The sequence below is a fragment of the Lentzea sp. NPDC059081 genome (assembly GCF_042738015.1).
Lineage (GTDB): Bacteria > Actinomycetota > Actinomycetes > Mycobacteriales > Pseudonocardiaceae > Lentzea.
Genome location: NZ_JBHYGW010000034.1, coordinates 29,668 through 73,502, shown reverse-complemented (window position 1 = coordinate 73,502; position 43,835 = coordinate 29,668). Strand labels below are relative to the sequence as shown.

Sequence of the window (43,835 nt, the reverse complement as noted above, 5' to 3'; positions counted from 1 at the left end):
GGTAAAACTACTCAAAGGAATACTCCTGACGAGGAGTATTCATATTACTGGCTGTGTTTCGGCACGCTGTTGAGTTCTCAAAGAACACGCGCTCACCGGATCCGTTCTCCGTTTCCGGAGAGTTTCACTCGGGGCTTGTGTTGAAAGCTTAGCCAGTTCGTTTTCGCTTTGTCAAATCGGCGTTTCCGCTGATCTCGGCTCGGCGCAAACTCGCTTCGCATTCAGTTTTTGCTTGGTTCAGAAGTTATCCGAGAGGCTTTTCCGGTGTCAAATCGGGGTCTTTTCAGATCCCGGACAGCACGTTAGGCCGTAGATTCACTTCTGGGGGTTTGACGCCGTGAGACTTTACCCGGCCCGATCCGCGGTGTCAACCGCTCGTTCCGGGGTCTCGCTTGCGACTGGGAGAAAGTTACTCACGGGGAGGATCAAAGTCAAATCGCCTGGTCAGCGGGCTGCTTGATCGGCACGGACGGAGACGGAGCAGCCTGCTTGGCCCCGACCGGACGCGGCCGGAGCCACAGGGAGATGGAACGGAGTCCCTCCATCGCCTTCACGATCTGGTCCGCCGAGGCCGCCTGACGCGTCGCCAGCGGCACCAGGTCGTAGCCCCAGACGCCGAACTCCTTCAAGACCGTCACCGGATCGTCACCGAAGTCGGCCGTCGAGGTCGCGGAGAACTCGAGGAACACGTGCGGCCGGTCGCGGCGTAGCAACCGGACGAGGCCGGCCAGTGCGCGATGACCACGTCCGGGCGTGTCGACCCGCACGACGGAAAGCTTCATCCCCTGCACCAAGGAGATCTCTTCGAGCTCCTTGTCCAGGCGCACCGACCGAACCTTCGAAGCGTCCTCGGGTGCGTCCGGTGCCAACGGCGACACGGACACACCACCGGTCAACGTCGGTGATGACGCGAGCTCGCCCGCGCTCTCCCACGCCGCCCCCTCGATCACCGTCAGCCGGGAGGCGACGGCGGCGGGCAGGTTCGCCGAGACGTTGTGCCGCAGCAGCGCGGCCGCCGACGGATCGGGCTCGACGGCGACGACCGCGCCCATCAGCCCGAGACGCGACAGCACGCGGATCGAGTGGTAACCGACGTACGCGCCGACGTCGAGGAAGATCCCGTCCGGCTCCAGCACGGAATCGAGCAGCTCGGCGAGGTCCGGCTCCCACACGCCGTTGGACGACAGCAACGGGAGCATGAACGCGTCGTCGGAGGGCAGTCGCATCATGCCCGCGTCGCACAACACCAACGACGAACGCACTTCTGGCGCGTCACCGGAGGCCTCGTGCTGACGGACGACGACGCGCCGCAGTGCGTCCGCCGTCTGCTGCGCCTGGTGGGCGGTGCGGATCGCGGCGTCGAGCCGTGCGTCGCGCTCGCGGAACACCTCGACGACCTTGGACTCCAGCCCGTCGATCCGGTCGAGGGTCCGGTCCAGCGCCACGGTCAGCTTGTCGATCCGCTCGGCCAGCACCTCGGTGGACTTCGCGCGCTTGGCCGCCTCGGCGACGACGGCGTCCTCGATGTCCCGCATCCGGCGGCCCTGACCGGCCATGTCCGCGCGCACCCGCACGACGCCGTCGTCGACGCCGATCAGCTGGTCGCCGAAGTGCGACTGACGTTCCGCGACCTGTTCGACCTCGGCGCGCAGCAGCTCCAGCTCACCGGCTCCGACGCCGGCCTTGAGCGCGTCCTGCCGGTTGACCAGCTCGGCCACCGTGCGCTCGACCCCGTCGATCAGGGTGTGCAGCACCTGGCGCATGTGGTTGTCGTAGTGGTCCAACGCGCGCAGGACGACCTTGCGCAGCGCGGGCGCCATCGGCGTGCGATGGGGCCCGTCGACCGTGGGCTGGCGCAGTAAGGCGTGCTTGGCCGACTGCAGCGCGAGCATCGGGTCGACCTCGGGCTTCGGCTTCGGCCGACGCGCGCGCCATCCCCGGTACGCGTGCTCGACGCGTTCGCGCAGTACCTCGCTCACGCGTGCAACGGACCGCACGGACAGAACGTGCTCACGACCGGCCGCACCCAACGCAGCAGCAGTGGGCAGGTCGTCGGCCAATGAACGCAACAACCGCGCGGCAGCCTGCACGTCGGGTTCGGCGCCTTGGTGACACGGCACGAGAACCGCCGTCTTGCCGAACAGCTCGGCCACGGCGCCGTGGTCCGACGCCACGATCGGCACGCCCTGGACGGCGAGCTCGGCCAGTCTCAACGCGATCCGGTCGTCCGCCCCACCGCGGTGCAGCGACACCACGGCGTCGGCCGTCGCACACACGTCCTCGTCGTCGACCAGTGAAATCCGCTGGTCAGCGGAGGTGGCGAGGCGCAACCGCTCGGCGGCTTCCGGATGCGCGACCGCCCCCGACACCGCGATCCGCAGCTCGACGTCCGTCCGGTCCGGGAACGCGGTCAAGAACGCCGACACGGCGCCGAGCACGTTGCCGGGACGATCGAGCGCGTGGTCCGCTATCGCCGCGAACACCACCACTTCGCCAGGAGCGTGCTCACGCGCGCCGACGTCGTGCACGGGCACAGGCACGACACGGACGATGGGACCGCCGATGCGTTCGGCGGCGGCACGCGACACCTCGGCCGACAGCCACAGCTCGTTCACGCCCGTGCGGTCGTCTGCGGCCGTGGCGTCCAACGCGACGTCGACGACGAACCGGCCCGATGGCACCTCATCAGCAGGAGAAGTGCGCACGACGACGGGATATCCAGCCGACGTCGACACCGGCAGACCGGACGCGCGCGCGGCGGCGAGCACCCGTTCCGCCAACGGCCCGGACCCCACGACGGAGACACCGAGCTGGTCCAGCAACGCCGGGCCCTCGGACCGCGGCTGCGGCACGGCGGGCGCGGGCAACCGCCCGGACGCCACACCGACACCGGCACACCACTCGCGCCACGCGTCGGCGTCCGCACCGAACGGCGCGGGGAACTGCTTCTGCAGCGCCACGTCGGCACGCCACACGGCATCGGCCCACCGCGTACCGCCGTGTTCGGTGGGCTCGCACGCCCAGATGAGGAACCCACCACCACCGTCCTCACCGAACGCCGGCGGCGGGGTCGGGTCCGACGCCCGGTAGTCGGCGCGCAGCTCGGACGGGATCTGCGTCCCGTCGATCAGGGCACCGAACCGGTACGGCACGGGCGCGACGGTCCAGCCGGATCGCACCAGTTCGGCGCGGTAGGCGGTGCAGAGTTCGGCGACCTCCGTGTGCTCCGAGAGCAGCACACGGGGACGTTCCGCGAAATCGGCGGACAACAGCCACGGCCGCCGTGGGTCGAACCCGCGGAAGTGCACCGTGAGCAGGTCCTGGCCGACCACGGCCAACGAACCGGACTCGGTGCGGTGCAGTGGACGGTCGGCCACGTTCCACACGGACAGACCGACCCGTGCGTCGCGCACGACGTGGTGCGGCACGATCGCCGGCATGTCCAACGACGTCAGGTAGGGCTCGGAGCCTTCGCCGACCGCGATGAACCCGGGGTCGAACGCGCCCAGGTCGTGCAGCTCGGCGGGACCGGGCTGCAGCCCGTCCGAAGGCAACGGCCGCAACGTGCGGGGCAGCAGCACGACCGGTGCGGTGCGCAGCGCCTCCAGCACGAGCTTCGTCAGTGACCCGAACACCTGCACCCACGGGTCGAGGTACAGCACGGGCATGCCCTGCGACAGCAGCGCCTCGAGCAGCTTCGGCAGCAGGGCGGCCTTCAGCGCGGGCGCGTCCAGCGACGTCGCGAGCGTGTGCAGCTCGTCGGCGGGCACACCGATGTCCAGCGGTGTCATCAGGCCCGGTCCGGAGTGCTCGGCCTGCGCGTCGACGACGAGCGCGACGAACCGGCCCTCGGGGTGCTCCGCGAGGAACGAGCTGGACAGGACCTTGACCGCGGGCAGCTCCGCCGCCGTGGCGACCGTGCAGGCGCAGATCGTCGGCTGGAACTGGGGTACCTCTGTCACGGAGAGCAACGTATCGGCCTCACAGCACGGGAAGAAGAGTGCGCAACTCGTACGGGGTGACGCTTCGACGGTACGCGTCCCACTCCGTCCTCTTGTTGCGCAGGAAGAAGTCGTAGACGTGCTCGCCCAGCGCCTCCGGGAGCAGCTCCGAGTTCTCCATCTCGGTGAGCGCCTCGCCGAGGTTCTGCGGCAGGTTGGCGTAGCCGGCGGCGCGCCGTTCCCGGTCCGTCAGCGACCACACGTCGTCCTCGGCGGGCGGCGGCAGCTCGTAGCCCTTCTCGATGCCCTTGAGGCCGGCGGCCAGGATCACCGAGTAGGCGAGGTACGGGTTGCACGCGGAGTCCAGCGACCGGACCTCGACCCGGCGCGACGACGACTTGCCCGGCGAGTACATCGGCACGCGGACCAACGCGGAGCGGTTGGCGTGACCCCAGCACACGGCCGTGGGTGCCTCACCGCCGACGATGAGCCGCTTGTACGAGTTGACCCACTGGTTCGTGACGCCGGAGATCTCGCGCGCGTGCTTGAGGATGCCCGCGACGAACTGCTTGCCGATGTCGGAGAGCTGGTACGGGTCCTCGTCGTCGTAGAAGGCGTTGCGGTCGCCCTCGAACAGCGAGAAGTGCGTGTGCATGCCGGAGCCGGGCTGGTCGGAGAACGGCTTGGGCATGAACGAGGCGCGCACGGCCTGCGTGATCGCGACCTCCTTCACCACGTACCGGAACGTCATGACGTTGTCCGCCATGGTCAGGGCGTCGGCGTAGCGCAGGTCGATCTCCTGCTGGCCGGGCGCGCCCTCGTGGTGGCTGAACTCGACGGAGATGCCCATGGCCTCCAGCGCCTCGATGGCGTGGCGGCGGAAGTGCGTGGCGGTCTCGTGCGAGGTCTGGTCGAAGAAGCCGCCGTTGTCGGCGGGCTCGGGCTCGCGGCCGTCGTCGGGCAGGCCCTTGAGCAGGAAGAACTCGATCTCGGGGTGGACGTAGCAGGTGAACCCGGCTTCGCTCGCCTTCGACAGCGTGCGGCGCAGCACGTGGCGCGGGTCGGCCCACGACGGGGAGCCGTCCGGCATGGTGATGTCGCAGTACATCCGCGCCGAGTAGTTGCTGCCCTCCGGCGTCTGCCACGGCAGCACCTGGAACGTCGCGGGGTCGGGCTTGGCGACCATGTCCGACTCGTAGACGCGGGCGAAGCCCTCGATGGCGGAACCGTCGAAGCCGATGCCCTCGCTGAAGGCGCCCTCGAGCTCGGCCGGGGCGACCGCCACGGACTTGAGGAAGCCCAGGACGTCGGTGAACCAGAGCCGGACGAACCGGATGTCGCGTTCCTCGAGCGTGCGGAGCACGAACTCCTGCTGGCGGTCCATAGGGCGCAGCTTAAGGGCTGCGGACTCTCTACGATCAACGCATGTCCGCCCGTTGGTTGTTGGTTTGCGCACTCGCCCTGCTCACGAGCTGCACGTCCGGGGGAGATCTCCCCGATGGTGCGACCTTGCTCTCCCAGTCGGCCGAGGCGATGCGCTCGGTGAAGACGGTCCACTTCACGATCAAGGTGGACGGCGAGCTCCCGAACGTGCCGGTGAAGGACGCCGACGGCGACCTGACCGCCGCCGGGGAGTCGAAGGGGACCGCGAAGGTGACGTTCGGCGGGCAGCTGCTGTCGGTCGAGTACGTGCTGACGGGCGGGAACCTGCACTTCAAGGGCCCTACCGGCGGGTTCACCAAGCTGCCGGCGGCGTTCGCGGGCCAGCTGTACGACCCGTCGGCGATCCTCGACCCGGACAAGGGCGTGGCCAAGGTCCTGGCCAGCGCGAAGGACGCGAAGACGAAGTCGGCCGGTGACGTGTCGGTGGTCGAGGCGACGGTGCCGAAGGACGTGGCGGCCGGGCTGGTGCCGGGCATCTCCGCGGACGTGAAGTCGACGTTCTCGCTCGGCAGCGACAAGAAGCTCAAGAGTGCGCTGTTCGAGCTGCCCGGCGGTCAGAAGGTCGACATCGGTCTGACGGACTTCGACAAGGCCGTCACGGTCACGGCTCCTGCGTAGATGAGACGAGTCGCTCTCGCCGCGTCCGGCGCGGCTGTGCTGCTGGGGGCCCTCGACGCGTACGTCGTCGTCGGTGTTCTCACGGACATGGTGCGCGATCTCGGCATCGCGGTGAACGAGCTGGAGCAGGCGACGCCGATCGTCACCGGCTACCTGCTCGGGTACGTGGCCGGGATGCCGTTGCTCGGGCAGCTGTCGGACCGGCTGGGGCGGCGGTTCGTCCTGCAGGTGTCGCTGCTCGGGTTCCTGGTCGGGTCGGTCATCACGGCGCTGGCCGGTGACGTGCCGTTGCTCGTCACGGGCCGCGTGGTGCAGGGCCTGGCCGGCGGCGCGCTGCTGCCGGTGACGATGGCGCTGGTCGCGGACCTGTGGGAGGAGAACCGCAGGTCATCGGCGCTCGGGACGGTCGGAGCGGCGCAGGAGCTGGGATCGGTTCTCGGCACGCTGTACGGGATCGGGGTCGCGACGCTGTTCAACGCGATGCCGTTGTTCGAGGCGTGGGAGCCGCAGAGCTGGCGGTGGGTGTTCTGGGTCAACGTGCCGTTGGCGATCATCGCGATGGTGGTCGTGCATCGCACCGTGCCGAACACACGGCGCGAGGTGCGTATCGACGTCGTGGGCGGCGTACTGCTCGCGCTCGCGCTGTCGTTGTTGGTCGTTGCTCTCTACAACCCGACGCCTGCCGAGTCCGTGTTGCCGTCGTGGGGGTGGCCGGCGCTCATCGCGGCGTTCGTGGTTCTCGCGGGGTTCTTCCTGTGGGAACGACGCGCGAAGGTGAAGCTGATCGACCCGGACGGCGTGCAGTGGCGGCCGTTCTGGGCGGTGCTCGGCGTCTCTCTCGCGGCCGGTGCAGCGCTGATGGTGACGCTGGTGGACGTGGAACTGTTCGCGCAGACGGTGTTGCGTCGCGATTCGGCGGCCGCGGCGACTCTGCTGACGCGGTTCCTGGTCGCGTTGCCCGTCGGCGCGGTGCTCGGCGGGTTCCTCGCGTCACGCTTCGGCGACCGCTGGGTGTCGTTCGGCGGGCTCGCGGTCGCGTCGGTGTCGTACATGTTCATCGCGCAGTGGCCGGCGGACGTCAGCGGGTGGGTGCTCACGCGTGACCTGGCCATCGCCGGTTTCGGGCTGGGGCTGGTCATCGCGCCGTTGTCCGGTGCGGTGCTGCGTGTGGTGCCCGCCGTGCGTCACGGCGTGGCGTCGGCGTTCGTCGTCGTCGCGCGCATGACGGGCATGCTCGTCGGCGTGGCGGCGTTGTCCGCGTGGGGACTGCACCGCTTCCGCGAGCTCACGGCAGGCCTGAACACACCGCTGCCGTTCGGTGTCGAACCCGCTGAGTTCCAGCGGCAGCTGGCCGACTACCAGCGCGGGCTCACCGAGGCGCTGCTCACCGAGTACCACGAGATCTTCGTGATCACGTCGGTGATCTGCGCGCTCGGGGCGCTGGGATCGGTTCTCCTCCCGACCACGCGTCAGCAGACCGAGTCCGTCTCGGGCAGCCTCAGGTCCACCAGGTAGTTCGTGCCCACGCCGTCCACGCAGCCGACGCCCGCGAGGAACGCCGTGTGCTGGTTGCCGTTGTACGTCAGCAGCCGTGCGCCCATCGCCTTCGCGAGGTCCACACCGGACTGGTAGGGCGTCGCCGGGTCACCGGTCGTCGAGACCACGAGCACCTGCGGCAGGCCCTTCACCGTCGGCGGATGCGGTTCCGACGTGTGCGGGGCCGGCCAGAACGCGCACGGGCCGAGCGCGGTCTCGTCGGTCGGGATCGTGTCGTTGCCCAGCAGTTCCAACAGCCTCCGACGGTTGGACTCCAGGGTGGCGCGGTCCTTGATCGGCGGTTCGTCGACGCAGCGGATGGCCACGAACGCGTCCTGGATGCGGCTGTAGGTGCCGTCCGCGGCGCGGCCGAGGTACTGGTCGGCGAGCTGCAGCAGGGTGGTGCCCTTGTTCTGGCGCAGCTCCTGCAGGCCCTTGAGCGCGGTCTCCCACAGCCGGTCCGAGTACATCGCCTGGATGATGGCGGTGTTCGCGTCCGAGTGGGACAGCTTGCGGTCGCCGACCTGGATCGGGGCCTTCTTGAGCGGCTCGATCATCTGCCGGAACTTCGGCTCGGCGTTCTTCACGTCGGTGCCGATGGGACAGTCGCGCTGGGCGCACCAGCCCGCGAACCGCTCGAACGACTCCTCGAAGCCCTGCGCCTGACGTGCCGACGCCGCCACCTTGTCGCCATCGACCTCCACCGCGCCGTCGAGCACCATCGCGCGCACGTTGCGAGGGAACATCTCGGCGTACAACGTGCCCAGACGCGTGCCGTAGGAGTAGCCGAGGTAGCTCAGCTTCTTCTCCCCCAACGCAGCGCGCAGCACGTCTACGTCACGCACTACGTCTCTCGTGCCGACGTTGCGCAGCAGGTCGATGCCGCTTCGTTGGGCGCACTTCTCGACGAAGAACTTGTTCTCCGTCTCCACGGCGTTCGCGGTCTCGCCTTTAGGACGGAGCCGTTGCGCGTCGCGTTCGGCGTCGGTCAGGCACTGCACGCGCGGCTGGCTCGCGCCGACGCCGCGCGGGTCGAAGCCCACCACGTCGAACCGCTTGCCGACCGGGTTGCCCGCCTGCATGTTCGCGACGTGCGCCATGCCGGAACCACCGGGTCCACCGGGGTTCACCACCAGTGAGCCGACGCGTCGTCCCTGTTCCGTGGCGGGCCTGCGCAGCAGTCCGACGGTGATCGTCCCGATATCCGGCTTCGCGTAGTCGAGCGGAACCTGCAGGCGCGAGCACTGGATGCCCTCACGCTCGAACAGGGTCTTGCTCTTCGCATCGGTCGCGTAGGGCTGGCAGGCACCCCACGACAACGTCTGCGCGTAGAAGCGCTCAAGTCCTTTGCGCGCGGCGACGGGCGAGCCGTCGATGCGCGCGAAGGACGTGGACGTGCCGAGGACGATGATCAAGGCGAACAGGGCCGCGATGACTCGGGATCGCCTCTTCGTCATTAGGCGCACCGGGTTCCGTCGGCGGGCAGGGTCTGGTCGATCAGGTACTTCACGCCGGCGTCGTCCACGCACTTCTCGCCCTGCAGGAAGACCGTGTGCTGCACGCCCTCGAACGTGAGCAGCCGCGAGTTGAGCGCCTTGGCCAGGTTCACGCCCGCCTCGTACGGCGTGGCCGGGTCACCGGTCGTGGAGATGACCAGCAGCGGCGGGATGCCGTCGGCCTTGGGCGGGCCGGTGCGGGCGGTCACCGGGGCGGGCCAGAACGCGCACGAGTCGAGCGCCGCACCGGGCGGGTTGCCGTCGTCGAGGAACGGCGCCGCGGCCTTGTACGCCTTCGCGGACTCCAGCAGCGCGTTCTTGTCCATGAGCCGCGGGTCGTCGACGCAGTGCACGGCGCTGAACGCGTCCGTGATGGTCGAGTACTCGCCCTGGTCGTCGCGGTCGAAGTAGGCGTCGGCCAGCGCGAGCAGCACCCGGCCCTTGCCGTTGCGCAGCTCGGTCAGGCCGTTGAGCAGGACCGGCCACAGCTGCTCCGAGTACAGCGCCTGGATCGTCGCCGTGATGGCGTCGTTGTAGCCGAGCTTGCGGTCGCCCACGTCGACCGGCTTCTGGATCAGCGGTGTCGTGAGCTGCCGGAAGCTGGTGTTGGCATCGGTGTTCGATCCATCTTTGGCCACGAGGGGGCAGTCGCCCTTCTCCCGGCACCACTTCACGAACTCGTCGAACGCCTTCTGGAAGCCGGCGGCCTGGGCGACCAGCGACGCGAGCGGGTCCTGAGCAGGGTCGACGGCACCGTCGAGGATGAGCGCGCGCACGTTCTGGGGGAAGGTCTCGGCGTACTCGGTGCCTATACGTGTGCCGTACGAGTACCCGACGTAGCTCAGCTTCGCGTCGCCGAGCGCAGAGCGGAGGACATCCATGTCCTTAACTACGTCCCGCGTGCCCAAGTTGGCGAGCATTGAAGCCCCGAATTTTGTACCGGCGGCACACTTGTCGGCATATGCCTTGTTCTCCTGCTCCGTTTGGGCGATTCCGGCCGGGCTGGTGTCCAGATCGAGGTCCAGCCGCTCCGCGTCGCGCTCCGGGCCGGTGAGGCACCGGACGGCCGGTTCGCTCGCGCCGATGCCCCTCGGGTCGAACCCGATGAGGTCGAACCGCTTGCCGAGCTCGGTCTTGCGGTAGTCCGAGACCATGCCCGCGGCGGCCGCCATGCCGGACGCGCCGGGGCCGCCGGGGTTGATCAGCAGCGAGCCGATCCTGTCCCCCGTGGCCTTGTACCGGAGCACGCCGATGGTGATCTTGTCGCCGGTGGGCTCGGCGTAGTCGAGCGGGACCTGCACACGGGCGCACTCGACGTCGCGCTTGCTGCCGTACGCCTGCCGGCTGGAGCCGGTCGTGGCGAAGGACGAACAGTCCTGCCAGGCGAGCTGCTGGCCGTAGAACTCCTCCAGACCGGCGGGCACGGGCCCGGCGGGACCGGCCTTCTCGAGGGTGACGCCCGGCTTGGCCCCTCCCTCGATGATCGACGTGCAGGACGCGAGCAGCGGAATGACGAGCAACACGCTCAAGAGACGGACCACAGCCCGATGGTATGGGAGATGATGAGGGCATGCCGCAGCTTCGGATCGCGCTCGCCCAGGTCAACGCCACTGTGGGTGATCTCGCGGGCAACGCTTCGCTGGTCGTGGACTGGACGCGCAAGGCCCGTGAGGGCGGCGCGCACCTCGTCGTGTTCCCCGAGATGGTGCTGACCGGCTACCCGGTGGAGGACCTCGCGATCCGCACGTCGTTCGCCCGCGCGTCGGCCGAGGCGCTGGAGGCGCTGGCCGGGAGTCTGGACGCCGCGGGGCTGGGCGACGTGGCCGCGGTCGTGGGCTACCTGGAGCACGACTCGGTCGGCCCGCGCAACGCGGCGGCGGTGCTGTCCGGCGGGCGCGTGGTGGCTCGGCAGTCGAAGCACCACCTGCCCAACTACGGCGTGTTCGACGAGCGGCGCTACTTCAAGCCCGGCTCGTCGCTCGACATCGTGCGGGTCAACGGCGTCGAGGTCGGGATGGTGATCTGCGAGGACCTGTGGCAGGACGGCGGCCCGATCACCGCGCTCGGTGACGCCGGCGTCGACCTGGTCGTCTCGCCGAACGCGTCGCCGTACGAGCGCAAGAAGGACGACCAGCGGCTGCCGCTCGTGGCCCGTCGCGCGGCCGAGGCCCGTGCGCCGCTCGCCTACTGCAACCTCGTCGGCGGTCAGGACGAGCTGGTGTTCGACGGCGACTCGCTGGTGGTGGACGCGGCCGGTGAGCTCATCGGGCGCGCGCCGCAGTTCGTCGAGCACCTGATGTTCGTGGACTTCGACCTGCCCGGTGGCGGGTCGTACGAGCAGGGTCAGATCGGCGACTTCTACGTGCGCCGTGTGTCGCTCTCGGAGGCCGTACCCGCGTACGAGCCGTTGCCCGCGCCGCGCGTTTTCGAGCCGCTGTCCGACGAGGCCGAAGTGTGGCACGCGCTCGTGACGGGTCTGCGCGACTACGTGCACAAGAACGGCTTCCGGTCCGTGGTGCTCGGTCTGTCCGGTGGCATCGACTCTGCCGTGGTGGCCGCACTGGCCGTGGACGCTCTCGGCGCCGACTCGGTCCACGGCGTCTCCATGCCGTCGTCCTACTCGTCGGAGCACTCGCGCTCGGACGCCTCCGACATGGCTCAGCGCACGGGCCTGCACTTCTCGACCGAGCCGATCGGCGCGATGGTCGACGTGTACGTGTCGCAGCTGTCGCTGACCGGGCTGGCCGAGGAGAACATCCAGGCCCGGTGCCGCGGCATGCTGCTGATGGCGCTGTCGAACCAGCACGGCCACCTGGTGCTCGCGACCGGCAACAAGTCCGAGCTCGCGGTCGGCTACTCGACGATCTACGGCGACGCCGTCGGTGGCTACGCGCCGATCAAGGACGTGCTGAAGACGCTGGTCTGGGACCTGGCGAAGTGGCGCAACGCCGAGGCGGAGAAGCGCGGCGAGACCCCGCCGATCCCGGAGAACTCGATCACCAAGCCCCCGTCGGCCGAGCTGCGGCCCGGCCAGGTCGACTCCGACTCGCTGCCGGACTACGAGCTGCTCGACGACCTGCTGGACGACTACGTCGAGGGCGACCGCGGCTACGACGACCTGCTGGCGGCCGGGTTCGCGCCAGAGCTGGTGGACCGGGTGCTGCGGATGGTCGACAAGGCCGAGTACAAGCGGCGCCAGTACCCGCCGGGCACGAAGATCTCGAACAAGGCGTTCGGGCGGGACCGGCGGCTGCCGATCACCAACGGGTGGCGCGAGGGCTGAGCCCGTCCCGAGGCCTCTACCTGCAGGAGTGGAGCCTGCTCCACCGCGCGGCCGCACCCCGCCCGGATACGTTTCCCACCATGAAACGGATCTGGGCGGCGTTCCTCTACCTGGCGTCGGGGCTGCTGACGGCCATCGTGTCGTGGCTCGCGCTCGGTGTGCTGATTCTGTCCGTCGTCGTCCTGCCGCTGCTGCCGATCACCGCGCCGTACCTGCGCCGGATCGTGGACCACGACCGGCGGCGGCTCGCCCGGTACGCCGGTGTCGAGATCCCGCCGCCCCCGCCGCTCGACGGGCCGTGGCTGCACCGCGCGCAACGGGTGCTGACCGACCCGGACAGCCGGCGTGACGGGATCTGGCTGGTCACGCACGCCCTGTTCGGCACGCTGTTCGGCGCGCTCGCGGTCGGGCTGTCCGGAACCCTCGTCCAGCAGCCGGTCGTGCTGCTGTTCTGGTGGGTCTTCCCCGGCGGCAACGAGAACTCGTTCGGCCTGCACGTCGACACGTGGCCGAAGGCGTTGCTGAGCCTGCCGATCGGGCTCGTGCTGGCGGCGGTCCTCTCGCAGCTGCCGCGGCTGGCCGACCTCGACGCGGTCTGGGCGAAGAAGCTGCTCTCGCCGCCCAAGGCGTCGCTGGAGAAGCGGCTGGCCGAGGTCGTCGCCACCCGTGCCGCGGCGTTGCAGGCGCACGGCGCCGAGCTGCGGCGCATCGAGCGGAACCTGCACGACGGAACGCAGAACAAGCTCGTCGGCGTCGTGATGATGCTCGGCATCGCCGAGCGGACGCTCAAGCAGAACCCCGACAACGCTTTGCAGGCGTTGCTGCGGGCGCAGGACGCGGCCGGGGACGCGTTGGAGGAGCTGCGCAACGTCGTGCGCAGCATCCACCCGCCGGTGCTGGAGGACCTGGGCCTGGACGGGGCGATCCAGGCGCTCGCGGCGCGGTGTCCCGTGCCGTGCGTGCTCACGGCCGAGCATCTCGGACGACTGCCGGCCGCGGTGGAGGCGGCGGCGTACTTCGCGGTGGCCGAGGCGCTCACGAACGTGGCCAAGCACAGCGGCGCCCGGCACGCGTGGGTCAGCCTCGGGGTGAACGGCGACCGGCTCGTCGTCGTGGTCCACGACGACGGCAAGGGCGGCGCGGACGAGAACCAGGGCACGGGGCTCGACGGCATCCGCGGCAGGGTCGCGGCGCTCGACGGCACCGCGGACGTCAGCAGTCCCGAAGGCGGCCCCACCGTGCTCACCGTCTCGCTACCGATGGGAAAGTGACCTCATGCGCATCGTGATCGCCGAAGATGACGCCCTGCTCCGCGAAGGGCTGACGTTGTTGCTGCGCAACGAAGGCATCGAGGTCGCGGCGGCGACGGACAACCCGGACGACTTCCTGGTCGCCGTGGCCGAGCACGAGCCGGACATCGCCGTCGTCGACGTGCGGATGCCGCCGACGTTCACCGACGAGGGGCTGAGGGCCGCCGTCGAGGCACGCCGCCGGCACCCGAAGCTCGCCGTGCTCGTGCTCAGCGCGTGGGTCGAGCAGAGCTACGCGCACGAGCTGCTCGCGGGCACCAACGGCGGCGTCGGCTACCTGCTCAAGGAACGCGTCGGCAAGGTCGCGGACTTCCTCGAGTCGCTGCACCGCGTCGCGAACGGCGGCACGGCGCTCGACCCCGAGGTCGTGTCGCAGCTGCTGGTGCGGCGCAAGGCGGACGACGCGCTCAGCGTGCTGTCACCGCGGGAACGCGAGGTCCTCGGGCTGATGGCGGAAGGGCTGTCGAACGCCGCCATCGGGGAGAAGCTCGTGCTCAGCCCGGGCGCCGTGCACAAGCACATCGGCAACGTGTTCCTGAAGCTCGGCCTCAACAGCGAGGACGGCTCCGGCGACCGCCGCGTCCAGGCCGTGCTCGCCTACCTCGATCACTGAGGCAGCGGCGGCGCCCAGGCCGGGCGCGGGATGAGGCAGAACGGGTGCCCGGCCGGGTCGGCGTAGACGTCGCCCCCGAGCCAGGTCGCGCCCAGCTCCACCACCCGCGGCCCGGCCTCGGCCGGGTCCTCGACCATCACGTCGAGGTGGAACTGCTGCGGCACGGCGGGGTCCGGCCAGGTGGGCGGCCGGTGGCCGGGCGCTCGCTGGAAGGCGAGGCCCGAGGTGGTGTCGTCGTCCGCGACCACCACCCAGTCGTCGCCGCGATAGGTGACGGGCTGCCCGAGCAGTGCCGAGTAGAACGCGGCGAGCGCGTCGGGGTCGGGGCAGTCGAGCACCACGTGGTGCCGTCGTCCGATCATGCCGAGCACCTCCTCACCGTCAAAGCAAACCCGCGCTCCTCGCGTATGCGCCAAAGCCCGCACCAGTGCAGGGCAATCTCATGTCGCTGCCTCGCAGCATGTCGATGAGGTTGCCGGTGGCCGCCTCTGAAAGCTTGCCATCGCGACACAGCTGCGCTAGCAACCAAATGGTGCCGTGCACCTCAAGACCGTTCACGCGCGCCACCTTGGTCGCCTGACGGTCGTCGGTCAGCGCGATGCCGTCGAGCAGCTCGCTGGCCGCGAAGACACTCGCTTCGCCGTGATCGCGGTCGGTGGTGCCGATGGCCCTCGACCACTTCGCGAAGAGCAGGATCTCGCGAATCTCGTCCAGGGCCTTGACTTGAAGCCACGGCAGGTCGAGTGCGTTGCGAAGCAGCGGGTAGTTCTCGGTACCACGGTTGATCTCTTCCTTGACGATCGCAGTGGTCCAGCACGCCCGACTGCTCAGAAGATCGCCGAGCACGTCAAGCCGTTCGATCAGCGCGAAGTGGGACAAGCACATCGTGTCGAGAACCAATGGCTTGATGTTGTTCATGGCGCGACTTAGTCATCGGGCACCACGGGCAGGTCGTTCTCCACGATCTGGCCATGCATGAGCTCGACCACACGCGACGACGTCAGCAGATCGCGCTTCCACGCTTCCATGACCGCCTTGGCGTACTGGCGAGGTACCCGAATCGCATCCAGGTCAGGCTGAGGAGCCCATCCGACCGCGTCCATCAGCTCCGCCTTGGTCGGTGTCCGCTGCCGCCACAGACGCCCTTCGGCCGAATTGATGACCTCGACCAGCTGAGCCTGGCGCGTCACCAGTGACCACGACGTGCGATAGCGAGCCGCCAACTCCACGAGGTCCTGCCGACTGTTCGCCTTCGCCACCACGTCCGAGGGGAGCAACAGTTCCGCCGCGAAGGCGTCGATCATCGCCTCGCGGTCACGAAGAGACGCGTGAACTCCTATGTCATTGGAGTAAGGATCTCCGAGCACCATATGCCCCAGCTCATGTGCCGCCGTCGCTCGCCGACGCCCCGGATCCGTCGACCGGCTGACCACCGCGACAGCGAACTCGTCGCCGACCACCAAGGACGCGCCATCGCCCGGCAGATCGGCGACCAGCACGAATTGCCCCATTCTCTCGCACAGATCCATCAAGGTGTGGATCGGTTCGAGCGCCAAGTCCGCGTCACGCCTGATCTGCAACGCGATGCGCCTCGCGTCGTCATCGGTCGCGACGACGCCTTCACATCGGTACGGCTTCCTGGGCGACAACGTCCTGAGGTCGATGAGCTGCTGGACATCCCGGGCCCACGATTCCAAGCGCGCTTCGAGGCGATACGCCTGCCTGCCCGCGTCGGTGGCGGTGTCCTCGCTCAACTCGGCACGCCGTGACAACACCGGCGGAGCATCGTGGAGGAAGTGGTCCAGCGGCACGTCCAGCGCGGTGGCGAGCCGGGTCAGCTCCAGCGCGTCCACCTTGCGGGTGCCGGCCTCGATCTTGGCGATCATGGTCCGATCGAGCGACAACGCAGCACCGAGCTCTGCCTGCGAGAGGCCCGCACCGATCCGGGCATCGCGCACGCGCTCACCCACCTGGCTCCACTCTCGCACCTCGGCCACAGGTGCGATTTTCGCACATTTCGACAGCCGTGTCACAGTCGGCCACACGCCGGGTCCTGAATGGCGACGTTCAGGTCGGTCGCACGAACGGGAACAGCACGGTCTGCCGGATCGAGGTCCCCGTCAGCATCATCAGCAACCGGTCCACGCCCATGCCGAGCCCGCCGGTCGGCGGCATGCCGTGTTCCAGCGCCCGCAGGAAGTCCTCGTCCAGCTCCATCGCCTCGACGTCACCGGACGCGGCCTTCAGCGACTGCGCCTCCAGCCGGCGGCGCTGCTCCAGCGGGTCCGTCAGCTCCGAGTAGGCCGTGCCGATCTCCGCGCCGAACGCCACCAGGTCCCAGCGCTCGGCCAGCCGCGGGTCGGCGCGGTGCTGGCGGGTCAGCGGGGACACCGAGGTCGGGAAGTCGATGTAGAACGTCGGGCCGACGGTGGTGGCCTCGACGAACGAGTCGTACGCCTCCTGCACCAGTTGGCCGTGGTCCCAGTCGTCGTTGATCTCCACCCCGCGGGCGGACAGCAGCGACCGCAGCTCCGAGACCGACGTGTCCGGGGTGACGACGGCGTCCAGGGCCGACGACACCGCCGTGTAGACCGGCACCACCGGCCACTGTCCCGAGATGTCGAACACTCCGTCGGGCCGGTGCGCGACCTCCTCGCCGAACGCCTCGCGCGCCGCGTGCTGGATCAACGTGCGCACCAGGTCGAGCATGACCCGGTAGTCCGCGTAGGCCTGGTAGGCCTCCAGCATCGTGAACTCGGGGTTGTGCGTGGCGTCGGCGCCCTCGTTGCGGAAGTTGCGGTTCAGCTCGAACACCCGGTCCACGCCCGCGACGCAGAGCCGTTTCAGGTACAGCTCCGGCGCGATCCGCAGGTACATCCGCATGTCGTAGGCGTTGATGTGGGTGACGAACGGCCGGGCGTTCGCGCCGCCGTGCACCGCCTGCAGCATCGGCGTCTCGACCTCGAGGTACGCGTGCGAGTGCAGGAACTCGCGGACGCTGCGGATCACGTCGCTGCGCAGCTTCAGCAACGCCGCCGAGTCGGCGTTCACGACGAGGTCGAGGTAGCGCTGGCGGACGCGGGCCTCCGGGTCGGTGAAGCCCTTCCGCTTGTCCGGCAACGGGTGCAGGCACTTCGCGGTCATCGTCCACGACGACGCCAGCACCGAGATCTCGCCGTGGTCGGACTTCACGACCTGCCCGGTCACCCCGACGTGGTCGCCGAGGTCGACGTCCGACTTCCAGGACGCCAGCAGATCACCCAGGGCATCGACGGTGAGCATCAGCTGGATCTCACCGCTGAAGTCGCGGATCCGCGCGAAGCAGAGCTTGCCCATCTCCCGCAACGCCACCACGCGTCCGGTGACCGACACGTCCTCGCCGAAGCGTTCCCGCGCTCCCGCAAGGAGATCCGTGCGGTCGAACCCCACCGGGTACGGGTCGACGCCTTGCGAGACCAGCCGTTCGACCTTCGCGATCCGCACCCGGACCTGTTCTGGCCGCCGCACGGCCTTGGGCTCGGCCTTGATCGCGTCGATCTCGGCGACCCTCGCCGCGAAGTCGTCACTGACGTCCGTCTTCTGCAAAGCCCGCTTGCGCAACGACCGCAGCGACGGCACGAACCCCTCCGCCACCCCGGCGGCGATGCTGACGCGCGGCAACGACCGCGAGCGCTCGTAGCAGAAGAAGCGCGGCTCCCAGTCCGGCAGGTACTTGGCGTTCGACCGGTACAGCGACTCCAGCTGGAAAAACCGCGACGCGAGCGACAGCACCCGCCGCCACGCCCGCAGCACCGGTCCGGCGCCGATCTTCTCGCCCTCCTCGAACACCGCGCGGAACATGGCGAAGTTCAACGAGATCCGCTGCACGCCGAGGTGCCCGGCGGCGGCCGCGAGCTGCGCGACCATGTACTCGTTCAGGCCGTTCTCCGCCGCCCGGTCGCGGCGCATCAGGTCCAGCGAGACACCGCGGCGGCCCCACGGCACGAACGACAGCAGCCCGCGCAGCGCACCCGACGAGTCGTACGCCTCGACCATCACGCACCGGCCGTCGCTCGGATCTCCCAGGCGCCCCAACGCCATCGAGAACCCGCGCTCGGTCTCGGCGCCGCGCCACGCCTCCGCCCGGTCCAGGATGGACGCCATCTCGTCCGGCGCGATCTCGCTGTGCCGGCGGACGCGCGCGGTGTAGCCGGCGCGGTCGACCCGCGACACCGCCTGGCGCAGCCCGCGCCGTTCGGGACCGGCCAGGTTGAACTCGCGGACGTCGAGGATCGCCTCGTCGCCGATCTCCAGCGCCTTGAGCCCGGCGTCGGAGTAGACCTGCGCACCGCGTTCGGACGCGCCCAGCACGCCCGGCATCCAGCCGTACGTCCGCGCCTCCGACAGCCAGGCGAGCACGGCCTCCGGCCAGGCCTCCTCGTCACCGATCGGGTCGGCCGACGCCAGCGTGACGCCACCGATCACCCGGTAGGTGAGCGCCGCGCGGCCGGACGCCGCGAACACCACGCTCTTGTCGCGCCGGGTCGCGAAGTAGCCCAGCGAGTCCGGCTCGCCGTCGGCCGCGAGCAGCCGCCGCACGTCCAGCTCCTGCTCGCCGGTGATCATGCTCTGGGTGCGGACGCCCCGGAAGAACAGGTACATCGCCCTGATCGCGACGAGCGTGCCGAGCAGGCCCAGCACCACGCTCAGCCACTGCGGGCCCTCGGGGATGTCGAGCCGCCCGAGCCGGACGACCTCACCGGTCGCCTGGTTGGCCGCCCACGCGAGCTTGTCGGTCTGCTGGACCAGCCTGCCGGGGAAGACCTCGGTGAGCGCCCACCCGACGCCGACCAGCAGGAGCATGCCCAGCACGAACGACGCAAGCGCTTGCTTCCACGCGCCGCGGGGTAGCCGGGCGGGGAACGCCTCCCGCACCGCGAACAGCAGCACCACGAACAGCACCGACGTCGCGACCCCGACGCCCAGAAACGCCCAGTGCGGTTGCTCGCCGGCGTCCAGGATTTCTTCAGGTGCCAGGGCCAAGATGACCATGATGAAACCGACCAGCGCGAGCCCCATGGCCTGGAACAGCAGCAGCGCCCACAGCGCCGCTCGCTTGTGCCTGCGCAGGGCGGCGCCGAGCACGAAGAACACCATGGCGATGAAGAGGTTGCCGTCGATCGGCAGGCCGAAGAAGAACCCGATGCCGTCCGCGACGTCGGTGAACCAGCTGTCCTCCGGCAGGACCACCCGCAACAGCGAGAGCACGCCGGCCAGCTGCACGATCGTCGCGATCGTGCCCGCGGTCTTCCACTTCCACGCCGGTGCCACATCAACTCCCGAGGTCGGCCGATGTCAGCCATGATTCCGTCTTCGGCAGGACGGGTGCATGTCGCGGCGTCCGGGCGTGTCGAAACGCCGGTCGTCGTGCTCAGCTCCGGTCTCGGCGGGGCGTGGTTCGACTGGGACCGGACGGTGCGGCTGCTGGAGCCGCACGCCAGGGTGGTCGTGTTCGACCGGCCGGGTCTGGGCATGAGCGGACCGGCGCGGCGCGGACCGTCGCTGGCCCGTGAGGTGGCGGTGCTGGACGCCGTGCTGCGCGGGGTCCCGAAGGCGGTCCTGATCGGGCACTCGATGGCATCGATGCACGTCGAGGCCTACGCGCGGCTGCGACCGCACCGGGTCGACGGGGTCGTGCTGCTCGACCCGGACACCGAGACGCCGGGCGCCGGCGCCCCGTTCGACGTGCCGGCGGTGGTCGCGCAGGGCATGCGGGCGTTCGGCAGCCGCTGGCTCGGCGCCCGCGTCACGCGCCGGTTCGGGCACTCGTTCCGCAACCTGCTGACCGCGGTCTCCACGCTCGGCGTGACCGATCCCGCCCCCGCCGACCTGGTCGAGCTCGTCTACCGGCGGCCCGGCGTCGGGCGGGCCGCGCTGTGGGAGCTCGCGTCGTACCCCGGCCAGGTGGCGACGCTCGAACGGCTGCGGGCGCGCCGGCCGTTCCCCCGCGTGCCGTTCCTGGTGCTCACGGCCGGTCGCAAGATCTGGCCGGAACACCGCTCGTTGGCCGCTCTCGTGCCGTGGGGACGCAACGTGTCGGTGCCTGGCAGCAGGCACATGATCCAGATGGATCGGCCGGACGCCGTGGTGATGGCCGTGCGCGAGGTGCTCAGGGGGCTGCCCGAATCGGTGCAGTGACGCACACCCCCTGTGAGGCCCGCCGCATCCCCTGCCGGTTCCTCACCAACGGTGCCACTCTGGTGGTCGGCAACCGTGCACCAAGCGCCCGGGGACCCACGTACGTGGGCCTCGAGGAAAGGAACGGTCGACGATGACCACTGCCGAAGTTTCCGCGCCCTACGGCTCCGGAGCGGGCCAGAAGCCCCCCGCCAAGCGCGTCCGCGTGCACCACCTGCGGGAGATGAAGGAACGCGGCGAAGCGTGGCCGATGCTCACCTCCTACGACACCTTCACCGCCTCGATCTTCGACGAGGCCGGCATCCCCGTCCTGCTCGTCGGTGACTCGGCGTCGAACACCGTCTACGGGCACGACTCCTCGCTGCCGGTCACGGTGGACGAGCTCGTGCCGCTGGTCCGCGCGGTGACCCGGTCGGTCAAGCGCTCCCTCGTCGTCGCCGACCTGCCGTTCGGCTCCTACCAGGTGTCGGTGGAGCAGGCCGTGGCGACGGCCGTCCGGTTCATGAAGGAAGGCCAGGCGCACGCGGTCAAGCTGGAGGGCGGCGCCTACTTCGCGCCGCACATCCGCGCGATCACCGCCGCGGGCATCCCGGTCATGGCGCACATCGGCTTCACCCCGCAGTCCGAGCACCAGCTCGGCGGCTACCGCGTGCAGGGACGCCACGAGAACCACGACGTCGTGCTGCAGGACGCGCTGGCGGTGCAGGAGGCGGGCGCGTTCGCGGTCGTGCTGGAGATGGTGACCGCCGAGGTCGCGAAGCAGATCACGCACGACCTCGTCATCCCGACCGTCGGCATCGGCGCCGGTCCGGACACCGACGCCCAGGTGCTGGTGTGGCAGGACATGATGGGCCTGAACCGCGGCCGGGCACCCCGGTTCGTCAAGCGCTACGCCGACATCGGCAACGTCATGTTCGGCGCGGCGAGGGAGTTCGCCGACGAGGTGCGCGGCCAGCAGTTCCCCGGCCCCGAGCACACCTTCCACTGATCGCGCGTCAGCGGGTCCAGACCTCCGGGTCCGGGCCCGCCGGCACGATCCCGGTCGGGTTGATGCCGTGGTGCGTCACGTAGTAGTGGCGCTTGATGTGGTCCCAGTTCACCGTGCCACCGAACCGCGCGTAGAGCCGTTTCGCGTACGCCCACAGGTTCGGCATCTCGGTCAGCTTGGTGCGGTTGCACTTGAAGTGGCCGTGGTAGACGGCGTCGAACCGCACGAGCGTGGTCCACAGCCGGATGTCGACCTCCGTCAGCTGCTCGCCGACGAGGAACTCGTGCTCGCCGAGGTGGGCCTCGATGCGGTCGAGCTCGGCGAACAGGTTCCCGTACGCCTCCTCGTAGGCCTCCTGCGACGTGGCGAAACCGGCCTTGTAGACGCCGTTGTTGACGTTGTGGAAGATCGGCTCGATCCAGGCGTCGATCTCCTCGCGCAGGTGCTCCGGGTAGAGCGTGCTCTCCGGGCGCCACCGGAGGCTGAGGTCCAGGGTGAGCTGCGGGTAGTCGTTGGTGACGACCTCGCCGGTGGTGGTGTCGACGAGCGCCGGGACGGTGACGCGGCCCTCGTAGTGCGCGTCGGCCCGGTCGTAGGCCTGTTGGAGGAAGTCGATGCCGAGGACGGGGTCCGTCTCGGGGAAGCGCCAGCCGCGTTCGTCCCGGATCGGGTCGACGACCGCCAGCGAGATGTCGTCCTCGAGGTCCAGCAGCTCGCGGACGATGACCGCGCGGTGCGCCCACGGGCAGGCGAGGCTGACCACGAGCCGGTAGCGGCCGGGTTCGGGCTCCGGACGTGCGGTGAAGCGGTTGGCCTGGCGGACGAACGCGCCGGTGGCCGACGTCTCCTTCGTGAACTGAGCCATGTGCTCGACGATAGGCCCATGTACCCCGAGATCGAGCCTCACGCGTCCGGCCACCTCGACACCGGCGACGGCAACCTCGTGTTCTGGGAGGAGTGCGGCAACCCCGACGGCAAGCCCGTGGTGTTCCTGCACGGCGGCCCCGGCGGCGGCTGCTCGCCGTCGCACCGCCGCCTGTTCGACCCGGCCGCCTACCGGATCGTCCTGTTCGACCAGCGGGGCTGCGGACGGTCGCGGCCGCACGCCTCCACGACGGACGACCTGTCGCTGAACACGACCTGGCACCTCGTCGAGGACATGGAACGGCTGCGGTCGTCGCTGGGCATCGAACGCTGGCAGGTGTTCGGCGGCTCGTGGGGCTCGACGCTCGCGCTGGCGTACGCGGAGAAGCACCCGGACCGCGTCACCGAACTGGTGCTGCGCGGCATCTTCACGCTGCGCAAGTCCGAAGTGGACTGGTACTACCGCGGTGGCACGGCTGCGCTCTTCCCAGACCTGTTCGAGAAGTTCATGGCGCCGCTGGAGGGCATGTCCGGTGACCCGGTCGAGCTGTACGCGAAGCTGCTGGCCGACCCCGACCCGGAGGTGCACGGACCGGCGGCGGTCGCGTGGAGCACGTGGGAGGGCGCGACGGTGACGTTGCTGCCGCGGCCCGAGCTGGTGGCGGAGTTCGCGGTGCCGGAGTACGCGCTGGCGTTCGCGCGGATCGAGAACCACTACTTCGTCAACGGCGGCTGGTTCGAGGAAGGGCAGCTCATCCGGGACGCCGGGAGGCTGAAGGACATCCCCGGCGTGATCGTGCAGGGCCGCTACGACGTCGCGACGCCCGCGGTGTCGGCGTGGGACCTGCACAAGGCCTGGCCGGCCTCGGAACTGGTGATCGTGCCGGACGCCGGGCACGCCTACGACGAGCCCGGCGTCCTAGCCGCACTGCTGGCGGCGACGGACAAGTTCCGCGACTAGCGCAGGCCGACCCACTTCGCACTGGACGTGGTGCAGGTCGCGACCGTCACCGTCGACGTGAGGCACTTGCCGGTGCCCACGTTGCGGAGCTGGAACGCCGACCCGCTCGGCACCCGGCGCCACCGCTGGCCGGCGCCGGAGCCGCACGCCTGCCCGAGCACGTCCCCCGCGCTGGTGGCGGAGAGGCACTGGCCGGTGGCGATGTTGTGCGGCCAGTCGACCCCGTCGCTGATCGGCACGATCCACCGCTGCGGGTCGGACACCTCGTTGCAGGGCCGCAGCACCACGTTCGACCCGGTGTCGGCGAGGCACGACGTGGTGCCGGCGAGCTGGTAGACGACCACCGGCTCGGCGTGGGCCGGCAGTGCGGTGAGAGCGGTGACGGCGGCGGCTGTCGCGATGATCGCGGCTGTTTTCCCCATGGGCGAGGATCCTGGCAGCGCGCCCGGCCCCGCGAATCCCCCTGGGGTTGATCAACCCTGGCCGTAGTCGAGCGCCTTGCCCAGGCTCTCCCGCGCCTCCACCAGCGACGGCCCGTACCAGGTCAGGTGCCTGCCGTTGACCAGCGCGTACGGCAGCCCTGGAAAGCTCTCCGGCCCGTCCTCGTGCGTGAACAGGTACGGCTCGTCGGGCAGCACCACGAGATCGGGCCGCCGGTCGTTGATCTCCTGCAACCCGGGACGCGGATACCGCTCCTCGTCGGTCGCGTAGACGTTCTCGATCCCCAGCCGCCGCAACACGTCCGTGGCGAAGGTGTCCCGCCCGACCACCACCCACGGCCGCCGCCACACCGGCACGACCGCCGTGAGCGTCGCCGGCCTGGTCTCCCGCCACAGCTCCTCGGCCCGCACCAGCCACTCCGGCTCGAGGTCCCAGGCCAGCCCGAACAACCGCCGCAACGACTTCAACGCCATCGGCACGCTCACGGGCGCCTCGGTGACCCACACCCGAACCCCGTCGGCCCGCAGCCGGTCGACGTCCTCTGCCCGGTTCTCCTCGGAGTTCGCGATGACGAGATCCGGCGCCAACGCCAGCACCTTCGCCACGTCCGGGTACTTCGACCCACCGACCCGAGCAACGTCCAATCCGGACGGATGCGTGCAGTAGTCCGTGGCCCCCACCAAGGACTCGGGCACGCTGACCGCGACGGCCTCGGTGATGGACGGCACCAGACTGACCACCCGCCGAGGCCGGTCCAGCGGCACCGGCTCACCGAGGTCGTCGACGGGAAGCATCAGACCCCCGTGATCTTGAGCCCGGCGTGCGCCTTGTACCGCCGGTTGATCGCGATCAGGTTGGCCGTGAACGCCTCGACCTGATGAGCGTTCCGCAACCGCCCGCCGTAAACCCCGCGGAACCCGGGCACCAGCTCGGCCAGCGCGCGCACGGTGTCCGTCGCCTCGCGGTCGTCCCCCAGCACCAGCACGTCCATGTCCACTTCGGACACACTCAGGTCGGCCAGCAACACCGCCGACACGTGGTGGAACGCCGCCGTGACCCGCGACTCCGGCAACAACAGCTCAGCCTGCTGAGCCGCACTGCCCTCGGCCACCGGCAACGCGAACGGCCCCTGCTTGTCGAAACCGAGCGGGTTCACGCAGTCGATGACGATCTTCCCGGCCAACTGGTCCCGCAGGGAGGCCAGCAGGTCACCGTGCCCGTCCCACGGCACGGCCACGAGCACGATGTCGGAGTCGGCAGCGCAGTCGGCGTTGGAAGCCCCCCGCACGTCACCACCGGCAACGTCCGCGATCTCCTTGGCCGCCAACTCGGCACGTTCGGCACTGCGCGAACCGATGACGACCTTGACACCGGCCGCACCCCAGCGAATGGCAAGCCCCTTGCCCTGCGCTCCAGTACCACCCAGGACACCGACGGTGAGGTCACGAATCTCAGTCACCCCTGCATCTTCACACGAAGACCGGGACCCGGACGGCCCAACGTGACCTTGGGCTCGCACGCGAAGCCGAAGGCGAGCCAGCGAAGGCGAAGCCGAGCACTTCGCTTTGAGCCAAGAGCGCCCGCGGTGGGGTGCCCGTCACGAGTCGCACCACAGCTCTCGCTGCACCTGGAGGGGGATGTCAAACGGCCACGCTTTTCGGCCGTTTGACATCCCCCTCCAGGTGTGGCCAGCTCCTGGTGCGACTCGTGACGGGCACCCCACCGCAACGCAACCAAACTATGAAACCGGCAGCCGCCCAGCACAAACAGGCGTGCCATCAACCCGCCGAGGGCGCGGTAGCCCCCGATCAGATTGCCGGGGGTTCGGGGGCAGAGCCCCTGAGGGGAAGCACGCACCGCAACCTCCCCGCCCGCAACTGGGGAACGCCACGCACCAGGGGAACGCAACACAACAGGGAAACGCCAAGCACCAGGCCACCCCCTAAACAGCCGCGAACCGAACCCGCCGCTCCCCAGGATCAGCCTCCACCAACCGAACCCGAACCCTCTCCCCCTCAGGCAACCGCTTCCCAGCACACTTGGCCAACACCGGAGGCGAAGCAACAAAAATCTCAGCCTCGTCCTCCCCGGCCCGCATCACGACAGCGTCGAACTCCTGCCCCACCTGCCCAGCCAGCACCCAAGCCTCAACGAGGTCCAGAGCCGCCCGATCCACCTTGGAAGCCAAGGAATCCGACGCCCCCATCAACGACGGGAGCTGCGGCAACGCCTCCACCAACCACGACGGCAGCTCCTGACCAGCCGTAACGGCCAGGCACACCTCGGTGGCGAACCGGTCCACCAACCGCCGCAAGGGCGCGGTCACGTGCGTGTACGGAGCAGCAACGCCGGCATGGGTGGTGACCTCGGGAACCGACCCGGAAAACGCCGTGTACCCAGCCCCGCGCAACAACCGAGTCGCATCGGAGAACAACGCCAACGCCTCAGGCGTGGAAGCATCCAGTCCGGCCAAAAAAGCCCCAGGCGACACGCCAGCAGGCCACGGCACCCGCAGGGCCGCGGCGGACTTCCGCAGCGCAGCCACCGCATCAGCGTCCGGATCAGGCAGCGTCCGCAAGATCCCGACCCGAGCCTCGATCATGATCGAAGCGGCGGCCATCCCGGTCATCAGCGAGATCTCGGCGTTCCAGGCATCAACCTCGGCCCGAGGCCGGATGACGAGCTGCCACCCGTCCCCATCAGCCTCGATCTCCTGCTCGGGCAGCTGCAGCTCGATGGCCCCGCGCTCACGCGCATAAGCACGCCGAAGAGGCCCGAACTCGGCCAGAGCAGCAACAGAAGGATGCGGCGTACCTGCGTCGAACGACGCCTGGACCGTCGCGTAGTCGAACTGGGCCGTGGACCGCACCAGCGCCCGCCGCACCTCGACAGACGTCGGGATGCCGTCGGCACCGCAGGTGAAGGTCCACAGCACCGCGGGCCGCACCACCCCCGGCAACAACGACGCCGCACCCTCGGACAACACGGGAGGGTGCAACGGCACGTTGCCGTCCGGCAGGTAGATGGTCTGCCCACGCCGCCGGACCTCGGCATCCAGCGCCCCACCGGGCGTCACGAACAACCCGAGATCGGCGATCGCGTAGTGCACGACGAACCCGTCACCGGACCGCAGGACGCACAACGCCTGGTCCAGATCCCGGGCCCCTGGCGGGTCGATCGTCACCAACGGCAGTGAGGTGAAGTCGGCGCGGTCTCCCAGGGAACGGGAGACCGCCGCCTCGGCCTCCGCCTGCACGTCGGCGGGAAACGCCGACGGCAGGCCGAACTCGGTCCGGATGCCGTCGAATGCGAGGTCAGCACGACCAGTGCGGATCACCAAAGCCACCCGCACACCCTAAGACGTCAGGCGTCCCCACCGCGGTACTGGCGGTCGGCCTCGTCGGCCGCACGGGTCCGCTCCCGCGCGATCTCCAGCGCACGGGCCGCGGTCGCCTCGTCCGGGTAGGGCCCCATCCGGTCGGGCCCCTTGCAGCCCTTGCCCTGCTCCACCGCCTGGTGGGTCAGGCAGTAGTACCACCCGCTCGAGTCACTCATCTGCGTTCGCCTCCCAATGGCGCCGGGAATCCCCTCGGCGGCGTTGACTGGTTGGCGTTGGCGTACTCCGACGGGATCGGATCCAAACACGACACCAGCACCGTGCGGTCCTCGGCGTTCTCGATCTTACGACCGGAACGGTCCCGGTAGACCAGTGATCCGTCGGAGTCGATCTCCATGATCGCGCCCACCTCGGCGAGCTGTTCCTCGTCGAGGTCGGCGAGCTTCTCGTACCGCGAGGGCACCACGCGGTAGATCGGCCACTTCAGGTGGCCGTAGGTGCGGTGGAACTCCGCCATCAGGTGCGTGAGGTGCTGCTGCCACGGCAGCGGCATCGACTCGGCCAACGCGCGTGGGATCACCACGTAGTCGGACGAGACACCGGGAGCGCCGGCCGCCACGTAGTCACGCACCGGTGTGCTCGACGCGGGTGGTCCGGAAGGCCTCGGGATGGGGTCGTGGTTGAACATGCAGCGCCTCCCCGCGATCTACACGCCCGGCCGGACGGCCAGCGGCATCAACTCGTAATAGTCCCAGTTGATCTTGCTGATCTTCACCACGTCACCCGTTTGTGGCGCGTGGATGTACTCGTCGCCACCGAGGTACATGGCCACGTGGTGCACGGTGCGCGGGTTGGACGTGTCGGTCGCCCAGAAGATCAGGTCACCCGCCTGGGCCTCGCGCACCGGGAGGTGGGCGCCGCCCTGCTCGTACTGGTCGTTCGCCACCCGCGGGATCTTCACGCCGGCCGCGCCGAACGCCTTCACGAGGATGCCGGAGCAGTCCCACGCGTCCGGGCCGTTGCCGCCCCACAGGTACGGCTCGCCCAGCTGCTCCTTGGTGAACTGGATGGCGACGCCCGCCGCGTTCGAGGCCAGCAGGAACTGACCGGCGCCCGCGCCGCAGCCCGCCGGGTCGGCGATCTGCCCGAGCTCGCCGAGCAGGAACGCCGCCATGGCCTCCCAGTTGTGGTACCGGTCGGGGAACGCCGAGCGCTCCACCGCCTGTGCCGAGTCACCGGGGCGTTTGTTCTCCCAGTCCGGCACCTTGAGCAGCACGTCGTAGAACTTGTTGATCGCGTAGGTTGGGTCGATGACCTGCGCGTCCGTGCCCCAGCCCATCGACGGCCGCATCTGGAAGATGCCGAGCGAGTCGCGGTCGCCGTAGTCGAGCGGGCGCAGGCCGGACTCGGTCATGCCGGCCTGGATCGCGACCTGCCACGCGAGCGGCGGCAGCTTGCGCTCCTGGCCGATGGAGATGATGCGCCCGACGATGTTGCGCTGCTCGTCGTTGAGCCTCGACGCGTCGTGGCGGCCCTTGTCGCCGCCACCCGCGTCCCACGGCCCGATGGCCGCGTTGCAGCTCATCCTGGCGAAGGCGGCGTTGAGCGCCGGGTTCGTGGAGTCGCTGACCACCTGCGTGACGCCCGATGCGGCGATAGCGATCACGACGATCGTGAAGAGCGCACCCACCACCAGCACCACGCGCACGGGTCAGCCCTCCTTCGAGTAGCTGTTCACACGCCACTTGCCGTCCGGCGCCTTCACCGTGGTGATGCGCACCTTGCCGAGACTCGTGGTGGTGATGAAGTCGACCGACGACGTCGTCGAGCTGATGGCCGTGACCTTCTGGAACGAGGTCGGGACGTTGCGCGGGTCGACGGTCGCCATCTGCGCGAGGAACTCGGGCGTGGTCCACGGCTCGAGCTGCTTGAGCCACTTGTCCACGTCGTTGTTCGTCGGCGGCTTGACCCAGTTCTCCACCCAGTTCTCGGCGGTGAGCTGCGCGTCGGCTGCGGGCGGTGCCGCCTTCGCGGAGTTGGACGGCGCCGGCTCCTTCGTCGGCAGCGAGGTGCTGCTGGCCGGCAGCTGGCCCACCTGCGTGCCCTGCGCCGACGTCGAGGGCGGAGCGGCCGTGTTCTGGCCGGACGGCGTGCGGTCGAGCAGCCTCGGGATGATCACGCCGAGCGCGACGACCACCACCACGAAGATGATGATCGAGGCGGCCAGGTGCCGCGGGGAGCGCAGCGGCCAGCCCCACAGCCTGCGGTAGACCGCGGCACGGCCGCGGTTGGTGCGGATGGGCATCTACGCTCCTCTCACCCGTTGTCCCGTACTTCGAAGCCGCGCGACGGCCGGTAGATCACGTGCACCGGGCGGCCCGCCACCACTTCCGTCTCGGCCCTGCGGGGTTCCTGCGCCGGCACGTAGGTGTTCGCGCCGGTGGACCGCGACGGCACGAGCACCGAGTCGTCGACCCGGTCCCACTGCCGGTCGGTGACCGTCGGGGTGTCCACGACCCGCGACCGGGCGGCGGGCAGCGCCGCCGGACCCGACCGCGCGGGCAGAGCACCGGACTGCACGCCGGAGGAGTCGCCCCCGCTGACGATCTGGCTCGGCTGGGAGTCGCGGTCGAGCCGTTGTGCCGTCGCCATGACCGGGCTGGACGCCTCCGGGCGCACCCGGCCGCGACCGCGCTGCGGCACCTCGTCGCCCGCCTCGTTCTCGCGCACCGACTCCCAGAACTCGTCCTGCGGCGTCGGGCCCGCCTGCTTCTTGCGGCCGAGCATCTTCGACCAGACGCCCCCGCTCATCGGCAGGACGTTGCTCGCGGAGCCGACCGACATCTCGACCATCTGCCACATGCGGCGCAGCGGTTTGCCGATGACGAAGCAGACCAATGTCAGCATCAGGCCCAGCAACGTCCTGGTGAGCAGCGAGAGCCCGGTCGCGTTGAAGATCGCCTGCAGCAGCAACGCGTGGACGCCCGCGAGGACCGCGAGCACCAGCACGTTGAACACCGTCACGGCGGCCGCGCGCGCGACCTTGCGCAGCAGGTCGTGGTGGATCAGCGCGACGAGACCGATGAGCGGTCCGGCGAGGGTCAGGATGCGCAGCAGCAGCTGGGCCAGCAGCACCGCGGCCTTCGCGAACAGCTGGAACAGCGAGAACGCGATGGACTGCAGCAGCGCGAGGAACCCCGCGCCGGTGCGGCTGCCGTCGGTGCCGTCGAAGTAGCCCTTGGACGTGCCGAGCTGGGCCTCGAGAGCCCGCCACTCGGCCTTCTTGGCCTCCAGCGCCGCCTGGTCGGCGTCCTTGTGCTCGGCGATCTCGGTCGTCGTCCACGCCTGCGCCTTGAGGATGCGCGGGCCGAACTCGGCGGCCTGCGGTGCCTCCGGCGTGCCGAACGCGCCGCGCAGCCAGCTCTGGTAGACGACGGCGTCGTGCAGCTTCGTCGGCAGGACGTGCAGCGTGCCCTGCTCCTCCGGCGCCTCGATGAACCCGGCCTGGATCTCCGAGGTCTTGGAGACCAGCGTGTTGTCGAGGAGGTTGTAGAACTGCGGCAGCGCCAGCGTCGACGTGGCGAGCCACATCGCGGCCAGCGCCCAGAGCCCGCGTCTGGAGATAGTCGCGAAGTCGCCGGTCCAGATCTGGCGGAACATCAGGATCGCGAGCAGCAACGCCACCAAGCCGAACCAGCGCAGGTAGACGTTGTCGTAGACCTTCTGCACGCCGTTCTTCACGGCATCGTCCAGCGGGACCAGCAGACCGCGGCCCATCACCGTGTAGTGCAGCGCGTTCGTGGCGCCGACGATGTTCTTGCCGATGCTGAAGAGCTGGTTGCCCGCCAGCGTGTCGAACGTGGCGCCGGCGTCGGGCAGCGCGGCGCACTTGGAGTTGAAGTTGTGCCAGACCATGCCGGCGTAGCCGTACTCGAGGTACGGCGAACCGGGCAGGCCGTTGCCGACGGGCGGGTCGAGCGCGCCGACCATGCCCGCGCCGGGCCGCTCCGGGTTGGGCGGGTCACCGCACGTTTGCGCGTGGGCCATCGGGGCGCCCATGACCACCTGCAACGCCAGGATCGCGGCGACGACGCCGATCCTCTTGCCGCGCGCGGACACGCGCAGCGCGAACCGCCGCCTCGCCCAGAGCAAGGCGGCGATCGCGAGCACGATGGTCAGCGTCGTCATGCGCCGCCGCCCCGGTGGCGGTTGGTGCCGTCACCGTGGCCCACGAGATGGGCCTCTTCTTCCTCTGTGAGTCCGAGCTCCATGTCCGCCGCCAGTTCGTCGTCGATCTCGTCGGGCACGTAGGCGGGCGGCTGGGGAGCCGCGGCGTCGTCCTCGGGCTTCACGAGCTCGCCGCCACCGCTGTCGCGCTTGGCGTCGGGCGTCGTGTCGAGGGCGTTGCGCAGGTGTTCGAGGTGCGGGCCGCTGAAGTCGATGCGGATGCGCTCCACACCGCCGGCCCCGTCGCCGAAGATGAACTGGCGGGGCGCGCGGTCGCGTTCGGTGGCGTTGCGCTCACCGCCGGGGCGGCGCCCGAGCGACGCGATGACCTGCTCGTACCCGGCGCTGACCGGCACCTTGAGCAGCCGCAGCGCGTCCGCCTGCGCCTGGTCGTCGTCGAGCCTGCCGACGAAGACCGAGTCGAGCAGCGCGACGAAGCCCTGGATCTTCAGGAAGTCCGCCGGGATCTGCGACGACAGCAGCACGCGGACGTTCCACTTGCGGGAGTCGCGGGCGAAGCGGTTCATCAGCACGCGACCGGTCGGGACCTCGGAGAGGAAGAACGCCTCGTCGATCCAGACGCCCTTGCGCTGGTCCTTCGGTTTCTCGTAGATCGAGCGCTGGGTGAGCCAGGCGGCGAGGTTCAGCATCTCGACGCCGAGCGACTCCGCGTCCGTCCAGTGCTCGCGGCCGACGCCGTCCTTGGGCAGGTTCAGGCCCGCCATGGTGAGGACGGTGAGGCGGTCGTCGCGCACCTCGTTGTACGGGTCGTGGTTCTCCTCGGGGATCAGCAACGACATGCGCTCGCGCATCTCGTCGAGGAAGTCGGCCACGACGACGGCGTGCTCGTGGTGCTCGGACGCGTCCCGGCGCAGCGCCTCGAAGACGAGACCGGGGTGGGCGTCGAAGCGGCCACCGACCGTGCGGACCGCGCGCAGCAGCACGATGCGCGTCTGCGGGAGACGCGCGACCTCGAACGGCAGCAGACCCGTGAGGACGTCCAGCACGAGACGACGACGGGTCGCCGCCGCCAGTGCCTTCTCGCGGCGCCAGGCCCGTTCGGGGTCGTCCTCGTCGAGGAAGTGCTCGATCATCGGCTCGGCGACCACCCGGTACGGGTTGAGGATGCCGGGCTGGGCGTTGAGCAGGTTGATCGGGCGCGCGTACGGCCGCAGCTCGGGCAGTTCGCACAGCGCGGACAGCGGGCCGGACGGGTCGAGCAGCGTCCAGTGCGCGCCGGCCCGCAGGGTCTTGTAGACCATGCCGCCGCCGAGGAACGACTTGCCGGCACCCAGACCCGCGACCATCGCCGTCAGGCCGGAGGCGTCGCGGAGCTCCTGCGCCATCCACGGGTCCCACGCGACCGGGCGGCGGGTGGCCGTGACGGTCTCGCCGAGCAGGATGCCGCGGCGGTCACCGACCTCGGCCGTCGCCGTCGGGACGGCGCTCGCGGCCCACAGCACGCTGCCGCGCCGCAGGTAGGCACCGCTCGACAGCGGTTCGCCGGGGATGAACTCGCGGGCGATCGCGTACTGGGCCTCGGGGTGCTCGATCGCGACCTTCGGCTTGTACAGCTCCAGCAACGACTGCGCGAGGCGCAAAGCCTCGCGCTCGGTCGGTCCGGAGACGGCGAGCCGCCACCACGAGCGCACCCGGGTGCCGAGCGCGGTGAAGCCCGACGTCATCTCGTCGTCGATCTCCAGCACCCGGCCGGCCTGGCGGGCCAGCGACTGCGGCGGCTCGAGCTCGTGCTCGTCGGTGTAGTGGCGGACCTGCGAGCGGACCTTGCTCATCTGCCGCGACAGCTCGCCCGAGACCTCTTCCGGCTTGCGCACGTAGATGCGGGCGGACCACTCGACGGACGCCGGGAGCCGGTCGGCGCGCTGCACCCACGGGTCGTCGACCTCGGGGATCTGCAGGCCGTGCATCAGCCCGACGGTGAGCACCGCGACGTGCCGCTTGATGCCCGCGTTGGAGCCGGTGCGGCCGCGCACGGTCACCGTCGGCGAGTAGGGCTCCTGGTGGAAGTCCGCCGCGTCGGTGAAGCTCGCGAGGTCCTCCGGTTCCCACGCGGCACCGGGCACGGCGGGCATGTTGCGCGGCGCGGGCAGGCCCAGCGAGCACGACCGGTGCATCAGCCAGGACATCTCCTCGGCCGTCGCGGGACGGCCTTCGAGACCCGCGGACCCGATGACCTGGTCGAGGTGCTCGACCTCGGAGTCGAGCGCGACCAGCTCGGCGTCGACGGCGTCGGGGAAGACCTTGCGCAGCACGGGGGCCGCGCGTTCGACGGCGCGGTCCATCATGTTGCGGGTCTGCACCTGGACGCCCAGGTAGACCTCTTTCTCGGCCATCGAGCGGCCCATCAGCTGCTGCTGCTCGCCGACCATGTAGTCGTCGAACGACAGCGTGCCGGGGGTGTCCGGCAGGCGCTTGACGGCGTTGTGCACGTGCGCCTCGGCCCACATGCGGATCGGGTACGGCCGCGTGGTGACGCGCAGGTGCATCCAGCGGCCCTGCAGCTCGGCGTACTGGCCCGCGATGGCGGCGATCAGGTCCTGGCGTTGCGAGTCGCTGCGGAACGACCAGCGCTGCGGCGCGAGCCGGTACCAGGCGTAGACCTCCTGGCCGGTGCGCAGCAGGTGACCGTCGATGCTGCGGGCCGCGATCGACGGTGTGTAGCTCGGCACGGCCTGCTCGCCGGGCAGGCGACGGCCGCGCTGCGAGTACGCCGCCCGTTCGCGCTCACGCGGGTCGGCGGCGGCGTGCTGGGCGATGTGCTGAGCGGAGCGACGATCACGGTCTCCCCGGCGTCCGAACACCGCGAACCTCCTTCTTACGGCTGGCTGACGTCCGGCGGGGCTGCGCCTGCTGTCTCGCCCGTTGTTTCTTGCTCAACTTGGGACGAGGCCGCTGCGGACTGACCCGGATCCGGGCGGCGCTGGCCGCTCCACCGGTGCTTGCCGTGCGCTCTCGAGGTGCGGTGAGCTCGCGGACCCACATCGACATGACGGCCGTGAGGGGCCGCTCATGGCTGATCCGCTGGGTGATGAAGCGCGTGAGGATGATCGTCGCGACGAGGGCCCACGCGGTCGAGAAGAACCCGAACCCGACGCCCATCTGCCGTTCGATCGTGAGCACGACGAGGAAAACGACGATCCCGACGCCCCACGCGACGTATCGCGCGCGCCAGGGGAAAGTCGCTTTGGGCGGGCCGAGCCAGACGGCGTCGACCCGGTAGACCTCGTCGTCGGTGCGAACCCGCACGTGTCAGCCTCCGACGAACAAGCCGGCGAGCCACTTGCCGATGTTCGACCCCGCGTCTGTCGTGACGGCGAGGCCGATGATGGCCAGTGCGACGATCACGCCACCGAGGCGGCGCATGACGCCCGCGTTGTCGCCCTTGCCACCGCCCAGCCAGAGCAGCAGAAGCGCGACGGTCAGCAGGAGCAGCGGGACGATGTTGCCCAGGATCCAGTCGCGGACATTGCTTGTGCCCGGTACCTGCGGCTGCTGCTGAGCGAGTGTCACCAGGTCCATGGCGGTCATTTGGTACTCCAGAGTGCGCTCGGGCTTGCGCTACGAGTAGAACACGAGTTCGTCACTGCGTGTGGGGCTCTTGGTGCGGGCTGTAGATCATCTGGCCGTTCCCCCTGCGGGAAATTACGTCTAATCTGGCCGACACATCATCACCGAGGAGAGGTCGGCGGGGAACACCCCGCTCAAGATTCTCTCCGTCGCCGACGAGGTTCACCCGACTGCGAACGCCCTGGTCACCCACAGTGCGTGCATTCTAAACCCGCGCACGTGTCCACCCATGTGAACGTGCTGATCGGCCGGTTCGCGACCCCGGCGGGTGTGCGGCCCGGAGCCACGACTCCGAGGAGATTCGCCCATGCTCGAACCTGACCTCGTGCCGGACGGAAGTGTGGACGGAATCACAGCCTCCTCTGGTGCTCCAGGCGTAGCGGAGCCTACCGGGCAGAGCACCCAATCCCGGCGCCGGGTCCAGCGGACGATCAACTTCGACAGGTCGGTGCTCGAACGCGCCCGTGCGGCGGCCACCTACCTGGCGTCCTACGAGCCGCAGGCGGGGGTCCGGTCGCTCGCGGACATCGTCAACCCGGCCGTGCTGGCCTACGTGACGGAGCTCGAGGAGCTGTACAACGCCGGGGAGCCGTTCCGTCCGGTCCTGCGGATGCCGTCGGGGCGACCCGCCAACCGCTAGACCCGGTTCCAGTGCTTGACCAGCTGGGTCAGGTACAGCACCAGCAGGCCGACGTCCACCACGACGAGCGGCCAGACGACCCAGTCCCCGCTCGCGATGGCCAGCGGGAAGGCGACCAGTGCCGGTGCGATCGCGATCAGGACCAGCGGCAGGTGGTACGGCACCATCCGGCGGCGGAACCGGACCTTGGTGTCGCGCATGCCGATGTGCCACCCGGCCCCGTCGCCGCGGACCTTCGACAGCGGTTGGTCGAACGTCGCGCGCAGGTACTCCGACACGCCCTTGATCTGGTTGCTGTGGAAGAGGACCACGATGCCCAGCAGCAGCGAGACCAGCGGCGAGACGAGCAGCAGCGGTCCGCTCCTGCGGTCGACCCCGAAACCCAGGACCGCGGAGCTGACGGTCACCGAGCAGACCACCAGGGACGTCCGGTGGTCCATCTTCTTGAGGATCTCGTCCCGCAGCGTCTTGTACTCGGCGAGGGCGAGCTCGGCGGCGAACTTCGGGTCGCTCGTGACCGACGGGGTCTCGGCCGTCTCTGAGGTCTCCACCCGACCACACAACCGGTTCGGCGTTCTCGCGACAAGCGCCGAGCCCCCGGCGAGCGCGGACGCCGGGGGCTCAGCAGGTCGTTCGGGTGGTGCGGGCCGTGCAACTGCGGTCAGGACAGGCCGGTGATCCTCCAGAGCCAGCCGGTGTTGGCGTAGTCGGGGCTGACCGAGCCCTTGCCCCAGAAGTAGTCGTCGTAGCTGCCGTACTGCCCGGTCGACGGCACGTAGACACCCGCGGTCGCCCAGCGCACGGAGGCGGGCTGCGTGTCGATGCTGGCCTGCGCCCACGCGTCGCGGACCTTCATCGGGTTGTTCCACCACAGGAACGGCGAGCGCCACATGTAGTGGCCGAACTTCTCACCGTGGTTGGTCGAGTTGTAGCTGACCGTGGTGAAGCTGTTGATCTGGTGCAGGCCCTGGAAGGCCTGGTTCCAGCGCTGCGCCCACGTCTGGCCGCCGGTGACGTCCTCGAGGATCAGGCAGGTGAAGAGGCTCATCCACTCGACGTCGTTCTGGCCCCAGCGCGCCTCGGTGTTGGCGAGGTGGGTGTCGTTGTGGTTGGAGCAGCCGGTGAAGTAGAAGCCGGTGCCGGAGCCGTGGCCCTGCCAGTAGGTGAGGTCGACGTTGTCGGCCCAGTTGGTGTCGTCACCGCCGGCGAACGCCGGGTCCTTGAAGTCGCTCTCCCACGCGTTGCCGTCGAGCCACTTGAACTGGCGGGCGATGCCGTGGCCGCTCGCCTCGGAGTTGAAGCTGTTGACGTTGGTGACGGTGTTGGGCAGGCCCGCGCAGTTGCCCGTGCCCTCGCTGCCGACCTGGGTGCCGGCGGACTGGATCTTGAACTTGCCCGCCGCGTCGGGGCGCGGTTCCTGTCCAGGACCCGGCTGCGGCAGCTCGGCGCCGACCGCGGCGGGCAGGGTGATGGCCTGCGGCGCGCTGCCGTCGTCGGCGCGGCCCGTGCAGCTGAACGACGGCTCGACCTTGTCGGCCTTGGCCTCCAGCGCGGCGGCGACGTAGACGTAGCTCGCCTCCGCCTTCACGTTGCCGCCCAGGTACTTCTGGCACAGCTTCGCGCCGTACGCCAGGTCGTTGACCTTGACCGTGCCGATCTTGTCGTAGGTGCTCGCGGCGTGGCTGACGGCCGTGACGCCCTGCGCGTCGAACGAGACGCGGATGTTCGCGCCCTCGCCCTCCAGCGGGATGCCGCCGAGCTGGAACGTGTACGAGACGCTCGTGTCGAGGTTGGCCTTGAGCGCCGTGCGGCCGTTGGGGTCGGACAGCTCGAACGTCGTGTACTGCGAGGTGGGGGTGGCGTTGTCCGGCAGGACGCCGGCCGCCCTCAGGCCTTCCTGGGCGCGCTTGGCGGCCTCGTCGGTCGAGATGGTCTTGATCCGCTTCAGGGCCGCGGTGTCGAGGCCCGTCTGCGTGGTGGGGTTGCCGTCCTCGTCCGGCTCGCCCTGTCCCTTGTCGACGGTCGGCAGGTGCTGAAAGCGCTGCTCGTCCGCGAAGGACACGACGCCGGCCTCGGATCTCTGGACGTCCTTGAGGCCGAACGCTCTTTGCAGCCGCTGGGCCTGTTCCTGGTCGAGGCCCGAGCTCTTCACCCCGTAGACGGGGAGCTCGGTGGCGTCGGCGGTCGCGACCCCGGCGGCGCCGGCGGTGATGAGGCTGGACAGGGCCAGCACCACCGTCAACTTGCGTTGCTGCATGTCTCTTCCCTCCCTTGGGGACGGCCGGCTGCAGGGGCCGACCGTCTGCCAGGAGGATTTGTCGTGGGACGCGGTGATACCGAGAGTGGACAGTTGACCTTCGCGCTCCACTCGAACGGCCGAAATTCTGTAACGCTCTTGGGCTACAGGGTGACCTAGAGGCGGACACCTGGGTATTTGATGCCCGCGCCGGTGTTCAGCACGACCACCTCGTCCTCCGCGTCGAGCCATCCGGTCTCGCGGAGGGCGCGGACGGCGCTGATCGTGGCGGCGCCTTCCGGGCACAGGAACACGCCTTCGAGCCGTGCCGCTTCCTCGCGGTCCTGTGCGATCTGTTCGTCCGTGACGGCGACTGCGGTGCCGCCGGTCTCCGCGATGGCGCGCAGGATGATGAAGTCCCCCAGCGGTTTCGGGACGTTGATGCCGAACGCGCTCGTGTAGGCGTCGTCCCAGAACCGCGACTCCGGCGCTTTCTCCTCGAACGCCCGCACGATCGGCGCGCAGCCGGTGGACTGCACGGCGACCAGGCGCGGCAGCTTCCCGTCGATCCAGCCGAGCTCGCGCATCTCCTGGAGTGCCTTGTGGATGCCGATCAGCCCGACCCCGCCGCCGGTCGGGTAGATGATCACGTCGGGGACGCGCCACCCGAGCTGTTCGACGATCTCGTAGCCCATCGTCTTCTTGCCCTCGATGCGGTAGGGCTCGCGCAGCGTGGAGGCGTCGAAGAGGTCCACGTCCGCGAGGGCCTTGCCGGCGTCGGCGATGGTGCCCGGCACGATCCGCAGCTCGGCGCCGCTCGCCCGGACCTCCTCGCGGGTGATCAGCGGGGCGTCCTCGGGCATGGCGATGACGCTCGTCAGCCCCGCGCGGGCGGCGTAGAGGGCCCAGGCCGCGCCCGCGTTGCCGTTGGTCGGCATCTTGATCCCCTTGATGCCCAGCTCCCTGGCCCTGGCGACGCCGACCGCGGCGCCGCGGGCCTTGAACGAGCCGGTCGGGATGAGCGACTCGTCCTTCATGAGGATCCTGGCGTCGAGCGCCCTGCTCAGTGCGTTCAGGGGGATCAGCGGCGTCATGCCCTCGCCGAGGCTGAACGCGGGGTCGGGGTCGCGGACGGGCAGGACGTCGCGGTAGCGCCAGAGGCTGTTCTCGTCCGTGGGCCGGCCGGCCTTCGTGAGGTCGTAGCGGGCGAGCAGCGGCGAGGCGCACTCGTGGCAGAGGTTCTGGACGGCGTTGGCGTCGTGTTCGCGGCCGCAACGGGCGCATTCCAGATGGGAGAGCATGCCTCCATGCATACAGGCGGATGAGCCGGCATGTAAGCCGGATCCTGTTCGTGGGAACGAGTCCCACTCGGCGGCCATCCATCTGGGCCTGCCGTCGCCGGCAGGCTCTAGCGGCCTACCCGCGAGCATCGGGCGGGCAGCCCTCGAACGCTCGCGCAGGCGCTTTCGCGCCCTCTTGGCCTTGCTCCGGGTGGGGTTTACCTAGCCGCCCCAGTCACCTGGGGCGCTGGTGGTCTCTTACACCACCGTTTCACCCTTACCCCGGCTCGCGCCGAGGCGGTCTGTTCTCTGTGGCACTGTCCCGAGGGTCGCCCCTGGTTGCCGTTAACAACCACCCTGCCCTGTGGAGTCCGGACTTTCCTCGACGGTCACCCGCCGCGGCCGCCCTGCCGACTCATCCGCGCCCCGAGGATATCCCAGCGTCTGGACGTGGTTGTCCACCGGTGCGCACGTTGGTTGACTTCAGCCATGACACGACGTCGCCACGTCGACTACGGCCGCGTGGCAGCCAGCCTGTGTTGCCTCCGCTGAGTGCGTTGTCCCCTTCCGCGACCTCAGGGAGTGCCCCATGTCCGACCTGCTGATCATCTCCGGCGCGCCGTCCCACTCCGCGCCGACGGGCGTAGTCGTGTCGCACGTGGCCGAGGTGCTCCGGGCGGCCGGGCACCACGTGACGTTGCTGGACGTGCGCGCGCTGCCGACGTTGTCCCTGCTCACCGAGGACCTGCGCGACCCGGAGATCGCCGCCGCGGTGTCGGCCGTGCTGTCCGCGGACGGCGTGGTCGTCGCGTCCCCCGTCTACCGCGCGGCCTACAGCGGCCTCGTGAAGGCACTGCTCGACCTGCTGCCGAAGAAGGCCCTGCGCGGCCGCGCCGTCCTGCCGCTGGCGACGGGCGGCAGCCAGGGCTTCCTGGTGGCGATGGACTACGCCCTGCACCCGCTGCTGGCGGCGAAGGGCGCGGACCAGGTGGTGCGCGGCGAGTTCGTGCTGGACCAGAACGTGGGTTCGGCCTCGGCAGTCCTCGACGCCGCGGCCGAGCGTCTGATGCTCGCCCTGACGCCGCGCCTGAGGAAGGTCAGCTGAGGTGTGAGGTGTCGTTGACGAGCTTCACCGACGCGTGCCCGTCGGGGTAGAACTCGGCGATCGACACGCCCGTCAGGTCGAGGTGCATCCGGAACAGGAACTGCGGCCCGACGTCGAGTGCCTGGCGCAGCAGGGTCTTGATCGGCGTGACGTGGCTGACGACGACCACCGTGCTGCCGCCGTACTTGGCGATGATCTCCGCCCGAGCCTTCCTGATGCGGTTGTGGACCTCGTCGAAGCTCTCACCGTTCGGCGGCCTGACGCTGGTGTCGCCCAGCCACCTCCGGTGGACCTCGGGATCCTGCTGCGCCGCTTCCGCGAACGTCAGCCCTTCCCACGTGCCGAAGTCGGTCTCGATGAGCCCCTGGTGGGTGACGACGTCCGTGCCGATCTCGTCGGCGAGCTTCTGCGCGGTCTGAGCAGCCCTCTTGAGCGGTGAGGAGATGATGGCGGTGATGCCGTCCACCTTGGACAGACGCGCGGCCGCCTTCTCCGCCTGCTCGAGCCCGAGCGCCGTCAGCTCGTGGTCCCCGCGCCCGGAGTACCGGCGCTCGACGGACAGCGCGGTCTGCCCGTGCCGGAGCAGGATCAGCCGCGTCGGGTCCCCGGTCGCGCCGCTCCAGTGCGGCTGCTTCTCCCCCTCCGCCTTGACCGCCGCCGGCTTCTTCTCGCCGTCCATGGCCTCGTTCGCCAGCCGGTCGGCGTGCTTGTTGCGCTCGCGCGGAATCCACTCGTACGTGATGCGGCCGAACGCCTCGGCCAGTTCCCGCGCCTCCTGGGCCAGCGGCTGCATCGAGGGGTGCTTGATCTTCCAGCGCCCGCTCATCTGCTCGACGACGAGCTTGGAGTCCATCCGCACCTCGACCGACTCGGCCTGGAGCTCTCGGGCGGCCCTGAGCCCGGCGATGAGGCCCTGGTACTCGGCTACGTTGTTGGTGGCGACGCCGATGGCCCCCTTGCGCTCGGCCAGCGTCTCGCCACTGGCCTTGTCCCGGACGACCGCGCCGTAACCAGCAGGTCCGGGGTTGCCCCGCGACCCGCCGTCGGCCTCGACGATGACCTTCACGGGCCGATCGTAACCCCGCGTTCGGGGGCCTCTCCGGGGGCTGTATCCTGTTCACATCAGTCTGGGTGGCGGAATGGCAGACGCGCTAGCTTGAGGTGCTAGTCCCCGAAAGGGGGTGGGGGTTCAAGTCCCCCCTCGGACACCAGTGTTATTCACCCCGTGTGGTTGATGGAGACATCAACCACACGGGGTTTTTGCTGTCACGCCCGATGTGAGCCCGCCACAGCGGCGTCTTCCTCGCTTCCGAGATCAACCGGCCCGTACACGGCCTGCAGCGATCCCGTCAGATAAGCCCAGTACCGGTCGCCGTACGACCAGTGCCACCACGCGCTCGGGTAGTTGACCAGTCCGGCGCCGCGCAACGCTTGTGCGAGAACGGCTCGGTGGTGGCGCGCTGTGGCGTCGATCGCGAGATCCTCGGTGTGCGAACGCTTCGTCGTGGTGTCGTGCACCGCGGTGCCCAGGTCGAGCTCGATCTCGTCCACTGTGCACAGACTCAGGTCCACCGCGGCTCCCGCCACGTGCGGTGCCACCTCCGGTGGGGAGCTGCGCATGCTCGCCGTCCGGCGCAGCACGTGTTCCGCGGCCTGCGGTGAGCGTGCGTACGACTCCGCGACGGCCGACTCGAACGACGCGATCTGCAGCGCCTGCGGGCGGTAGCCCTCGACGATCAGCAACCGCAACTCCGACGGCAGCAACGTTTGTGCGATGACCAGGCGGTCCACGACACCGATCCGCAGCTGCGCGTACAGCCCCTCCGCGTCGGCAAGCCTGTCGTCGAGCCGAAGGGCGGCAACGGTGCGCAGGTCCACCAGGGGCTCGCCGAGCTCGCGCACCGGGATCGCCGCCACCGCGGGATCCGACAGCCACACCATCTCCGACACCTCGTCTCCTGGTTCACCGTTCTCAGCACGCGCTCGCACGACGGTGCATGTGCGTCCTGGATTTTTTCTTTAACGCGCTGTACGTCCATCCGGACGCGGCCGGCGCGACCGGTGACAGGCTTCTGGCGGCACAACGCCCTGTGCACGCCTGCTGGTCTGCGGTTAAAGGTTTCGTGGACCGTCTTGAAACCCCTCCTGGCGAATGTTGCATCCATCACCGGCCGGACACACCGACCGGAACCCGCACCAGAGCCGAGGAGAACCCCGTGTTCCGCTCCCAAGTCAGCCAAACCGGCACCGAGTCCCAGTCCGCCCGCACCGGCCTGCGCAAGACCGCCCGCACCGTGGTGTCCGCGGCGCTCGCCGTGATGGCCGGCTCCCTCCTGTTGGTGCCGTCCGCCAGCGCCGCCCCGTCCAGAGACCGCATCGTCGACGTCGCCACCGCCGAGCTCGGCGGCTCGGCCTGCTCGCCCGGCTACAACAACAGCTGCGGCATGGCGTGGTGCGCGGAGTTCGCCCGCTGGGTGTGGAAGAAGGGCGGCGTCACGGACCTCGGAGGCCTCGACGGCTGGGCGCAGTCGTTCAAGTCCTACGGCAAGGACAACGGGACCTACCATTCACGGTCGAGCGGCTACACGCCGCAACCAGGTGACGCCATCGTGTTCGACTGGGACCACAGCTCGGGCGACGACCACCCGATCGACCACGTGGCCATCGTGACCAGCGCGTCCTCCACCCGCGTCAACACCATCGGCGGCAACCAGGGCAACCCGAGCCGGGTCCGGCGGGGCAGCTACCAGCGCTCGAACGGCGACATCGACGGCTACATCTCCCCGGTGGGCATCGGCGACGGTGGCACCCCCACTCCGCCGAAGCCGGTCGTCGACCACAGCGTCACCGGTGACTCGTTCACCGACCTGGTGGGCCGCAAGCCCGACGGCACGCTGTGGATGTACGCCAACAACATCATCCGCGACGACGGCCGGCCGTACCACGACGGCCAGGAGATCGGCCACGGCTGGAACGGCTTCGACATCGTCATGACGGCGGACGTGACCGGCGACGGCTACACGGACGTGCTGGCGCGCAAGCCCGACACCGGCGCGCTGTGGCTGTACACCAACGACGGCAAGAACGACGGCTTCCCCCTCGGCTCCGGGCGCGAGATCGGCCTGGGCTGGAACATGTTCGACAAGATGGTCGCCGCCGACGTGACCGGTGACGGCTTCGCCGAGGTCCTCGGCCGCAAGACCGACGGCTCGCTGTGGCTGTACTCCAACAACATCGTCCGCGACAACGGCAAGCCCTACAGCCAGGGTCAGGACCTCGGCCTCGGCTGGAACATGTTCGACACGCTGATCGCGGCCGACGTGACCGGTGACGGCTTCTCGGAGATGCTGGGCCGCAAGACCGACGGTTCGCTCTGGATGTACGCCAACAACATCCTCCGCGACAACGGCCGCCCCTACAGCCAGGGCGTGGAGATCGGCACCGGCTGGAACATGTTCGACACGATCGTCGGCGCGAACGTGACCGGTGACGCCTACTCCGACCTCGTCGCCCGCAAGCCCGACGGCTCGCTGTGGCAGTACTCCAACAACATCATCCGCGACAACGGCCGCCCCTACAGCCAGGGTGAGAACCTGGGCCTCGGCTGGGACATGTTCAACGTCATCGCGTGACGCGGTTCTCCTCCGAAGGCGGGGGGGGGAGAAGACAAGGGGGAGCCCACGCACGTTCGACGGATCCCACCCACCCCCCGACGTCAACAGAGCCCCCCAAAGAAAAAAAAAAAAAAGCA

At 69.5% G+C, this 43,835-nt stretch carries 37 protein-coding genes, 1 tRNA gene and 1 other RNA gene; 12 read left to right on the top strand and 27 right to left on the bottom strand.

Annotation, left to right across the window (positions count from 1 at the left end; genetic code table 11):
* Positions 1-431: 431 nt before the first annotated feature.
* Positions 432-3,962 (bottom strand): FkbM family methyltransferase, encoded by a 3,531-nt coding sequence (locus ACFWV3_RS40390; protein WP_382419227.1) that lies wholly within the window; start codon positions 3,960-3,962, stop codon positions 432-434.
* A 19-nt stretch (positions 3,963-3,981) separates the two neighbouring features.
* Complete coding sequence (gene glnA, locus ACFWV3_RS40385; RefSeq protein WP_382419226.1) at positions 3,982-5,325, bottom strand: type I glutamate--ammonia ligase; 1,344 nt, start codon at positions 5,323-5,325, stop codon at positions 3,982-3,984.
* Positions 5,326-5,366: 41 nt separating this feature from the next.
* Between glnA and ACFWV3_RS40380 the strand changes: the two genes are divergently transcribed.
* Together ACFWV3_RS40380 and ACFWV3_RS40375 are read left to right on the top strand one after the other, a co-directional pair.
* Positions 5,367-6,002, top strand: a complete 636-nt coding sequence (locus ACFWV3_RS40380; protein WP_382419225.1) for an LppX_LprAFG lipoprotein — start codon at positions 5,367-5,369, stop codon at positions 6,000-6,002.
* Complete coding sequence (locus ACFWV3_RS40375; RefSeq protein ID WP_382419224.1) at positions 6,003-7,517, top strand: MFS transporter; 1,515 nt, start codon at positions 6,003-6,005, stop codon at positions 7,515-7,517.
* Here the strand turns inward: ACFWV3_RS40375 and ACFWV3_RS40370 are convergent.
* Complete coding sequence (locus ACFWV3_RS40370) at positions 7,472-8,995, bottom strand: alpha/beta hydrolase (protein ID WP_382419223.1); 1,524 nt, start codon at positions 8,993-8,995, stop codon at positions 7,472-7,474. The two genes, ACFWV3_RS40375 and ACFWV3_RS40370, sit on opposite strands and share 46 nt — an antisense overlap.
* On the bottom strand, positions 8,995-10,575 hold the full coding sequence (locus ACFWV3_RS40365; RefSeq protein WP_382419222.1) for an alpha/beta hydrolase: 1,581 nt from the start codon (positions 10,573-10,575) through the stop codon (positions 8,995-8,997). The genes ACFWV3_RS40370 and ACFWV3_RS40365 overlap by 1 nt, the downstream gene beginning before the upstream one ends.
* A 29-nt stretch (positions 10,576-10,604) precedes the next feature.
* Here ACFWV3_RS40365 and ACFWV3_RS40360 point away from each other — a divergent pair, with 29 nt between their 5' ends.
* From ACFWV3_RS40360 to ACFWV3_RS40350, 3 genes are all read left to right on the top strand, one after another.
* Positions 10,605-12,317 (top strand): NAD+ synthase, encoded by a 1,713-nt coding sequence (locus ACFWV3_RS40360; protein ID WP_382419221.1) that lies wholly within the window; start codon positions 10,605-10,607, stop codon positions 12,315-12,317.
* A gap of 80 nt (positions 12,318-12,397) precedes the next feature.
* A complete protein-coding gene (locus tag ACFWV3_RS40355; protein ID WP_382419220.1) occupies positions 12,398-13,588 on the top strand; it encodes a sensor histidine kinase in 1,191 nt (396 codons plus the stop codon).
* Between the two features lie 4 nt (positions 13,589-13,592).
* Positions 13,593-14,240 (top strand): response regulator, encoded by a 648-nt coding sequence (locus ACFWV3_RS40350; RefSeq protein ID WP_382419218.1) that lies wholly within the window; start codon positions 13,593-13,595, stop codon positions 14,238-14,240.
* Here the strand turns inward: ACFWV3_RS40350 and ACFWV3_RS40345 are convergent.
* The 4 genes from ACFWV3_RS40345 to lysX form a co-directional block, all read right to left on the bottom strand.
* On the bottom strand, positions 14,234-14,602 hold the full coding sequence (locus tag ACFWV3_RS40345; protein ID WP_382419216.1) for a VOC family protein: 369 nt from the start codon (positions 14,600-14,602) through the stop codon (positions 14,234-14,236). The two genes, ACFWV3_RS40350 and ACFWV3_RS40345, sit on opposite strands and share 7 nt — an antisense overlap.
* Positions 14,603-14,621: 19 nt before the next feature.
* Complete coding sequence (locus ACFWV3_RS40340) at positions 14,622-15,158, bottom strand: hypothetical protein (protein WP_382419214.1); 537 nt, start codon at positions 15,156-15,158, stop codon at positions 14,622-14,624.
* 8 nt (positions 15,159-15,166) lie between these two features.
* Entirely contained in the window at positions 15,167-16,237 is a 1,071-nt protein-coding gene (locus ACFWV3_RS40335; protein ID WP_382419213.1) for a helix-turn-helix domain-containing protein, read from the bottom strand.
* A gap of 70 nt (positions 16,238-16,307) precedes the next feature.
* Positions 16,308-19,550 carry a bifunctional lysylphosphatidylglycerol synthetase/lysine--tRNA ligase LysX gene (lysX, locus tag ACFWV3_RS40330; RefSeq protein WP_382419212.1) on the bottom strand — a complete coding sequence of 1,081 codons (3,243 nt, stop codon included), beginning with the start codon at positions 19,548-19,550 and terminating at the stop codon, positions 16,308-16,310.
* A 21-nt stretch (positions 19,551-19,571) separates the two neighbouring features.
* Between lysX and ACFWV3_RS40325 the strand changes: the two genes are divergently transcribed.
* Both ACFWV3_RS40325 and panB read left to right on the top strand, forming a co-directional pair.
* Positions 19,572-20,417 (top strand): alpha/beta fold hydrolase, encoded by an 846-nt coding sequence (locus tag ACFWV3_RS40325; protein WP_382419211.1) that lies wholly within the window; start codon positions 19,572-19,574, stop codon positions 20,415-20,417.
* A 133-nt stretch (positions 20,418-20,550) separates the two neighbouring features.
* On the top strand, positions 20,551-21,405 hold the full coding sequence (gene panB, locus ACFWV3_RS40320; protein WP_382419210.1) for a 3-methyl-2-oxobutanoate hydroxymethyltransferase: 855 nt from the start codon (positions 20,551-20,553) through the stop codon (positions 21,403-21,405).
* A gap of 7 nt (positions 21,406-21,412) precedes the next feature.
* On the opposite strand, the gene ACFWV3_RS40315 is transcribed toward panB, so the two are convergent.
* Complete coding sequence (locus ACFWV3_RS40315; RefSeq protein WP_382419209.1) at positions 21,413-22,270, bottom strand: glutathione S-transferase family protein; 858 nt, start codon at positions 22,268-22,270, stop codon at positions 21,413-21,415.
* 18 nt (positions 22,271-22,288) lie between these two features.
* On the opposite strand from ACFWV3_RS40315, the gene pip reads away from it, so the two are divergent.
* Positions 22,289-23,230 carry a prolyl aminopeptidase gene (pip, locus tag ACFWV3_RS40310; protein WP_382419208.1) on the top strand — a complete coding sequence of 314 codons (942 nt, stop codon included), beginning with the start codon at positions 22,289-22,291 and terminating at the stop codon, positions 23,228-23,230.
* On the opposite strand, the gene ACFWV3_RS40305 is transcribed toward pip, so the two are convergent.
* From ACFWV3_RS40305 to ACFWV3_RS40250, 12 genes are all read right to left on the bottom strand, one after another.
* A complete protein-coding gene (locus ACFWV3_RS40305) occupies positions 23,227-23,652 on the bottom strand; it encodes an RICIN domain-containing protein (protein WP_382419207.1) in 426 nt (141 codons plus the stop codon). The genes pip and ACFWV3_RS40305 overlap by 4 nt on opposite strands.
* A 51-nt stretch (positions 23,653-23,703) precedes the next feature.
* Entirely contained in the window at positions 23,704-24,465 is a 762-nt protein-coding gene (locus ACFWV3_RS40300; protein ID WP_382419206.1) for a helical backbone metal receptor, read from the bottom strand.
* Positions 24,465-25,130 (bottom strand): NADPH-dependent F420 reductase, encoded by a 666-nt coding sequence (npdG, locus tag ACFWV3_RS40295; RefSeq protein WP_382419205.1) that lies wholly within the window; start codon positions 25,128-25,130, stop codon positions 24,465-24,467. The genes ACFWV3_RS40300 and npdG overlap by 1 nt, the downstream gene beginning before the upstream one ends.
* Positions 25,131-25,613: 483 nt before the next feature.
* Positions 25,614-27,008, bottom strand: coding sequence for an RNB domain-containing ribonuclease (locus tag ACFWV3_RS40290; protein ID WP_382419230.1), 1,395 nt, complete (start codon positions 27,006-27,008; stop codon positions 25,614-25,616).
* Between the two features lie 26 nt (positions 27,009-27,034).
* Positions 27,035-27,226, bottom strand: a complete 192-nt coding sequence (locus ACFWV3_RS40285; protein ID WP_382419204.1) for a hypothetical protein — start codon at positions 27,224-27,226, stop codon at positions 27,035-27,037.
* Positions 27,223-27,639: a hypothetical protein gene (locus ACFWV3_RS40280; protein ID WP_382419203.1), complete on the bottom strand. Its 417-nt coding sequence runs from the start codon at positions 27,637-27,639 to the stop codon at positions 27,223-27,225. Before ACFWV3_RS40280 ends, ACFWV3_RS40285 begins: the two co-directional genes overlap by 4 nt.
* A gap of 75 nt (positions 27,640-27,714) precedes the next feature.
* Complete coding sequence (locus ACFWV3_RS40275; RefSeq protein ID WP_382419202.1) at positions 27,715-28,716, bottom strand: C40 family peptidase; 1,002 nt, start codon at positions 28,714-28,716, stop codon at positions 27,715-27,717.
* Between the two features lie 3 nt (positions 28,717-28,719).
* Complete coding sequence (locus tag ACFWV3_RS40270) at positions 28,720-29,313, bottom strand: hypothetical protein (protein ID WP_382419201.1); 594 nt, start codon at positions 29,311-29,313, stop codon at positions 28,720-28,722.
* 11 nt (positions 29,314-29,324) lie between these two features.
* On the bottom strand, positions 29,325-31,196 hold the full coding sequence (locus ACFWV3_RS40265; RefSeq protein ID WP_382419200.1) for a hypothetical protein: 1,872 nt from the start codon (positions 31,194-31,196) through the stop codon (positions 29,325-29,327).
* On the bottom strand, positions 31,193-34,057 hold the full coding sequence (locus tag ACFWV3_RS40260; RefSeq protein WP_382419199.1) for an ATP-binding protein: 2,865 nt from the start codon (positions 34,055-34,057) through the stop codon (positions 31,193-31,195). The genes ACFWV3_RS40265 and ACFWV3_RS40260 overlap by 4 nt, the downstream gene beginning before the upstream one ends.
* The gene (locus tag ACFWV3_RS40255) at positions 34,032-34,502 is read right to left on the bottom strand and encodes a hypothetical protein (protein ID WP_382419197.1); all 471 of its coding nucleotides are present in this window, start codon (positions 34,500-34,502) and stop codon (positions 34,032-34,034) included. Before ACFWV3_RS40255 ends, ACFWV3_RS40260 begins: the two co-directional genes overlap by 26 nt.
* Before the next feature lie 3 nt (positions 34,503-34,505).
* Positions 34,506-34,784: a hypothetical protein gene (locus tag ACFWV3_RS40250; RefSeq protein WP_330855664.1), complete on the bottom strand. Its 279-nt coding sequence runs from the start codon at positions 34,782-34,784 to the stop codon at positions 34,506-34,508.
* Positions 34,785-35,130: 346 nt separating this feature from the next.
* On the opposite strand from ACFWV3_RS40250, the gene ACFWV3_RS40245 reads away from it, so the two are divergent.
* Positions 35,131-35,463, top strand: coding sequence for a hypothetical protein (locus tag ACFWV3_RS40245; RefSeq protein WP_382419196.1), 333 nt, complete (start codon positions 35,131-35,133; stop codon positions 35,461-35,463).
* On the opposite strand, the gene ACFWV3_RS40240 is transcribed toward ACFWV3_RS40245, so the two are convergent.
* The 4 genes from ACFWV3_RS40240 to rnpB form a co-directional block, all read right to left on the bottom strand.
* Positions 35,460-36,014, bottom strand: a complete 555-nt coding sequence (locus tag ACFWV3_RS40240) for a hypothetical protein (protein WP_382419195.1) — start codon at positions 36,012-36,014, stop codon at positions 35,460-35,462. The genes ACFWV3_RS40245 and ACFWV3_RS40240 overlap by 4 nt on opposite strands.
* 110 nt (positions 36,015-36,124) lie before the next feature.
* The gene (locus tag ACFWV3_RS40235) at positions 36,125-37,720 is read right to left on the bottom strand and encodes a DUF6345 domain-containing protein (protein ID WP_382419194.1); all 1,596 of its coding nucleotides are present in this window, start codon (positions 37,718-37,720) and stop codon (positions 36,125-36,127) included.
* A gap of 155 nt (positions 37,721-37,875) precedes the next feature.
* Positions 37,876-39,000, bottom strand: a complete 1,125-nt coding sequence (locus tag ACFWV3_RS40230; RefSeq protein WP_382419193.1) for a threonine synthase — start codon at positions 38,998-39,000, stop codon at positions 37,876-37,878.
* 17 nt (positions 39,001-39,017) lie between these two features.
* An RNA gene (gene rnpB, locus ACFWV3_RS40225) (RNase P RNA component class A) lies at positions 39,018-39,397 on the bottom strand.
* 171 nt (positions 39,398-39,568) lie between these two features.
* Between rnpB and ACFWV3_RS40220 the strand changes: the two genes are divergently transcribed.
* The gene (locus ACFWV3_RS40220; protein ID WP_382419192.1) at positions 39,569-40,084 is read left to right on the top strand and encodes an NAD(P)H-dependent oxidoreductase; all 516 of its coding nucleotides are present in this window, start codon (positions 39,569-39,571) and stop codon (positions 40,082-40,084) included.
* Here the strand turns inward: ACFWV3_RS40220 and ACFWV3_RS40215 are convergent.
* Positions 40,077-41,150 carry a bifunctional RNase H/acid phosphatase gene (locus ACFWV3_RS40215; RefSeq protein ID WP_382419191.1) on the bottom strand — a complete coding sequence of 358 codons (1,074 nt, stop codon included), beginning with the start codon at positions 41,148-41,150 and terminating at the stop codon, positions 40,077-40,079. The two genes, ACFWV3_RS40220 and ACFWV3_RS40215, sit on opposite strands and share 8 nt — an antisense overlap.
* Positions 41,151-41,209: 59 nt before the next feature.
* On the opposite strand from ACFWV3_RS40215, the gene ACFWV3_RS40210 reads away from it, so the two are divergent.
* Positions 41,210-41,295, top strand: a tRNA-Leu gene (locus ACFWV3_RS40210).
* A gap of 55 nt (positions 41,296-41,350) precedes the next feature.
* Here the strand turns inward: ACFWV3_RS40210 and ACFWV3_RS40205 are convergent.
* Complete coding sequence (locus ACFWV3_RS40205; protein ID WP_382419229.1) at positions 41,351-42,025, bottom strand: M15 family metallopeptidase; 675 nt, start codon at positions 42,023-42,025, stop codon at positions 41,351-41,353.
* Between the two features lie 275 nt (positions 42,026-42,300).
* On the opposite strand from ACFWV3_RS40205, the gene ACFWV3_RS40200 reads away from it, so the two are divergent.
* Positions 42,301-43,716 carry an FG-GAP-like repeat-containing protein gene (locus tag ACFWV3_RS40200; RefSeq protein WP_382419190.1) on the top strand — a complete coding sequence of 472 codons (1,416 nt, stop codon included), beginning with the start codon at positions 42,301-42,303 and terminating at the stop codon, positions 43,714-43,716.
* The last annotated feature ends 119 nt before the right edge of the window (positions 43,717-43,835 follow it).

Coding starts and splice junctions, on each gene's coding strand:
- glnA (WP_382419226.1), bottom strand. CDS start 5,325: ATGGACCGCCAGCAGGAGTTCGTGCTCCGCACGCTCGAGGAACGCGAC.
- ACFWV3_RS40380 (WP_382419225.1), top strand. CDS start 5,367: ATGTCCGCCCGTTGGTTGTTGGTTTGCGCACTCGCCCTGCTCACGAGC.
- ACFWV3_RS40375 (WP_382419224.1), top strand. CDS start 6,003: ATGAGACGAGTCGCTCTCGCCGCGTCCGGCGCGGCTGTGCTGCTGGGG.
- ACFWV3_RS40370 (WP_382419223.1), bottom strand. CDS start 8,995: ATGACGAAGAGGCGATCCCGAGTCATCGCGGCCCTGTTCGCCTTGATC.
- ACFWV3_RS40360 (WP_382419221.1), top strand. CDS start 10,605: ATGCCGCAGCTTCGGATCGCGCTCGCCCAGGTCAACGCCACTGTGGGT.
- ACFWV3_RS40355 (WP_382419220.1), top strand. CDS start 12,398: ATGAAACGGATCTGGGCGGCGTTCCTCTACCTGGCGTCGGGGCTGCTG.
- ACFWV3_RS40350 (WP_382419218.1), top strand. CDS start 13,593: ATGCGCATCGTGATCGCCGAAGATGACGCCCTGCTCCGCGAAGGGCTG.
- ACFWV3_RS40345 (WP_382419216.1), bottom strand. CDS start 14,602: ATGATCGGACGACGGCACCACGTGGTGCTCGACTGCCCCGACCCCGAC.
- ACFWV3_RS40340 (WP_382419214.1), bottom strand. CDS start 15,158: ATGAACAACATCAAGCCATTGGTTCTCGACACGATGTGCTTGTCCCAC.
- ACFWV3_RS40325 (WP_382419211.1), top strand. CDS start 19,572: ATGTCAGCCATGATTCCGTCTTCGGCAGGACGGGTGCATGTCGCGGCG.
- panB (WP_382419210.1), top strand. CDS start 20,551: ATGACCACTGCCGAAGTTTCCGCGCCCTACGGCTCCGGAGCGGGCCAG.
- ACFWV3_RS40315 (WP_382419209.1), bottom strand. CDS start 22,270: ATGGCTCAGTTCACGAAGGAGACGTCGGCCACCGGCGCGTTCGTCCGC.
- pip (WP_382419208.1), top strand. CDS start 22,289: ATGTACCCCGAGATCGAGCCTCACGCGTCCGGCCACCTCGACACCGGC.
- ACFWV3_RS40305 (WP_382419207.1), bottom strand. CDS start 23,652: ATGGGGAAAACAGCCGCGATCATCGCGACAGCCGCCGCCGTCACCGCT.
- ACFWV3_RS40300 (WP_382419206.1), bottom strand. CDS start 24,465: ATGCTTCCCGTCGACGACCTCGGTGAGCCGGTGCCGCTGGACCGGCCT.
- ACFWV3_RS40285 (WP_382419204.1), bottom strand. CDS start 27,226: ATGAGTGACTCGAGCGGGTGGTACTACTGCCTGACCCACCAGGCGGTG.
- ACFWV3_RS40270 (WP_382419201.1), bottom strand. CDS start 29,313: ATGCCCATCCGCACCAACCGCGGCCGTGCCGCGGTCTACCGCAGGCTG.
- ACFWV3_RS40265 (WP_382419200.1), bottom strand. CDS start 31,196: ATGACGACGCTGACCATCGTGCTCGCGATCGCCGCCTTGCTCTGGGCG.
- ACFWV3_RS40250 (WP_330855664.1), bottom strand. CDS start 34,784: ATGACCGCCATGGACCTGGTGACACTCGCTCAGCAGCAGCCGCAGGTA.
- ACFWV3_RS40245 (WP_382419196.1), top strand. CDS start 35,131: ATGCTCGAACCTGACCTCGTGCCGGACGGAAGTGTGGACGGAATCACA.
- ACFWV3_RS40235 (WP_382419194.1), bottom strand. CDS start 37,720: ATGCAGCAACGCAAGTTGACGGTGGTGCTGGCCCTGTCCAGCCTCATC.
- ACFWV3_RS40230 (WP_382419193.1), bottom strand. CDS start 39,000: ATGCTCTCCCATCTGGAATGCGCCCGTTGCGGCCGCGAACACGACGCC.
- ACFWV3_RS40220 (WP_382419192.1), top strand. CDS start 39,569: ATGTCCGACCTGCTGATCATCTCCGGCGCGCCGTCCCACTCCGCGCCG.
- ACFWV3_RS40205 (WP_382419229.1), bottom strand. CDS start 42,025: ATGGTGTGGCTGTCGGATCCCGCGGTGGCGGCGATCCCGGTGCGCGAG.